Source organism: Azospirillum rugosum, from assembly GCF_017876155.1.
Taxonomy (GTDB): domain Bacteria; phylum Pseudomonadota; class Alphaproteobacteria; order Azospirillales; family Azospirillaceae; genus Azospirillum; species Azospirillum rugosum.
The window spans coordinates 55268-101393 of sequence record NZ_JAGINP010000029.1 but is presented as its reverse complement, the minus strand read 5'-3'; the positions used below and the strand labels follow the sequence as shown (position 1 = coordinate 101393).

General features: G+C 69.3%; 48 protein-coding genes (1 of these 48 only partly in view). 23 read left to right on the top strand and 25 right to left on the bottom strand.

Annotation, left to right across the window (positions count from 1 at the left end; all coding sequences use genetic code 11):
• Positions 1–564 precede the first annotated feature (564 nt).
• Positions 565–1476 (bottom strand): AAA family ATPase, encoded by a 912-nt coding sequence (locus tag J2851_RS30480; protein WP_209771339.1) that lies wholly within the window; start codon positions 1474–1476, stop codon positions 565–567.
• 282 nt (positions 1477–1758) lie between these two features.
• Here J2851_RS30480 and J2851_RS36095 point away from each other — a divergent pair, with 282 nt between their 5' ends.
• Positions 1759–2940 carry a DUF2325 domain-containing protein gene (locus J2851_RS36095; protein ID WP_246501041.1) on the top strand — a complete coding sequence of 394 codons (1182 nt, stop codon included), beginning with the start codon at positions 1759–1761 and terminating at the stop codon, positions 2938–2940.
• 4 nt (positions 2941–2944) lie between these two features.
• Here J2851_RS36095 and J2851_RS30470 read toward each other — a convergent pair whose 3' ends face one another.
• From J2851_RS30470 to J2851_RS30445, 6 genes are all read right to left on the bottom strand, one after another.
• Entirely contained in the window at positions 2945–4036 is a 1092-nt protein-coding gene (locus J2851_RS30470; protein ID WP_209771337.1) for an alpha-hydroxy acid oxidase, read from the bottom strand.
• Entirely contained in the window at positions 4033–4701 is a 669-nt protein-coding gene (locus J2851_RS30465; protein WP_209771336.1) for a tetratricopeptide repeat protein, read from the bottom strand. Before J2851_RS30465 ends, J2851_RS30470 begins: the two co-directional genes overlap by 4 nt.
• Positions 4701–5387 carry a Fe2+-dependent dioxygenase gene (locus J2851_RS30460; protein ID WP_209771334.1) on the bottom strand — a complete coding sequence of 229 codons (687 nt, stop codon included), beginning with the start codon at positions 5385–5387 and terminating at the stop codon, positions 4701–4703. The genes J2851_RS30465 and J2851_RS30460 overlap by 1 nt, the downstream gene beginning before the upstream one ends.
• A gap of 61 nt (positions 5388–5448) precedes the next feature.
• A complete protein-coding gene (locus J2851_RS30455) occupies positions 5449–7737 on the bottom strand; it encodes a TonB-dependent receptor (protein WP_209771332.1) in 2289 nt (762 codons plus the stop codon).
• Between the two features lie 380 nt (positions 7738–8117).
• A complete protein-coding gene (locus J2851_RS30450; RefSeq protein ID WP_209771330.1) occupies positions 8118–9578 on the bottom strand; it encodes a glycosyl transferase family protein in 1461 nt (486 codons plus the stop codon).
• Positions 9579–9689: 111 nt separating this feature from the next.
• Positions 9690–10592 (bottom strand): LysR substrate-binding domain-containing protein, encoded by a 903-nt coding sequence (locus J2851_RS30445; RefSeq protein ID WP_209771328.1) that lies wholly within the window; start codon positions 10590–10592, stop codon positions 9690–9692.
• A 192-nt stretch (positions 10593–10784) separates the two neighbouring features.
• On the opposite strand from J2851_RS30445, the gene J2851_RS30440 reads away from it, so the two are divergent.
• From J2851_RS30440 to J2851_RS30415, 6 genes are all read left to right on the top strand, one after another.
• Positions 10785–11666 (top strand): intradiol ring-cleavage dioxygenase, encoded by an 882-nt coding sequence (locus J2851_RS30440; protein ID WP_209771326.1) that lies wholly within the window; start codon positions 10785–10787, stop codon positions 11664–11666.
• Positions 11667–11743: 77 nt separating this feature from the next.
• Positions 11744–12496, top strand: a complete 753-nt coding sequence (locus tag J2851_RS30435) for a citryl-CoA lyase (protein WP_209771322.1) — start codon at positions 11744–11746, stop codon at positions 12494–12496.
• A 47-nt stretch (positions 12497–12543) separates the two neighbouring features.
• A complete protein-coding gene (locus J2851_RS30430; protein ID WP_209771318.1) occupies positions 12544–14187 on the top strand; it encodes a class I adenylate-forming enzyme family protein in 1644 nt (547 codons plus the stop codon).
• Between the two features lie 54 nt (positions 14188–14241).
• Entirely contained in the window at positions 14242–15591 is a 1350-nt protein-coding gene (gene oxlT / locus J2851_RS30425; RefSeq protein ID WP_209771315.1) for an oxalate/formate MFS antiporter, read from the top strand.
• A gap of 82 nt (positions 15592–15673) precedes the next feature.
• Positions 15674–16225: an NADPH-dependent FMN reductase gene (locus J2851_RS30420; protein ID WP_281416111.1), complete on the top strand. Its 552-nt coding sequence runs from the start codon at positions 15674–15676 to the stop codon at positions 16223–16225.
• Between the two features lie 80 nt (positions 16226–16305).
• Positions 16306–16461, top strand: a complete 156-nt coding sequence (locus tag J2851_RS30415) for a hypothetical protein (RefSeq protein WP_209771310.1) — start codon at positions 16306–16308, stop codon at positions 16459–16461.
• A gap of 70 nt (positions 16462–16531) precedes the next feature.
• On the opposite strand, the gene J2851_RS30410 is transcribed toward J2851_RS30415, so the two are convergent.
• The 4 genes from J2851_RS30410 to J2851_RS30395 form a co-directional block, all read right to left on the bottom strand.
• The gene (locus J2851_RS30410; protein WP_246501040.1) at positions 16532–17341 is read right to left on the bottom strand and encodes a DUF2243 domain-containing protein; all 810 of its coding nucleotides are present in this window, start codon (positions 17339–17341) and stop codon (positions 16532–16534) included.
• Between the two features lie 47 nt (positions 17342–17388).
• The gene (locus tag J2851_RS30405; protein WP_209771305.1) at positions 17389–17604 is read right to left on the bottom strand and encodes a hypothetical protein; all 216 of its coding nucleotides are present in this window, start codon (positions 17602–17604) and stop codon (positions 17389–17391) included.
• A 199-nt stretch (positions 17605–17803) separates the two neighbouring features.
• Complete coding sequence (locus tag J2851_RS30400) at positions 17804–18166, bottom strand: hypothetical protein (protein ID WP_209771303.1); 363 nt, start codon at positions 18164–18166, stop codon at positions 17804–17806.
• Positions 18167–18291: 125 nt separating this feature from the next.
• Positions 18292–20001: a methyl-accepting chemotaxis protein gene (locus J2851_RS30395; RefSeq protein ID WP_209771301.1), complete on the bottom strand. Its 1710-nt coding sequence runs from the start codon at positions 19999–20001 to the stop codon at positions 18292–18294.
• Positions 20002–20238: 237 nt separating this feature from the next.
• Here J2851_RS30395 and J2851_RS30390 point away from each other — a divergent pair, with 237 nt between their 5' ends.
• Positions 20239–21105 (top strand): 5'-nucleotidase, lipoprotein e(P4) family, encoded by an 867-nt coding sequence (locus J2851_RS30390; protein WP_209771299.1) that lies wholly within the window; start codon positions 20239–20241, stop codon positions 21103–21105.
• 128 nt (positions 21106–21233) lie between these two features.
• Complete coding sequence (locus tag J2851_RS30385) at positions 21234–21773, top strand: hypothetical protein (RefSeq protein WP_246501039.1); 540 nt, start codon at positions 21234–21236, stop codon at positions 21771–21773.
• 9 nt (positions 21774–21782) lie between these two features.
• Here J2851_RS30385 and J2851_RS30380 read toward each other — a convergent pair whose 3' ends face one another.
• Positions 21783–22001 carry a hypothetical protein gene (locus J2851_RS30380; RefSeq protein ID WP_246501038.1) on the bottom strand — a complete coding sequence of 73 codons (219 nt, stop codon included), beginning with the start codon at positions 21999–22001 and terminating at the stop codon, positions 21783–21785.
• 287 nt (positions 22002–22288) lie between these two features.
• On the opposite strand from J2851_RS30380, the gene J2851_RS30375 reads away from it, so the two are divergent.
• Positions 22289–22705, top strand: a complete 417-nt coding sequence (locus J2851_RS30375) for a GTP cyclohydrolase I (RefSeq protein ID WP_209771295.1) — start codon at positions 22289–22291, stop codon at positions 22703–22705.
• Positions 22706–22724: 19 nt separating this feature from the next.
• On the opposite strand, the gene J2851_RS30370 is transcribed toward J2851_RS30375, so the two are convergent.
• Positions 22725–22919 (bottom strand): hypothetical protein, encoded by a 195-nt coding sequence (locus tag J2851_RS30370; RefSeq protein ID WP_209771293.1) that lies wholly within the window; start codon positions 22917–22919, stop codon positions 22725–22727.
• A 527-nt stretch (positions 22920–23446) separates the two neighbouring features.
• Here J2851_RS30370 and J2851_RS30365 point away from each other — a divergent pair.
• The 3 genes from J2851_RS30365 to J2851_RS30355 all read left to right on the top strand — a co-directional run bounded on the left by J2851_RS30365 (position 23447) and on the right by J2851_RS30355 (position 27190).
• Positions 23447–25330, top strand: coding sequence for a methanol/ethanol family PQQ-dependent dehydrogenase (locus J2851_RS30365; RefSeq protein WP_209771290.1), 1884 nt, complete (start codon positions 23447–23449; stop codon positions 25328–25330).
• A gap of 85 nt (positions 25331–25415) precedes the next feature.
• Complete coding sequence (locus tag J2851_RS30360) at positions 25416–25865, top strand: c-type cytochrome (protein WP_209771287.1); 450 nt, start codon at positions 25416–25418, stop codon at positions 25863–25865.
• Between the two features lie 41 nt (positions 25866–25906).
• Complete coding sequence (locus tag J2851_RS30355; RefSeq protein WP_209771284.1) at positions 25907–27190, top strand: quinoprotein dehydrogenase-associated putative ABC transporter substrate-binding protein; 1284 nt, start codon at positions 25907–25909, stop codon at positions 27188–27190.
• Between the two features lie 4 nt (positions 27191–27194).
• On the opposite strand, the gene J2851_RS30350 is transcribed toward J2851_RS30355, so the two are convergent.
• Positions 27195–27794 carry a hypothetical protein gene (locus J2851_RS30350; protein ID WP_209771283.1) on the bottom strand — a complete coding sequence of 200 codons (600 nt, stop codon included), beginning with the start codon at positions 27792–27794 and terminating at the stop codon, positions 27195–27197.
• Between the two features lie 77 nt (positions 27795–27871).
• Here J2851_RS30350 and J2851_RS30345 point away from each other — a divergent pair, with 77 nt between their 5' ends.
• From J2851_RS30345 to J2851_RS30320, 6 genes are all read left to right on the top strand, one after another.
• A complete protein-coding gene (locus J2851_RS30345; protein WP_209771280.1) occupies positions 27872–28384 on the top strand; it encodes a DUF3280 domain-containing protein in 513 nt (170 codons plus the stop codon).
• Between the two features lie 61 nt (positions 28385–28445).
• A complete protein-coding gene (locus J2851_RS30340; protein ID WP_209771277.1) occupies positions 28446–28868 on the top strand; it encodes a dihydroneopterin aldolase in 423 nt (140 codons plus the stop codon).
• Positions 28865–29491 (top strand): amino acid kinase family protein, encoded by a 627-nt coding sequence (locus J2851_RS30335; RefSeq protein WP_209771274.1) that lies wholly within the window; start codon positions 28865–28867, stop codon positions 29489–29491. The genes J2851_RS30340 and J2851_RS30335 overlap by 4 nt, the downstream gene beginning before the upstream one ends.
• On the top strand, positions 29484–30899 hold the full coding sequence (locus tag J2851_RS30330) for a DUF6513 domain-containing protein (RefSeq protein ID WP_209771271.1): 1416 nt from the start codon (positions 29484–29486) through the stop codon (positions 30897–30899). The genes J2851_RS30335 and J2851_RS30330 overlap by 8 nt, the downstream gene beginning before the upstream one ends.
• Complete coding sequence (locus J2851_RS30325) at positions 30896–31486, top strand: DUF447 domain-containing protein (protein ID WP_209771268.1); 591 nt, start codon at positions 30896–30898, stop codon at positions 31484–31486. The genes J2851_RS30330 and J2851_RS30325 overlap by 4 nt, the downstream gene beginning before the upstream one ends.
• Positions 31483–32187: a (5-formylfuran-3-yl)methyl phosphate synthase gene (locus J2851_RS30320; RefSeq protein WP_209771267.1), complete on the top strand. Its 705-nt coding sequence runs from the start codon at positions 31483–31485 to the stop codon at positions 32185–32187. The genes J2851_RS30325 and J2851_RS30320 overlap by 4 nt, the downstream gene beginning before the upstream one ends.
• Before the next feature lie 8 nt (positions 32188–32195).
• On the opposite strand, the gene J2851_RS30315 is transcribed toward J2851_RS30320, so the two are convergent.
• The 11 genes from J2851_RS30315 to J2851_RS30265 form a co-directional block, all read right to left on the bottom strand.
• Complete coding sequence (locus J2851_RS30315) at positions 32196–32699, bottom strand: hypothetical protein (protein WP_209771263.1); 504 nt, start codon at positions 32697–32699, stop codon at positions 32196–32198.
• Between the two features lie 90 nt (positions 32700–32789).
• Positions 32790–32972: a hypothetical protein gene (locus tag J2851_RS30310; RefSeq protein WP_209771261.1), complete on the bottom strand. Its 183-nt coding sequence runs from the start codon at positions 32970–32972 to the stop codon at positions 32790–32792.
• Positions 32973–33067: 95 nt separating this feature from the next.
• Positions 33068–33883 (bottom strand): ABC transporter permease, encoded by an 816-nt coding sequence (locus tag J2851_RS30305; RefSeq protein ID WP_209771258.1) that lies wholly within the window; start codon positions 33881–33883, stop codon positions 33068–33070.
• A complete protein-coding gene (locus tag J2851_RS30300) occupies positions 33880–34686 on the bottom strand; it encodes an ABC transporter ATP-binding protein (protein WP_209771256.1) in 807 nt (268 codons plus the stop codon). Before J2851_RS30300 ends, J2851_RS30305 begins: the two co-directional genes overlap by 4 nt.
• 164 nt (positions 34687–34850) lie before the next feature.
• Positions 34851–35831 carry a PQQ-dependent catabolism-associated beta-propeller protein gene (locus tag J2851_RS30295; protein ID WP_209771253.1) on the bottom strand — a complete coding sequence of 327 codons (981 nt, stop codon included), beginning with the start codon at positions 35829–35831 and terminating at the stop codon, positions 34851–34853.
• Between the two features lie 42 nt (positions 35832–35873).
• Positions 35874–37061, bottom strand: coding sequence for an ABC transporter substrate-binding protein (locus J2851_RS30290; protein ID WP_209771251.1), 1188 nt, complete (start codon positions 37059–37061; stop codon positions 35874–35876).
• A gap of 82 nt (positions 37062–37143) precedes the next feature.
• Positions 37144–37968: a formylmethanofuran dehydrogenase subunit C gene (locus J2851_RS30285; RefSeq protein ID WP_209771248.1), complete on the bottom strand. Its 825-nt coding sequence runs from the start codon at positions 37966–37968 to the stop codon at positions 37144–37146.
• Positions 37965–38864 (bottom strand): formylmethanofuran--tetrahydromethanopterin N-formyltransferase, encoded by a 900-nt coding sequence (fhcD, locus tag J2851_RS30280; protein ID WP_209771244.1) that lies wholly within the window; start codon positions 38862–38864, stop codon positions 37965–37967. Before fhcD ends, J2851_RS30285 begins: the two co-directional genes overlap by 4 nt.
• Entirely contained in the window at positions 38864–40525 is a 1662-nt protein-coding gene (locus tag J2851_RS30275; protein WP_209771242.1) for a formylmethanofuran dehydrogenase subunit A, read from the bottom strand. Before J2851_RS30275 ends, fhcD begins: the two co-directional genes overlap by 1 nt.
• Positions 40519–41781 (bottom strand): formylmethanofuran dehydrogenase, encoded by a 1263-nt coding sequence (locus J2851_RS30270; RefSeq protein ID WP_209771240.1) that lies wholly within the window; start codon positions 41779–41781, stop codon positions 40519–40521. The genes J2851_RS30275 and J2851_RS30270 overlap by 7 nt, the downstream gene beginning before the upstream one ends.
• Before the next feature lie 10 nt (positions 41782–41791).
• Positions 41792–42169, bottom strand: a complete 378-nt coding sequence (locus tag J2851_RS30265; RefSeq protein ID WP_209771238.1) for a 4a-hydroxytetrahydrobiopterin dehydratase — start codon at positions 42167–42169, stop codon at positions 41792–41794.
• Between the two features lie 134 nt (positions 42170–42303).
• On the opposite strand from J2851_RS30265, the gene J2851_RS30260 reads away from it, so the two are divergent.
• The 4 genes in view from J2851_RS30260 to mch are tightly spaced (at most 29 nt apart) and all read left to right on the top strand, a layout consistent with a single transcriptional unit that may run on beyond the window.
• Positions 42304–43299, top strand: coding sequence for a beta-ribofuranosylaminobenzene 5'-phosphate synthase family protein (locus J2851_RS30260; protein WP_209771236.1), 996 nt, complete (start codon positions 42304–42306; stop codon positions 43297–43299).
• A gap of 29 nt (positions 43300–43328) precedes the next feature.
• Positions 43329–44225 (top strand): NAD(P)-dependent methylenetetrahydromethanopterin dehydrogenase, encoded by an 897-nt coding sequence (locus tag J2851_RS30255; RefSeq protein ID WP_209771234.1) that lies wholly within the window; start codon positions 43329–43331, stop codon positions 44223–44225.
• On the top strand, positions 44200–45333 hold the full coding sequence (locus J2851_RS30250; protein ID WP_209771231.1) for an ATP-grasp domain-containing protein: 1134 nt from the start codon (positions 44200–44202) through the stop codon (positions 45331–45333). Before J2851_RS30255 ends, J2851_RS30250 begins: the two co-directional genes overlap by 26 nt.
• Positions 45330–46126, top strand: partial view of a methenyltetrahydromethanopterin cyclohydrolase gene (mch, locus tag J2851_RS30245; RefSeq protein ID WP_209771229.1) — the 5' portion only. The gene runs 193 nt beyond the window's last position; 797 of the gene's 990 nt are visible here — the first part of the coding sequence; its start codon is at positions 45330–45332; its stop codon lies off the right edge, out of view. Before J2851_RS30250 ends, mch begins: the two co-directional genes overlap by 4 nt.

Below are 46126 nucleotides of genomic sequence, written 5' to 3'. Positions count from 1 at the left end.
CCAGGAACCAGCCCGCGGACCACAACGGCTCATCACCGCCGCCTGCGCATCCCTTCTCACAACACGGTATCCACTTATCCAAGAACCCGCGGTCCGCCGGGGATCACCCCGAGAACCGCTGCGGCGCCGGCGTCCGGCCCGGAAGGGCGGCGCGGCGAGGCTGCCGTATTTAGAAGCTTCGACTTGCGCTGTCAAGCCTTTGTTTTCACGCTGGCCCGACGATACTTCGTCTTGTCTTCCGTTCCCCTTGGCGTTTCGCCGCTTCGTCAGCAGCGCCGCGCCGGGGAGGCGGTATATAGGCCGGTCGGCCAAACCGAGCAAGAGCTTTTTTCACCCCCCGTCGCTTTTCTTCGCAGCCGCGTCAGGCGCCCGGTTTCCGTCCCTTCCGTCACCCGCCTCCCCACCAAGCGCGCGGCCACGTCGTCCATGATCGCGGCGTCATTTGCATGAGCCCACGGCGGGGGCCCAACGCCGCGCCTTTTCACCCCGGAGGAGACCACACACGCAACGGGGACGCGGGTGGAACAGCCGCAGAGGGAACAGCCGCAGAGCGACGGCAGGCGGTCACGCGCGGCGGCGCTGCGGCACGCGCTGCTGGACCAGGTCGATCCAGGCCCGGTACATCTCGCGCGCGTTGCGCGGCCCGCGTTCGGCCTTCAGCTGATCGTAGGCCGCCTGGGCCGCCTCGGCCGTCGGGTAGGCGCCCTGATCGACGCCCCACGCCACGGCTTCCGCCGGGGTGTAGAAGGTCAGCACGCCCTCCGCCTCGCCCTCCTTGGATGCGGGCTGGGTGGGTTTGGAGCCGCCGTCCTGCCCATAGATCGCCGCCTCGATGCGCTCCGGCACGCCCTTCCAATGACCGTCCTCGTCCCAGACGATCATGCCCGAGGGTCCCTCGCGCGACCACTCGACCAGGACGCCGCGGCGCTCCTCCTCGCGCACGATGCGCAGGGAGGCGTTGAGTGAGCGGTACAGGCGCTCGCGTTCCGTCTCCGGCAGGGTTTCCCGGATCTGCGCCTTGCCGTTGAGCTGCGCGTCCTCCAGGTGCCAGATCCACAGCACATGTGTGCCGTGCGCGGTAACCGCGTCCTGGAGGAGGCGCATCTTTTCCGCCTTGTCGACCCAGGCCTGGTTCTTGTTCCGGTTGCGGTCCGCCGCGTTGTCCAGCATGGCCCGGGCGATGGAGACGCCGATCAGCGACGTCACGCTGTCGATGGCGATGGTCCGGATGTCGGAACCGGGCATGTTGGCGTCCAGCAGATCCTGGATGCGCTCGACGGAGCGGTGGTCGGCCGCCTCCTCGCTCAACTCGTACAGTTCGCCGCCCTTCAGCTCATGCCGGCGCCCGTCGGCGTCGATCATCAGCGTGGGCTGCTGCATGGCCAGGATGAAGGTTGACTTCCCGTCGCCGTAGTAGCCCTTCAGGGCCCAGCGGCGGGGTGGCAACGTCGTCTGGCTGACGCGCTTGAACGCCATAGAAAAACCTCGCATCGGTGAACGGTTCGCCTCGCCGAAGGACCGGTCCGAACCAGCCGGCGCGGCGCGCATGCTTGGACCCTAGCACAATGTTCATGATTTGTGCTGTTTCTTTTGTATGGCAAAGCTTAGGCTTGTCAACAAGCTGCACGCCACCATCGAAGCAATCCCATCCCTCGCTTCTGCGATTTGCAACTGATAATGATTTGCATTACTGTTCGGGCACGCACGGTCGCGACCGGGCGACGCATCCGAAACCACGCAAAGGCGGGAGCCTGGACGTTGTGTGAACGCTGCCGAACCAAGGACGCCCTTCCGCTGCCGAGCCGCGGCGGACGCCGCAAGCTGTGGACCATCCCCGGCGAGTTCCACTGTTCCATCGTGGGCACCTGCCTGTCCTCGGACGACGTCGCGTGGCTGTGCCGACGCCTCCGCCTGACGCTGGCCGCGGACGCTCGGCCCTACGACATCCACCGCTACTTCGTGGAGCGGGCGGGCACCAACGGCCCGGAGGCGCGCCTCATGCAGCGGCGCCTGGACGAGTCGGCGGCCGGCGCCATCCGCCGCTTCGCGAAGGAGACGACCGAGGAGGGCTGGCTGGCGCAGTGGGAGGCCTCGGTCGCGTCGGGGGCGGTCGCCCAGGCCTATTGGGCGGTGCTGAGCCACGCCGGCATTCCCGACGCGGTGCGGGCGCGCGCCTTTTCTGATGTCCATATGCTGTCCCACATCATGGGGGGCGAGAGCCGCCGCCAGCTTCGCGACAACCAGGAACTGGCGCGGCGTTGCGCCGAGCTGGAGGAGCGGCTGGCCCGGAACGAGCGCGCGGCGGCGGACCATCTGGCGGAGCGGGACGCGCGTATCCGCGACCTTGAAGCGCAGTTGGCGAAGCGGCGCAGCGTCGCGAGCCCGGCGCGCGAGATTCCGTCCCCGCCGCAGCGCGCCAGCGGGCGCTTGCAGCGCGAGGTGGAGGTGCTGCGGCGCCGTCTCACCGCGGAGCGGATGCGCGCCCGCAGCGCGGAGGCCGAACTGGACCGGCTGCGCCCGCTTCTCGACGGCCCGCCTGCCCTGCGTCCCCAACCGGTTCCAACCGCCCGGACGGACGAGGCGGATGCAGAGGCGCCCGCCGATCTCAACGGCCAAGCCATCCTCTACGTCGGTGGGCGGCCGGGTACCCTGCCCCACCTCCGCGCCGCGGTGGAGACGCGCAACGGCTCGCTCCTGCACCACGACGGCGGGATCGAGCAGACGACCCACGGCCTCGCGTGCCTCGTGGAGCAGGCGGACGTGGTGGTCTGCCCCATCGACTGCGTCAGCCACAACGCCTGCCTGCGCGTGAAGGGGCTCTGCCGGCGCATGGGCAAGCCCTTCGTGCCGATGCGCAGCGCCGGGGCGACCTCCTTCGCGCGCATGCTGCGCACGCTGAACGGAGCGGTGGGCGGCGCCCCGGACACACCACCCGCCTGAGCTTTCAGGACCGGGGCGGGTCGAAGATCACCGAGCGGTCGATGTCGGCCAGCCGCGCCCGCCCGGTCAGCGCCATGGCGACCTCCAGCTCGGTCTGGAGGATCGTCAGCGCGTGGGCGACGCCCGCGACGCCGCCGACCGCCAGGGCGTGCAGCACGGGCTGGCCGACCATCACCACGTCGGCGCCCAGCGCGATGGCCTTGAGGATGTCCGTGCCGCGCCGGATGCCGCCGTCCATCAGGATGGGCAGGCGCCCGGCCGCCGCCGCGGCCACCAAGGGAAGCGCCTCAATCGTCGCCGGCAGCGTGTCGAGCGTCCGCCCGCCGTGGTTGGACACGATGAGGCCGCCCGCCCCGGCCGCCACCGCGGGTTCCACGTCCTCCGGGTTCAGGATGCCCTTCAGCAGGACGGGGAGCCGCGTTTGCGCGCACAGCCACGCCACGCTGTCCCAGGTGGGGGCGTTTTGGAGCATGCCTTGGAACACTGGGCTGCCGGGTCGCCGCCCCACAACCTCGTCCGGGGCCATGCCGGCGAGGTTGACCGGCGCGATGCCCTCCGGCAGCCGGAAGCCGGCGCGCTGCTCCATGTTGCGCAGGCCGTTCACCGGCGCGTCGACCGTCAGCACCAGCGCGCGGTAACCGGCGTCCTCCGCCCGGCGGATCAGGGCCAGCGTGTCCTCCGGCCGGGGCCGCAGGTAGAGCTGGAACCACAGCGGGTTGCCGGGCGCCGTGGCGGCGACTTCCTCCAGCGTGACGCTGGCCTGCGTGCTGACGGTCATCCAGGTGCCGGTCAGCGCCGCTGCGGCGGCCGTGGCGCGCTCCCCGTCCGGATGGAGCAGCCGGTGATAGGCCATGGGCGCCACGATGATCGGGTAGGCCATCGCCTCGCCCAGCAGGGTCGCGCGGGCGCTGGCATTGGACAGGTCGCGCAGGGCGCGCGGCATCAGGCGCAGGCGGTCGAAGGCCTCGCGGTTGGCCCGCTGGGTGATGCCATCGGCACCGGTACCGGCGATGTAGGCGCGGGTCGCCGGATCGACTCGGTCGGTGAAATGCCGCTCGTAGTCGGACAGCGACACGGTGTCGGGCGGAACGATCATGACGGGGTTCCAGCTTCGGCCATGGCCGCGGCCTGCCGCGCCAGCGCCCGCAGCCTGGGATCGGGGTGGCCGGCCAGGGCGTCGGCCATGCAGCGGTAGAAATCGGGGAAGCCGGCGTCGAGCGCGCGCCGGAACCACGGCAGCGCCTCCTCCAGCCGGCCGTCGAGTATCAGCATACGGGCGTGGTTGAAGCGGCCCCAGCAGTCCCCGCCCTCCGCCGCGGCCTGGAAGAAGGCGCGCGCGGCGGCTCCGTCCACCGGCACGGCCCGCCCGCATTCGTGGAACAGGCCCAACATGTTGAGCGCCTTCGCGTGCCCCTTGCGCGCCGCGGCGGCGTAGAGCCGGTAGGCGGCCGCGTCGTCGGCCGGCACGCCCTCCCCCCGGCAATGCAGGTCGGCCAGGTTGAACAGCGCCCAGGCGTCGCCGCGGTCGGCGGCCTTGCGGTAGCAGGCAGCGGCCTGCCCGGGGTCGGCCGGGACACCCCAGCCCCGCTCGAAGCAGCGCCCCATCATATTGATCGCGCGCGCGTCGCCGCTGCGCGCGGCGATGCGGAACCACTCCGCCGCCTGCGCTGCGCTGCCGCGGTCGAGGCAGATCTGGCCCAGCGCCAACTGCACGTCGATGATGCCCGGCGCCGCCGCGGCGCCCGTGGTTTCGGTGGCCATCACACCTCGGCCCAACGGCGCAGAAGGTTGTGGTAGTGGTTCACCAGCGACAGCACGGCCTGGTGCCCGTCCCCCAGCTCCCCGCGCAGCGCGATGATGGCGACGTCCAGGTCGTAGAGCATGGCCCGCAAGCCGTCGTCCTTCACCAGCGACTGCGTGAAGAAGAAGGACGCCCAGCGCGACCCCCGCGTCACCGGCGTGACCTGGTGCAGGCTGCTGGACGGGTAGACCACCGCGTGGCCCGCCGGCAGCTTCACCGCCTTCATGCCGTAAGTGTCCTCCACCACCAGATCGCCCCCGTCATAGTCGGCGGGGTCGCTGAGGAAGATCGTGGTGGACACGTCGGCGCGCAGGCGCAGGCCGCCGCTGCCGGGAATGCTGCGGATGGCGTTGTCCACGTGGCAGCCGTAGGTCATGTCCTGGTCGTAGCGGTTGAACATGGGCGGCAGCACGCGCAGCGGCAGGGCGGCGGAGTTGAAGGCCGGGTTGCGGCCCAGCGCCTTCAGGATGACCACGCCCAGTTCGCGGGCGGTCTCGCTCTCCTCCGGGATCTGGAGGTTCCGCTTGGCCTGCACCGCCTGGGCGCCCGCGGTGACGCGGCCGTCCACCCAGGGCGACGCCTCCAGCACCGCCCGGCAATGCGCGACCTCGTCGGCCGCGAGGATATCGGGGATTTGCAGCAGCAACGGGGAACGTCCTCTCAAGAAACCGGCCGGGCCGCCCCATCGGACGGCCCGACCGCTGCGGTCAGAAGGTGAGGCCGGCCGTCAGCAGGACGGTCCGCCCGGCCGCCGGCACGGCGCGCGAGGCGTTGAAGGCGGCCGTGTAGTTGCGGTGGTCGGTCAAGTTGTAGGCGTTCAGCTGGAGCGACAGGTTGCGGTACTCGTAGGACACCAGCGCGTCGAGCGAGACGGTCTCCGGCATGCGGCCCGTGTTGGCGCTGTCCGCCCAATAGTCCGACGCGTACTGGACGCCGCCGCCGACGGCGAACTTGCCCGGCAGGCCGACCTCGAACTCGTAGGTCGTCCACAGGCTGGCGTTGTGCTTCGGGACGTTCGGGGCGTTGCGGCCGACGACCGCGGGGTTGGTGCGGGACTCGGTCACCTCGCCGTCCAGGAAGGCGTAGCTTCCGTAGACGCTGAGGCCCGGCAGCACCTTGCCGCTGATGCCCGCCTCGAAGCCCTGGACGCGGGTGCCGAGACCGGCTTCGGAGAAGCCGTCGGTCACAGCACCGGTGGCCGGGTCCACCGCGTAGGTGTTGCTCTTCTCCAGGCGGAACAGGGCGGCGTTGACGCCCAGGCGGCCGTCCAGGAAGTCCGCCTTGCCGCCGACCTCGTACAGGTCGGTCTTCTCCGGGTCGAAGCTCCGCCCGTTGCGCGGGTTTTCCGCCGTGCCGTTGGCCACCGCGGCGGCGATGTCCGTGCCGATCGGCTTGGCGGACCGCGCGTAGGAGAAGTACAGCGAGGAATCCTTGGTCGGCTCGTAGATCAGGCTGACCGACGGGCTCCAGGTGCGGGTGGTCGCGGTGCCGCTGGCGACCGCGGGGTCGTTGGCGCTGAAGCTGGTGCGGAAGTAATCCCAGCGCACGCCGCCCTGGACCGACAGCTGGTCGAACAGCCACATGCGGTCGGTCGCGAACAGGCCGGTGTTGGTGACGCTGGCCTCGCGCCCGCCGGTGGTCGGGTAGGTCAGGAAGGCGTTGGCGGTGTAATTGTGGATCGGCGTCCGGACCGTCTGGTTGTTGACCCGGTTGACCCAGGCGCCGTTCCGCCGCTTGTCGCTCTGGTAGCTCACGTCGATGCCGCCGTTCAGCTTGTGCAGCAGCCCGAACAGCTCACCCTGCAGCTTGGCGCCGGCGACGTTCTGCACGCCCCAGCCCTCCTGCTTGTAGGCGGAACCGCCGCCGGCGCCGTAGGGCAGCGCCGGGTTGCCGCCGTTCAGGAAGCTGGCGGCGGCGGCACCGTTCAGCGGGCCGGGGGTGGTGACGGCGATGTCGCGCTCGTAATGGCTGTAACGGGAGTCGTTGTAGACCGACAGGGTCTTGTTCACCTCGTGCGCGAAGGTCGAGGTCACGATGTGGTTCGTGGTGTCGTCGCGGTCGAGGTTGCGGATGTAGGAGGTGGAGCGGTCGAGCCCATACTCGCCGATCGGCCGGTAGACGCCGTCACGCCCGAGCAGCATCGGCTGGCCCTGATCCGGTGTCTTCTCGCCCTTAAGGAAAGCGTAGTTGAGGTGCCAGGTCGTGTCGGTGCCCAGCCCCAGGCCGAGGTCGGCAGCGACGCCCTTGCGGTCAGCCTTGCCCTCGTCACGGTCGGGGATCGTCGATTTCTGGTAGAGGCCGTTCACCCGCAGCGCCGCCGTGTCGCTGATCTTCTGGTTGACGTCGACGGTGGTGCGGTAGGTCGGGCCGCTGCCGACCGACTGCTCCACGTTGTACCGCGAGTCCAGCCGGGCTTTCTTGGTGCCCTGGTTGATGACGCCGCCGGAGTTGCCGACGCCGAAGCCGTTGCCCGACGGACCCTTGAAGACCTGCACGGACTCGGTGTTGAAGGTGTCGTGGGTGTAGACGCCGAAGTCCTTCAGGCCGTCCGTGTAGATGTCGCCGCGGGCGCTCAGGCCGCGGATGCGGAACTGGTCGCCGGTCTGCCCGCCGTTGCCTTCGCCGGCCGAGATGGTGATGCCGGGCACGTTGCGCAGGACTTGTTCGAGCGTCGTGGCGCGCTGCTGCTCGATGATCTCCTCCGGCACGACGTTGACGACGCGCGGCGTGTCCTTCACCGTTTCCGGCAGGCGGGAGATGCCGGTGGGCGCTGCGTTGACGTTGCCCGTCTCCGCCGGCCGGTTGGCGTCGACACGGACGGGGTCCAGCACCAGGGCATCGCCGGACGACGGGCCGGGCGCCGGAGCGTTGCCCGTGCCCGCCGTCTGCGCGTCCGCCGCCGTCGTCAGGGAGGAGAAGGTCATGGCAAGGCCGGCCGTCGCGGCGGCGCCGGCGATGATGGGTCTCAGGCGATCGGGAACGGTGTTCTGCGGCATCGGGCTCTCTCGAAATGCGTCGTGGGCGAATGAAACGATCGGTGGGGGCTATCTACCAATGGGGGAGTTCCCTGCTTCAATTGCGAATATTCAGAATCATTCTAATTTGCAAAAACACACTTGTTGCGACTCGTTCTTAAGTGGAAGACGGTTGCCGCGCCGCCTTTGGAGGGTTGTCCACCCCATCGCGACCCGAACAGCGCATCCGGATTTTTTCTCCAGCATTTTCAAAGCTTTCGTACGCTGATCCTGGGGCACACAGACGCCATCCGGGCGGTGGAACCGGGCTCGCTCCAGCCTGTGTTGCCCAGACGCCACATAGATAATGAAAATCATTCTCATTGCGCAGGAGGCGTCGCGATGGCCAATTCACGGCGCCGTCACACGTCGCGGCGGGTCTTCCACAGGGCCTCGGCTTGGCGCATGGCCTCGTCGAAGCTCATGCCCTTGCCACCCGGAATGGAGAAGAGCGCGAAGGCGGCGGTGCTGACGATGATCCGCTCCGCCCGGGCGTCGCGGATGGCTCCGGTCCACACGCCTTCCCAATAGTCCAGGTTGGTGCCGCGCGGCCGCGGGGTCGCCGGCGGCTCGCGCATCAGGGCCGGCAGCACCAAGTCGTCGGCCTCGCCATCGACGAGGCGGTGGATGGTGGTTGGGCGGAAGGGCGTGAACTGGGCGACGTCGCGCACACTGCCCAGCACCGCCATGCTCTTCCATCCGAGGATCCGGGCGGCGTCGCGGTGCAGATCCCGGTAGGAGGGCTTCGCCACGCCGAGAAGGGTGATCGTGCCGCCGGCAGGTTTGAGCAGATGCACCGCCTCCATCACGGCCGAGCGTGTCTGCATCAGCCGGTACAGCCCGACCAGCTGGTAAATCTGCGGGGCGAGCGCGGCCAGGGGGACGTAGGCGATGCGGCTCCCGGCCAGGGCTGACGGAATGTCCTCCGTCGTCTTGCAGACCGGAATTCCCAGCGCCGACGCGACGACCTCATGCCGCCCCGACGCGCGTCCGGCGCCCGTGCTGCCGTGCAGCAGAACCCGGCGCCCGGCGCGCGCCACAAGGATCGCCGCGTGAAAGAACCACGGCGGGTTGTGGTAGTTGGGCGAGGTGAAGCAGGGCCAGTCCACGTCCGCCTCGATCGGCTGGCCGAGCCGGCCGGCGACATGGGCGCGCATTGCCCGCACGAAACCGGCGATCTCCGGCGCGGTGGAGCCGCGCATACGCATCATGCCCAGCAGCGCGCCGATCTGCACCGGGTCCGCCTCCCCGGCCAGGATGATCGCCATGGCGTCCTCGGCCTCCTCCACCGTCAGCGGCCGGCCGTGCCCGCCGCCGCCGATGCCGAGCACCCCGATGTGCCGGGCCAGCCGGCCGCTGGGCGTATCCCCCGGATTGATAGCGCCGGGGCCGATGGCGTCCAGCGGATCGGCCGGACGGACGCGCAGCGGCGGGGTCGGAATGTCGGTCGGCACGTTCCAGCGCGGATCGAACGGCATCTCCGATGGCGGAAGCTCCGTCCCGGGGTCGAACAGCGCGTCGATGTCCACCGCGATCGCGCGGATTTTCGGCCGCAAGGCCTCGACGAAGGGGGTGGGGACAAGGCCACGGCCCGACCGGACGAAGAGCGGGTCGCCCAACTCGTCCCGCAACTGGCCGAGAAGCCGGCTAAGCGCTGGGGTCTGAATCCCGAGATCCTTGGCCGCCGACGTGACGTTCCGTTTCGCAAGCAGGGCGTCCAGCGCGATGACCAGCCGTCCCCAGCCCAACCGGTCCCGACCCTTTCCGGAGCCGTGCGCTTCCGAACCCGGATCGGGCGTAAAGTCGCCTGTCTTGCCCATCATCACCCTCTGACCTGATCGACGCGGTTTGTCCGCAAATCCGATCACGTAATGATAATGATTTGCAATCGCATTCTGTTGCGTACTGCACGAATGATTCGTACCCGCCGCTGCCTATTCCTGCGGGCGCTTCAGCTTGGCGCTGGACACGGCCCGCCGCACGATGGCCGCGAAGGACCGGACGGCCGCCGCCCGTTCGCCGTCGCGCTTCCACAGGATGCCGGGGGTGCGCATGGGCGTCGGGCTTTCCAGGGCGACGATGCGCACGTCCGCCAGCTCCGACACCGCCTGCTCCGACACGATGGCGGCGATCTCCATGCGGCGCACGAGGCTGAGCATCGCGGCGATGGTGTTCGTCTCCGCCACCACGACCGGCTCCGCGCCCACCGACTGGAAGCAGCCGTCGAGCATCTGCCGCGTCGAGAATTCCTTCGGCAGCAGGACCATCTTCTGCCGATGCAGCTCGATGATCCGGATGCGCTTGCGGTGGGCGAAGGGATGCTCCGGCCCGACCGCCAGCACCATCTCCTCGTTGTAGAGCGGCTCGAACCACAGGTCGCGCAGCTCCACGGGCCGGTAGGCGATGCCGATGTCCAGCTCGTCGGCCTCGATCCGCTCCTCGATCTCCGCCGCCGACAGCTCCTCCACCGTCACCCGGACCGAGGGGTTGTTGGTCAGGAAGGTCGCGAGGCAGGTCGGGATCAGGCTGATGTTGAAGGTGTGGGTGGCGCCGATGCGCACCATGCCGCTCAACGGCCGCCCCGTTCCCTTCAGCGTCCGGAGCCCGTCGTCGATCTCGCGCAGGGCCTTGGTGACGGCGGGAAGCAGCAGCTCCCCCGCCTCCGTCATGACCACCCGCTTGCCGACGCGGTCGAACAGGCGCTGGCCGACCTCGTCCTCCAGCTGCTTGATCTGGTGCGACAGGGTCGACTGCGTGACGTGCACCTTCTCCGCCGCGTGGGTGAAGTTCAGGCGTTCCGCCAGCGCCGCGAAGTACCGCAGATGTCTCAGCTCCACGCCCCAGCCCTTCCCATGGCGCCATCCATCGATGGCATCGATCGTTACGATGAAAATCTATCATTTCACCGCTGGCCGGGGAAACGGTAGACGTACAAACATTCCGGAGCGCGGATGGCGGCGGCCTTGCACCGTCCGTCCGCGACGCAAACGACGACCGCCGTCCGACGGCGGCGCACCCAGGGGGGAACGATGCGCGAGTTCAGCGAAGCCAGCATCACCGGCGCGGTGCTCGACCGGTTCGCGGAATGCGAGGATCCGCGCTTCAAGACCATCATGACGGCGCTCGTCCGCCACATGCACGACTTCGTCCGCGAGGTGAACCTGACGGAGGCGGAGTGGATGGCCGGCATCCAGTTCCTCACCGCGACCGGCCAGACCTGCACCGACAAGCGGCAGGAGTTCATCCTGCTGTCCGACACGCTGGGCGTTTCGATGCTGGTGGACGCGATCAACAACCGGAAGCCGGCCGGCGCGCTCCAATCCGCGGTCCAGGGCCCCTATTATTGGGAAGGCGCCCCGGAACGGCCGCTCGGCAGCGATCTGGCCGTGGACGTGAAGGGGGAGCCGACCTTCTATTCCGGCCGCGTCGTGACGCTCGACGGCCGCCCGGTGGCAGGCGCCCTGCTCGACGTCTGGTCGGGCGACGGGGAGGGCAACTACGACATGCAGCTGCCCGGCCAGACGGAGATGCGGGCGCGCGGCAAGCTGCGCACCGACGCGGAGGGCCGCTACTGGTTCCGCTCCATCCGCCCGGCCTCCTACCCGGTGCCGACGGATGGCCCGGTCGGCACGATGCTGAACCGGATGGGGCGCCATCCTTTCCGGCCGGGGCACATCCACATGATCGTCTCGGCCCCCGGCTATCAGACGGTCACCACCCAGCTGTTCGTGTCGGGCGACGCCTACCTCGACTCCGACGCCGTGTTCGGCGTCAAGGATTCGCTGGTCATCGACTTCCAACGGCACGAACCGGGCACCGCCCCCACCGGCGAGGCCATGGACACCCCCTTCTACACGGCCGAGTACGACTTCGTGCTCTGCCCGGTGACGGAACCGGCGCTTCAGGACTGACGCCGGTTGACCTGAACGGCGGGCTGCCGCGGCAGCCCCCGTCACCCATTCCGTTTGAAAAATCTCGGAGAGTTGCGATGCGCAGCGCGATCTGCCGCAGCGATGCGGACAGCATCCGTATCCATGGGCTCGACCTGACCACCGACATCCTCGGCAAGGTCGACCTCGGCCAAATGGCCTTCCTGGAAATCTGGGGGCGGCTGCCCAACCCGCAGGAGGACGCCGTCTTCAACGCGCTGGTCGTCGCGCTGGTCGAACACGGCCTGACGCCCAGCGTGCTGGCCGCCCGGCTGACCTACCTCGGCGCGCCGGACTCCCTCCAGGCGGCGGTGGCGGCGGGCCTCAGCGGCGTCGGCACGGTCTTCGTCGGCAGCATCGAGGGCGCGGCCCGGCTGCTCCAGGAGGCCAAGCCGGCGGACGCGTCGGAGGAGCAGTTGCAAGATCTCGCCCGCGACATCGTCGCCCGCTTCCGGGCGGAGAAGCGCATCATCCCCGGCCTGGGGCACCCAATCCACAAGCAGGCCGACCCGCGCACCGCGCGCCTGCTCGCCATCGCCGCGGAGAACGGCTTCCGCGGCAACCACGTCCGGCTGCTGGAGTTGGTCGCGGCGGAGGCCGAGCGGTCGCTGGGCCGTCACCTGCCGATCAACGTGTCCGGGGCCATCGGCGCCATCGCCAGCGAGCTTGGCATGGACTGGCGCGTGTGCCGCGGGATCGGGCTGATCGCCCGCACCATCGGGCTGGTCGCCCACCTGCTGGAGGAAATCCGCTCCCCCCTCGCCCGGGAGCTTTGGCTGCGCACGGAGCACGAGGCGCAGGAGGCCCCGTAACGCGCCTCAGCCTTCCTCACGCGACACCCATTCCCCAGGGGGCACCCATGCCGACCGACCTGAAGCCACGCGACGTCCTGAACCTCTACCCGCGGCACGGCGACACCATCCCGTCCCTGCTGGCCTCCCGCCGCGCCACGGGACCCGACCGGCCGGTCCTGCTGTTCGAGGGCCGGACCTGGAGCTACGCCCAGATCGACGACGCCAGCGGCCTGCTGGCCCGCGCGCTGGTCCTGCGCGGCATCCGCAAGGGCGACCGCGTCGGGCTGGTCTCGCCGAACAGCGACGTGTCGCTGCTGGTCTTTCTCGCCACGGCCAAGGTCGGCGCCGTCTTCGTGCCGATGAACCCCGGCCTGACCGACGCCGAGCTGTCCTACATCCTGAAGCACTCCCGCCCGACCGTCGTCGCCAGCCAGACCGCCGACCTGGAGCGGGTGGAGCGCATCACCGGCGCCTTCGCGGAGGTGCCCTGGCTCCTCCCGCTCGACGAGATCGGCGCCGCCGACCGGGACGTCGCCGCCATCACCGCGCGGATCGCGCGCTACGCCGGCGACAACGGCCCCATCGGCCTGCCCGAGCCGCAGCCCGACGACCCCGCCGTGGTGATCTACACCTCCGGCACCACCGGCTTTCCCAAGGGCGTGGTCCACAGCCAGAAGAACTACGTGTGGGCCGGCGAGGCCTTCGTGGAGCGGATGCACCTCCAGCCGTCGGACCGGCTGCTGACCGTGCTGCCCTTCTTCCACATCAACGCCCTCTTCTACTCCTGGGGCGGCGCGCTGGCGGCCGGGGCGGCGATGATCACGGTACCCCGCTTCAGCGCCTCGCGCCTGTGGCGGCTGGCGGCGGAAACCGGGGCCACGGTGTTCAACATCCTGGCGGCGCTCGGCAACATCCTGGCGAACCGCCCGCGCAGCGAATTCGACCCGAGCCACCGCATCACGAAGATCTACGGCGGCCCGATCAGCGCCGAGATGATGCGGGTCTTCCAGCAGGAGTTCCACGTCCCGACGCTGATCGAGGGCTACGGGATGTCGGAGATCCCCGGCGCCTGCAACAACCCCTTCGAGGGGCCGCACAAGATCGGCAGCATCGGCCGGCCGGCGCGCCACCCGCGCTTCGACGACACCTTCGTCGAGCTGCGCGTCGTGGACGACGACGGCCGGGAGGTGCCGGTCGGCGAGATGGGCGAGCTGCTGGTCAAGACGCCGATCATGGCGCTGCACTACCTCGACGATCCGGAGCAGACGCGCGCGGCCATGCAGGACGGCTGGTTCCGCACCGGCGACTACGTCCGGCGCGACGAGGACGGCTATTACTCCTTCGTCGCCCGCAAGCGCGACATCATCCGCCGCCGGGGCGAGAACATCTCCGGCGCGGAACTCGACCGCATCCTCTCCGAACATCCCGGCATCCTGGAGGCCGCCACCATCGGCGTGCCGTCGGAGCTGGGCGAGGAGGAGATCATGGCGGTGCTCGTCCCCCGCGACGAGCCCCCGCCCGCCGAGACCATCGTCGAATGGTGCAACGGCCGGATGGCGGCCATGAAGATCCCGCGCTTCGTCGTCTACGTGAATGCGCTGCCGCACACCTCCTCCCACCGGGTGGAGAAGTACCGGCTGAAGCAGGATCCGTCGCTGCTCGCCCGCGCCTTCGACCGCGAGCGCCACGCGCCGGCATCGGCCCACTAAGCGCCCTCAAAACCCAAGAACATCCAAAACAGCACCGGATCAAGGAGGAACGCCATGTCCCGCGAGACGCACCCCGACCCGCTGTCCCGGCTCGGCCCGACACCGTCGGCGCATTCGTCCGCCAGCCCGGAGACCAGCCAGCGCTGGCGCCAGCTCGTCCTCGGCGTCATCGCGATGATGGCGATCTCCAGCCCGCAGTATGTCTGGGCGCTGTTCGTGCAGCCGATGCTGGGCAGCTTCCAGGTGTCGCTGTCGGCGCTCCAGGTCACCATCGCGCTGTTCAGCATCTTCCAGTGCGGCTTCGGCCCGATGCACGGCTATCTGGCCGAGAAGTTCACGCCGCGCCAGTTCGCCACCGTCGGCGGCCTGTTCGTCGCGGCGAGCTGGATGTCCTCGGCCTACGTGACCAGCCTGCCGGTGCTCTACGTCACCTACGGCGTGCTCAGCGGCATCGGCACCGGCATGATCTACGTCGCCGCGGTGGAGCTGATGACCCAGTGGTTCCCGGACCGCCGCGGCTTCGCCATCGGGATGGTGGCCGGCAGCTACGGCTTCGGCGCCATCGTCACCACCTTCCCGATCGACATCGCCATCAAGTCGATGGGCTACCAGAACACGCTGCTGGTCTTCGGCGCGATCCTGGGTGCGATCTGCGTGGTGACCGCCCAGGGAATGGCCCGGCCGCCCAAGGGCTATATGGCCGATTTCCGCGCCGCGGCGGAGGCGAAGATGGCGGCCTCGCGCAGCTACACCCCGCGGGAGATGCTGCGGACGCCGATCTTCTGGCTGCTGTTCGTCATGATGACGATGGTGGCGACCGGCGGCCTGATGGTCATCTCGCAGATCGGCGCCTTCGCCAAGGACTTCGGCATCACCAAGGACGTCATGGTGTTCGGCATGGCGGCGCTGCCGCTGGCGCTGACCGTGGACCGCGTCGCCAACGGCCTGACGCGCCCCTTCTTCGGCTGGGTGTCCGACCATCTGGGGCGCGAGAACACCATGGTCGTCGCCTTCGCGCTGGAGGGCCTGGCCATCCTGCTGCTGCTGAAGTACGGCACCGACCCGCTGGCCTTCGTCCTGCTGACCGGCGTGGTGTTTTTCGGCTGGGGCGAGATCTACTCCCTGTTCCCGTCGCTGCTCGGCGACCTGTTCGGCCCGCGCCACGCCGCGAACAACTTCGGCTTCCTGCTGATCGCGACGGCGGTGGGCTCCATCCTCGGCGGGCCGCTGGCGGCCTTCATCTACGAGCAGACCCAGTCCTGGCCGCTGGTCTTCACCCTGGTCAGCGTGCTCGACTTCTGCACCGCGGCGCTCGCCCTGTGCGTCCTGAAGCCGATGCGCCGCAACTGGGTCGTCCGCCAGGACACGCCCCCGGCGGCGGCCGGCGCGACGGTGCTGCACTGATCCCCACAACTCCCGCGGGGCTGGGAAACCGGCCCCGCGGCACCACTTCGACTGGGGAACGCGAGACCAGATGGGAAGCGACATGACCGTGAACGTGCTCGGAATCTCCGGGAGCCTGCGCCAGGGCTCCTACAACACGGCGCTGCTGCGCGCGGCCAAGGAATTGGCGCCGGAAGGCATGGTGATCGAGGAATTCGACCTCGCGCCGATCCCCTTCTACAACGACGACGTCCGCCTCCAGGGCTACCCGCCGAGCGTCGAGGATCTCCGTACGAAGATCCGGCAGGCCGATGCGCTGCTGTTCGTCACGCCGGAATACAACCGGTCCGTTCCGGGGGTGCTGAAGAACGCCATCGACTGGGCCTCGCGGGCGCCCGACCAGCCCTTCGACGACAAGCCGGTCGCCATCATGGGGGCGAGCATGAGCGCGCTGGGCACCGCCTTCGCCAACCATCACCTGCGGCAGATCCTGGTGTACCTGAACGCCCACATGCTGAACGGGCCGGAGGTTCTGGTCGGCGGTGCGGCGTCAAAGTTCGACGCCCAGGGTCGGTTGACCGACGAGGCCACCCGCGACTTCGTCCGCAACCACCTCACTGGCCTGAAGCGCCTGACTCTGCGGCTCAAGGGCTGACCGGCTGAAGACGCATCGCAACAAACGGCGGCGGGGGGTGTTGTTGCACCGCAACCTGATCAATCGGTGACGACAGACTCATGACGAACGTGAAGAACAACAACGAACAGCCGACCTCCACCACCGAAACGACGGTGATCTTTGCCAACGCGGGCGCGGCCGCCTACGCGACCATCATTCCCGCGAAGCCGGACAAGGCCGGCGACACCAACACCGACAAGCCGGCCGAAGCCTGACGCCGGCACGGAAAGGGGCGGCGCGACGCCGCCCCTTCCTCCTGAAACACCCCTTTGCGCAAGCGGCGGATCAGCCGCGAATCCAGTTGAAGCAGCCGACGGGCAGCAGCGTGTTGCTGACCAGCATGGCGCCATGCCGGTACAGGCGCGCGGGATTCCCGCCCGTGCCCAGGTCAATGGCCCAGAGCTGGCCCGAGGGGTCGTGCCAAACCATCCGCCCGTCGACGGCGGCCACGGCCTGGAACACCGCCGGCAGCGTCGTGCCCGGTGTGAACAGCACCATCACCGTGGTGACGCCGGGGGGCGGCAGAGCCGCTATGGGTCCGGCAACCAGGACGGCCAGGGTAAGGGCGACCGGAGTGGCCGCCTTCCGGAACCCGCCGCGGGCACCGTCGCCACCGCCGCGCCGCAGCCACCATCCCACCGCCGCGAACGCCACGCCGAAGACGACGAACCACAGCACGTCCCAGAACAGCCGGTTCTCCACGTCCATGCGGATGCGGTGAATGCCCAGGATCCAGTGGGACAGGACTCCGTCGAGCATGTGCCAAGCGCCGAAGCCGATCAGGGCGTTGGCGAACAGCAGGCGGTCCGCCCCCTGCTCAGTGAAGGCCCGGCGGCTGCGCCACAACAGCAGCAGGCCGCCTATCGCGATGACGTACATCAGCGCGTGAAACAGCCCATCCGCCAGGATCTGGACGCGGATGTCCCGGAAGGCCGGAGCCTCCAGGCCGGTCAGCAGATGGTGCCATTGCAGCACCTGATGCAGCAGAATCCCGTCGAAGAACCCGCCGAGCCCGAACCCCAGCAGGTACCCGGCCCATGCAAGCCGGGACGGGACGGGCGTGGGCGATGGTTGTCTTGCGGGAGCGTTGGGCATGGCCGGACAACTGCCCCCGGCAGAGGTTGGTTCCGCCCGCCGGGCGTTCAGGAGCCCAGCACGGCGGCCACCGCGTCGATGCTCTTCATGATGGTGGGCAGGTTTCGTCCCGCTTCGGCCATCATCAGGGCCCACACCAAGTTCCGCTCGATCGGGATCAGCCGCTGGCGCGTCTCGACGTCGGCCAGCTCGCGGCTGAATTTGCGGACCGCGCTGATGGCCTGGGTCAGGCGCTGCGTGTCCGCGGCGATTACTCCATTCATGGGTCGTCCTCCGGAAGGGATTTCAACCGCTATGGTATTGCTGAGAACATGACAGGGCGAATGAACTGTCATTCATGCACGTTCCAACTGTCTTTTGTGCCGATTGGGTATGCCGTGCTGTTTCCCCGCGCAAAAAAACGCGAGAGCCCCGACCGGCGGGGATCCGGTCGGGGCTCCAGGGAAGAGCGCAGGGGGTGACTTACTTCTGGATGCCGAAGGCGTTCTGCTTGGCGAAGTTGCCGAAGCCGGCCGACAGGTTGTTGGCCTGGAAGTGGTTGCCGCCGCCGAAGGGCACGCCCAGCGGGCCGACCTTGGGGGACTTCTGCAGGACCGTGCCGTTCTGGATGGCCAGGTTGCCGACGCCGGCCGCGGTGTTGCCCATGCTGATGATGTTCGGCCCGCCGAGGAAGCCGCCGCCCGACTGCTTGGTGAAGGCGTTCTGCACCGCGACGTTGCCGACGCCCGCGGCGGTGTTGTTCAGGCTGGTGATGTTCTGCGCCATGGCCGGGGCGGACAGCAGGGCCAGCGTGGCGAAACCGGCGAGCAGCGAGGTGCGGATCATGGTGGTCTCCTGGGTTTGAGGCCAGGGCCCGCGCCCCGGCGTTGTCGATGACCAGACCCTACCCGCGCATGCCCCGGCCGGCTGTGAGCCGGTCCACACCACACGCGCATTTCATGGCGGTGCGATCACGCCCTGCCGGTTCGGACCCCGGTCAGGAAGCGTTCGACCTGGGCGTTGAGGTCGTCCGCCAAGTGCGCCAGCTTCCCGGACGAGTCCAGCAGCCGCGCCGCGCCGCCGCCGGTTTCCGACGCGGCATGCAGCACGTCCGCGATGGAGGAGGACACCTCGTTGGTGCCCGCGGCGGCCTGCTGGACGTTCCGCGCGATTTCCATGGTGGCGGCGTTCTGCCCGTCGACCGCCTGGGCGATGGTGCCGACGATGCTGTTCACCTCGCCGATGGTCGCGGCGATGGTCTTGATCGCCTGCACCGCGTCGGCGGTCGCGGCCTGGATCTCGGCGATCTGCTGCGAGATGTCGCCCGTGGCCTTGGCCGTCTGGTTGGCCAGGCTCTTCACCTCGCTGGCGACCACCGCGAAACCCTTTCCGGCCTCGCCGGCACGGGCCGCCTCGATGGTGGCGTTCAGCGCCAGCAGGTTGGTCTGGCCCGCGATGTCGTTGATGAGGTTCACCACGTCGCCGATCTGGTTCGCCTTGGACGACAGCCCGTCCACGATGGCGTTCGTGCCTTCCGCCTGCTCGGCCGCCTGCTTGGCCTTGGCAGTGCTCTCGCTGATCTGGCGCCCGATCTCGGCGATGGAGACGGCCAGTTCCTCGGCGGCGGCGGCGACGGTCTGGACGTTGACCGACGCCTTTTCCGACGCCGCGGCCACGGTCGTCGCCCGGCGTTCGGTGTGGTCGGCGTTGGTGTTCAGCGCCTGGGCAAGCGTCCGCACCTCGCCCGAGGAGGCCGACACGCTGTCGACCACGCCCTTGACCTCGTTTTCGAACCGGTCCGCGAGCGCCGCCATTTCGGTGCGCTTGCGCGATTCGGCCGCTTGCTCCGCTTCGGCCTGGCGACGGCGGAAGGCGTCGGCCTCCACCGCGTTCGCCTTGAACACTTCGACCGCGCCGGTGATCTGCCCGATTTCGTCCTTGGCGTCCGAATGCGGCAGCACGACGCTGAGATCGCCGCGCGCCAGCGTGAGCATCGCGTCCGTCAACCGGCGCAAGGGGCGCAGCGCGTTGACCGTCCACAGCCCGAAGCCGGCGGCGAGCAGCACCGCCATGGCGCAGAGCGACACCATGAGCGTCTGGAAGCCGCTCGCCACCGCGCGGGCGCGCGCGGCGATCGTCTGGTTCTTCTTCTCCTGGAGGTCGATGAAGGCGTTGATGCGGGCCAGCCATTCGGTCAAGGCGGGCCGGGCGTCGGTCATCAGCCCGCGTTCGGCACCGGCGCTGTCGTTCGCCTTCTTTGCCGCGACCACCGCCTTGATCATGGGCAGGGTCCGCACCTCCGTCTCCTTGATGGCGGCGAGCATCGACCGCTCCTCAGGATCGATGTCGGCCATTTGGGCGAACATCGTGTCCAGGGGCTTGGCCGAGTCCGCGTAGAAGGCCGCGAGGCGATCGATGTCGGCCAGCACGCCGGCCAGCACGGCGGGATCGGCGGTCAGCACCACGTCGCGCAAGGCGATCGCGCGGTCATGCACGCTGCCGCGGAAATTGATCGCGTAACGCTGCTTGACGCTGTTCACGTCGTTGATGCGGTTGAGATCGGCGTCGATCTTCCGCACCTCGTGAACGCCGATGGCGGTCAGGCTGATCAGCAGCAGAAGCACCACACCGAACCCGAGAACCAGGCGCGTGCGTATGGTGGCGCGGTGAATGGAAAACATATCGGTCTAGCACCGTTATGATGGGTTGTTCGACAGTTTAGATTCAATATCGTTAACAATCCGTTCTTTACCGAGCGGTGTTTCAATGAAGGTTTGAAGTCCGTTTTAAGGCGGCAACTTGGGATTGAGGACGCCGCACCGAACGCGGCCAAGCCATGGCCCGCATCTCCGCCATCGCCAAACAGCCGTGACTGTGCTTCGATGACGGTTCCATGACGTTGATCGGTGGGTGAATCGATGCGCAGTTCTGCTGAGTATGGCCGCTGGCCGCTGCTGTCGGGTGCGGTTTTCCTTGCCTTCCTGGCCGGTTCGGCGATGGCGGCCGATCCCGTGCCGCAGAACGACCTGTTGAACGCCGAACTGTGGATGCAGCGCTCGGTCGAATACAAGGCCAACTCCCTGGCCGTCTACGCGCTGGCCAAGGTCCGGCTGGACCAGGCGCTGGCCGACAAGAGCTGGACCGCGGCGACCGAGCAGACCGGCAACTACCAGGAGCTGCCGCCGGCCGTCGTGCTGGATCTGGATGAGACGGCGATGGACAACTCGGCCTATCAGGCCGGGCTGGCCGCCACCGGCGCCGACTTTTCGCCCAAGACCTGGGATGTCTGGGTGCGGGCGGAGAAGGCGACCGCGGTGCCGGGCGCGGTGGAATTCACGCAGTATGCGGAATCGAAGGGCGTCAAGGTCTTCTACGTCACCAACCGCTCGGCCGACCAGGAGGAGCCGACGCGCAAAAACGCCCAGGCGCTCGGCTTCCCGATGGGCGGCAACGTCGATACCTTCCTGATGTCGAAGGAAAAGCCGGACTGGGGCTCGGCCAAGAGCACCCGCCGCAGCTACGTCGCCAACGACTACCGCGTCCTGCTGCTGCTCGGCGACAACCTCGGCGACTTCAGCGACGCCTACAACGGCAGCGAGGCCGAACGGCTGAAAGCCTTTGAGCAGGCGAAGGCGCATTTCGGGCGCGACTGGCTGATGCTGGCCAATCCCGGCTACGGCTCCTTCGAGAGCGCGCCCTACGGGCACAACTTCAAACTGTCGGCGGACGAGAAGCGATCCAAGAAGATCAGCGCGCTGGAGCCCTGGACGGCGCCGGCCCAGTGACCGACCGCGCGCGGGCCGGGGCGTCCTGCTTGCCCCGGCCTGCGCGCGTTCTACGTTCCTGTCACGGCAACCGTACGTCGGGCTACCCCATGGTTGGCCTTCCCCGTTTCCCGATCCTGGCCCTTTGCATGGCCGCGACGGCGTGCTCCTACGGGCGCGTCGTCGCCGACCTGCCGTCCTCCGCCTACACCGTGAGCGAGGTCGCCTACGCGGCGTCCAACCGCGATCTGCGCGTGGTCATCCACGGCAACCCCTTCGGCATGGACCCGCAGAGTTTCGGCCAACTGGTCACCGACAACATGCAGAACCGGATCATCGGCGTGAGGACACGCTTCACCACCACGCCGAACGAGACCGCAAGGCCCGGCTATTGGGTGGCGCTTGCCTTCAACCCGTCCCAGACCATGCTGACCTCCTACGTGTGCAGCGGCCAGCCGATCCCGACGCGCCCGCCCGGCGGACCGATCGTGGTGCAGGGCGCCTTCTGCCGTGGAAGCGGCTTCGCGGGGCTGCTGTCCGGCGGCGCCCTGACTTCGGCGACCGGCTGGCTCGACAGCCCTCAGGGGCCGACCGATCCGGGGTTCAAGTCGCTGATCAGCGACATGACCTTCTCGCTCTTCCCGACCGCAAACCAGGGCAGCGACCGGGGCCGATGCACGGGCTGTTAGCCCCCGCCCTTACGCGCCCTGCTGCTTGATCCGCTTGCCGACGGAGCACTGGATCCGCTGCAGCAGGTACTTGGGATGGTCGTTGATCCACTTCGCGCCTTCGATCTGGCCGGCGATCGGGCAGCTGGACATGGTCAAGGGCTCTTCGTCCGGGATCACCGGGCTCACCGTCCGGCATTGGGTCGGGTCGGACGCAAGGCAGAAAATCATCGACAGTGTGACGAACATCAAACGCTCCAACGTGCAACAGCACACATGTGCCGACTTTGAATGGGCCAGCTTACGCAAGGCACATGCCACGCCCGCGCACGGGGGCATCCTGCCCCTCTGTCAGCCGCCTAAAAATGAGTCAGGCCACACGCTTGCCGAATCATTAGGCATCAAAGGTTAACATTGCCTAAACGGCAACGCCGTCCGATGCCGACGGCCGAAGGTGGCTAACCGGAAGAGCGTCGCACGCTCCCGGGGGGCTTGCGCTAGCCTGAGATCGGCGGACGCCCGCCAGAGGTTTGAACATGGACCAACCCATGGGCACGGATGCCGCCGCGACGGCGCCGCCGGACGGCACGCCCGCGGCGATCCACGGCTGCGACGGCATGGTCCTGCTGCGCGGCATCGCCTTCCGCCCCGCTCCTGCGCTGTGGCGCGCCGGCATCGTTCACATCGCCTATGTGCCGGACCGGCGCGTGAGCGATGTTTCCACGCTCTTGCGGATCATCGACGCCAACGCCCGCCTGTTCTCCATGCAGGAGCGGCTGACGGTCCGCATCGCCGAGGCCGTGGATCGGACGCTGCGCCCGCGGGGCGTCGCCGTGGCGGTCGAGGTGGCGCACCAGGCCGCCATCGTGACCACCAGCCGCATGCTCGGCGCCTTCCGCAGCGACGCCGACCTGAGGCGCGAATTCCGCAGCCTGCTTCACCCTCGCCCGTAAGGGGCTCCCCTGGCGGCCGTCACGCCGCGGGCTGTTCGCACTGCCACCGTCGGACGTTCCAGTTCGGGTGCTCCATGAGCCAACGCACGACGTGGAAGTAACCGCCGTGCGTGCAATCGATCGCCGTCGCGAACCGCTCGATCGACGGCGGTCGTTCGATCGCGCATTGGTCCGGCTGAGCCGCCAGGCAAACCACCAGAACGAGTTCAAACATGGATGTCCATTCCTGACATGAGTGCGAAGGATCCGCCGCTTCCCGCAAAGACTGCCAGGGCGGGTGAATGGCGGAACCATGTCTTCAACAGACGCCGACGCACTTTGCCGATCACCTACCGCGATATAGATTGCCCACAAAGACCGGCAAAGAGATCGCGCTGCTGTGCAGCAAAAAATGCTGCTTTGCACAATCATCGCGTGACACTGGAAATAAATACGACGAAAAAACCATTTTCAAAGGATTGACCACTTACCACCTATTCGTGATCATGCCCGGCGCAAATTGTCAGATTTGACCTGTCAGCCCTTTTCTATTTCAGCAATGCCTTGACGAAAACGTCGCTTCAACATAGCATTAAGTCCTAATTTGGCGCCGCGTATTCTGAGCTTTCAATTCAGAATGAAACGTCTCGCGCAACAAAGCCGCTGTGCATTCAGTCCCACGCTCATAAGAACGGACCCAACGGTTTCCGGGTACCCATTGGTTTTTGGGTAACAATAAGGGCCAACACGGGAGGGAGCGTCATGAAGGTACTGTCTCGATGGCTTCTAGCGTCGGTCGCTGTACTCGCAGCCGGTTCCGCCTCTGCGAACGACAGCATTCTTAAAAATCAGGCGAACCCGAACAACTGGGCGTCCCAGCTCGGCAACTACGCCGGGCAGCGGTACAGCCCGCTCGACCAGATCACCACCAACAACGTCAAGAACCTTCAGGTCGCCTGGTCGTTCTCGACCGGCGTCCTGCGCGGCCACGAAGGTGGCCCGATCGTCGTCGGCGACGTGATGTACATCCACACGCCGTTCCCCAACAAGGTCTTCGCGCTGGACCTGAACAACCCCGGGCGCGTCATCTGGAAGTATGAATCCGTCCAGGATCCGACCGTGATCCCGGTCATGTGCTGCGACACGGTCAACCGCGGCGTCGCCGTCGCGGACGGCAAGGTCTTCCTGGCGCAGGCGGACAACACGCTGGTGGCGCTCGACGCCAAGACCGGCAAGGAGCTCTGGAAAGCCAAGAACGGCGACCACACCAAGGGCGAGACGCTGACGGCGGCCCCGCTGGTGGTGAAGGACAAGGTCTTCGTCGGCATCAGCGGCGGCGAGTTCGGCGTGCGTGGGCACCTGACGGCCTACGACACGAACAGCGGCAAGATGGTGTGGCGGGCCTTCTCCACCGGTCCCGACACGGACGTGAAGATCGACCCGTCGAAGACGATGATGATGGGCAAGCCCATCGGCCAGAAGGATCTGGGCGTCTCCACATGGCCGGGCGAGGAATGGAAGCGCGGCGGCGGGACGACGTGGGGCTGGTACACCTACGATCCCGACCTCAACCTGATCTATTACGGCACCGGCAACCCCGGCACCTGGAACCCGGTGCAGCGGGCCGTCGACAAGGACCGGAACAAGAGCGACAACAAGTGGTCGATGACCATCTTCGCCCGTGATCCGGACACCGGCGAGGCGAAGTGGGTCTATCAGAAGACGCCGTTCGACGAGTGGGACTTCGACGGCGTGAACGAGAACATCCTGGCCGACATTCCCATCAACGGCCAGCAGCGCAAGGTCCTGGTCAACTTCGACCGCAACGGCTTCGCCTACACGCTCGACCGGGCGACCGGCGAACTGCTCGTCGCGAAGAAGTTCGACCCGACGGTCAACTGGGCGACCGAAGTCGACATGACGACCGGGCGTCCGAAGGTCGTCGACAAGTACAGCACCTTCGCCAACGGCGAGGACAAGAACACCACCGCGGTCTGCCCGGCGGCACTTGGCACCAAGGACCAGCAGCCGGCGTCCTTCTCGCCGGACACCGGCCTGTTCTATGTGCCGACCAACCACATCTGCATGGACTACGAGCCCTTCTCGGTCTCCTACACGGCCGGGCAAGCCTATGTCGGTTCGACCGTGTCCATGTACCCGACGCCGAACTCCCACGGCGGCATGGGCAACTTCATCGCCTGGGACGCGGCCCAGGGCAAGATCGTCTGGTCGCGGCCGGAGCGGTTCGCGGTGTGGAGCGGCGCCCTGTCGACCAAGGGCGGCGTCGCCTACTACGGCACGCTGGAAGGCTACCTCGTCGCCGTCGACATGAAGGACGGCAAGGAGCTGTGGCGGTTCAAGACGCCGTCCGGCATCATCGGCAACATCAACACCTACACCCACAACGGGAAGCAGTATGTGGCCGTGCTGTCCGGTGTCGGCGGCTGGGCGGGCATCGGCCTTGCCGCGGGCCTGACCCAGGAATCCGGGGCCCAGGCGTGGCACAACGCGGTCCATCCGGGCCACGCCGAGGGAACGGGGGTGGCGACCGCCGGCCTCGGGGCGGTCGGCGCCCACCAGTCGCTGGGCGAGTACACCCAGCTCGGCGGTGTCCTGACGGTGTTCCACGTTCCGGACCAGAAGTGATCGGCAAACCGCCCCCGGTGCGACAACGCACCGGGGGCTTTGCTTTCTGCTTTCCGATTGCGACCTGATCCGAGCAAGGAATTCCATGTTGACGAAACGCAGATTTGGTTTGTGGACCGGCATCCTGGCGGTGGGTTTCGGCACCGTCGTCGGCTTCACCGCCCTGGCGGAAGACGCGCCCGTCACCCCCGACGGAACGCCGGCCTACATCGTCAAGGACGGCCAGGTGGACAAGGGGACCTACAACGGCTATCGGCGGTTCCACGCGACCTGCCACACCTGCCACGGCTTCGACGCGTCGGGATCATCCTTTGCCCCCAACCTGACGGATTCGCTGAAGCGCCTGAGCTACGACGACTTCAAGGACGTCGTCGTCAACGGCCGCCAGAACCAGGGCGCCACCGGCGACAGGGTGATGCCGTCCTTCGGCCTGGACCCGAACATCATGGAACATCTGGACGACATCTACCGCTATCTGAAAGCGCGTGCCGACGGCGCGCTTCCGGGCGGACGTCCGCAGCGTCTCGGCGGCTGAGCTGGAGAAGGCCCATGGCACATCCAGCGACACGTTTTTGCATGGCGGCTCTCCTCGCGGGTGCCGCGGCGTCACCGGCGCTCGCCGTCGAGGTGACGGAGCGCGAGGCCGTGCGGGTCTGCGCCGACGGGAACCTGCTGCCCTTCTCCAACGAAAAGATGGAAGGCTTCGAGAACGAGATCGCCAAGCTCATCGGCGAGGATCTGAAAAAGCCGGTGACCTACACCTGGTGGCCCCAGACCATCGGCTTCGTCCGCAACACGCTGGGCGCCCGGAAGTGCGACCTCGTGATGGGCACGGCGTCCGGCGAAGAGCTGATGCAGAACACCAACCCCTACTACCGCACCGTCTACGCCCTGGTCTACCGCACAAAGTCCGGGATCAGGGCGGAGTCCGTGGGCGATCCCGCGCTGAAGGACGCCCGCATCGGCGTGGTGGAGCGGACGCCGGCCGTCAACCTGCTGCGCCGCTACGGCATCACCAAGACCGAGCCGTACCAGCTCAACACCGACACGCGCGTGAACAACCCGGCCCGCGACGCCATCGCGGACGTGGCGACCGGGAAGACCGACGCCGCGGTGATCTGGGGGCCGATCGCCGGCTACTTCGCGGCCCAGCAGTCGGAACCGCTGACCGTCGTGCCGCTGATCAAGGAGCCGGCGGTCGCCCACTTGCAGTTCAACATCTCCATGGGCATCCGCGGCGACGAGCCGGAATGGAAGCACTGGCTGAACGATTTCATCAAGCGCCGCCAGGACGACATCGACCGCATCCTGCTGCGCTACCACGTGCCGATCATCGGCCCGGACGGCACGCTGAAGACCGCCGACGCGTCGGCGCCGCCCGGTTACCGCATGGACAACTACCGCGCGCCGACGCCGGCCGGCCTCACCGGGGCCTCCACCGTGACGGTGGCGGAACTGCGCGGGCTGATCGAGCGCCATCCGGACACGCGGCTGGTCGACGTGATGCCGACCCCGCCCCGCCCCGCGGACCGGGCGCCGCCGGCCGTCTGGGCGCCACCGCCCCGCCGCAGCCTGCCGGGCGCGGTCTGGTTGCCCAACGTCGGCTACGGCAGCCTGTCCACCGACCAGGAACGCTATTTCCGCGCCGGGCTCGACGCGGTGAGCAAGGGGGAGAGCCCACCACGGCTGGTCTTCTTCTGCGAGCCGGACTGCTGGATGTCCTGGAACGCGGCCAAGCGCGCCGTGGAGTGGGGCTACAGCAACGTCTATTGGTATGCCGACGGCGCGACCCGCTGGCAGGAGGCGGGCTACGCGCTGGAAACGGTCCAGCCCTTTGCCGGCGGCGGGGCATCGAATTGATGGATCAGTCCAGGCGGGCGGCGATCTCCCGCGCGATGCGGCCCGCCTTCTGCTCCAGCTTGACCGGCTGGTCGCACAGCGCCGACTGGTAGCGCCGCCGATCGTCGAGGATGCGCCGCCGCCACGCGATGTCGTCCTTCAGCGCCGCCGCTTCCGGCGCGTCGGCCGGCAGCTCCTGCAGGCGGGTTAGCGCCTTGTCGATGCTGTCCAGCAACTCGCGCTGCTGGTGGGCGTAGCGGTGGATGGCGGCGATCGCCGCGCTGCGGTCGCGGTTGAGCGCGTCGAACGCGCCGGCGAACAGCGCGGTCAGCGCCGCGTTGCGGTCCGGCCCCAGGCCGTCGGCGAAGCGGGCGATGGCCTCCTCTTCCTGCTCGGCGTCGGCCCGGCGGTTGAGGATGCGCTTCAGCACCGGCTCCATGCCGGGGATGTCGCGCCAGTCCTCCGCCTTCCCGTCGATGGGGTCGCCGGACCAGATCTGGCCGGGCGACAGCGTCGGCACCAGGATTTGGACGCAGGGCCAGTCCGGATCGCGCTCGGCCGCCGGGGCCGAGGCCGGTGCCAGGGCAATGAGAACGGCGACGAGGGCAGCGGAGCGGTGAAGCATGGTCCGATTCTGCAAGAGGACCGCAGCCTTGCCCATGCGCGCATTCGGATAAGGCCGACCAATAAGGCAGGGGCTTCATGAGGATCTGCGTCGCCGCCTTCGTCACGCTGGCGCTGCCGTTCGCACCGGCCATGGCCGATGCGCCGCCCAAGCTGCTGGTCTTCGACCTGGAGCTGGTGGACACCAGCCAGGAAGGGGCCAACCCGGACCATCCCGGCCGCCTGGAGCGGGTGACGGCGCTGCTGCGCGACGGGCTGAAGGACGGCGGGCGCTACGATGTGATCGCCGTGCGCGACAGCGCCGTCGCGGCGGAGGTTCCCGCGTCGCTGCAATCCTGCAACGGCTGCGAGATCGACCTGGGGCGGCGGGCGGGCGCGGACATCGTGGTGACGGGATTCATCCATAAGATCAGCACCCTGATCCTGAACATCCAGATTACAATGCGACGCGTCGGGACCGACGGCCAGGGCGGCGGCATCGTCGCCATCGGGAACGCGGACATCCGCGGCGACAACGAGCGGTCATGGCGGCGCGGCGTCGAATGGCTGCTGCGGAATCGTTTGATGGCCGGGTCTGATGACCGGCGATGAACCCTGAACACTGCCGAGGCGGGGGACCTTCGCCCCTGCCCGTTACGGGGAGGAGGATGGCTTGGCCGACGACGCACTGTTGTCTTATGTGCCGTACCGGCCGGCGGCGAGCCGCACCCGGTATTACGACATCACGCTCCGCGACTATGTCGACCAGTTCAAGATCGGGGTCTGGGACCGCGAGAAGGGGCGCACGCAGCGCGTCCGGATCAACGTGACGCTGACGCTGCCCTGGCCTGACAGACCGATGACCGACAATCTGGACGAGGTGCTGTCCTACGATTTCCTGATCGACGGCATCCGCGCCCTGCGCGACGGCGAGCATGTGCACCTCGTCGAAACACTGGGCGACCGCATCCTCGCCCTGTGCTTCTCCATCCCGGAGGTGACCAAGGCGCGGGTCCAGGTGGAAAAGCTGGACGTGGTGCCGGAATCCGGCGGCGTGGGCGTGGTCATCGAGCGTTCACGACCTGAGGAAGCATGAGCAGCGCCCCGCTGTGGGTCGTGAAGCTGGGCGGCAGCCTGTGGCGCACGCCGGAACTGCGCTGCTGGCTGGAGATCCTGGCGGCGGCACGGCGCGTGCGGGTCGTGGTCGTTCCCGGCGGCGGCCCCTTCGCCGACGCGGTGCGCGAGGCGCAGCCGGCGCTCGGCTTCAGCGACCGCGCGGCGCACCGCATGGCCCTGCTGGCGATGGAGCAGTACGGGACCGCGCTGGCCGACCTGGAACCGCGGCTGACCCCCGCCCGCACCGTCGCCGACCTGCGCAGCCTGCCCAGCCCGGCCGTCTGGATGCCGCTTCCCCTGGCGGCCAGCGCCGACGTGACGGAGAGCTGGGACGTCACGTCGGACACGCTGGCGGTCTGGCTGGCCGGCACGCTCGCCGCGTCTTGCACGGTCCTGGTCAAGTCCGCTCCCTTGCCGAACAGCGCGTCGTCCGTGCAGGACCTCGTCGCGGACGGCATCGTCGACCCGGCGCTGCCGGAGCGGATGGCCCGCTTCGGCGGGACCGTATGGTGCGTGTCGCGCGACGACCACCAGCGCTTCGCCGAAGCGCTCGACCAGGGCTCCCCCTGCGGCACCCGCCTGATGGAACCCGACGATGACTGAGGCGCCGGGCCACGTCCTGCTTCTGACCGGCGAGTTGGCCGAACCGCGCCTGCGCCGCGTGCTCGCCGCGCTGGAGCCGCTGGAGTTCCGGACCACGGTGGTCAACCTCGGCATCAAGGTGGCCGCACTCGCCACGACGGAGATCATCCTGCGCCGCCTCGCCTCCACGGAAGGCGCCGACCGGGTGCTCCTTCCGGGGCGCTTCCGCGGCGACCTCGACCGTCTGTCGGCGCATTTCGGCGTGCCGTTCGAGCGCGGCCCCGACGAGCTGGAAGACCTGCCCCAGCATTTCCAGCGCCAAGCCGCGCCGCTCGACCTCAGCCGCTACCACACGAAAATCTTCGCGGAGATCGTCGAGGCGCCCCTGCTCGACGTGCCGGCCATCCTGGAGCGCGCCGCCCGGTTCAAGGCAGATGGGGCGGATGTGATCGATCTCGGCGGGCTGCCCGACCACCCCTTCCCGCATCTGGAAGACGCGGTGACGGCGCTGCGCGACGCCGGCCACACCGTCAGCGTGGATTCCCTTGAGCCGAGGGAGTTGCTGCGCGGCGCGTCAGCCGGCGCCTCCTACCTGCTGAGCCTGACGGAGGCGACGGCCTGGGTGGCGAGCGAGACCGACGCGGTGTCCGTCGTCATCCCGACCACGCCCAGCGACCTGCCCTCCCTTTATCGGGCGCTGGAGGCGATCGGCGCGGAGGGGCGCGGCTGCATCGCCGACCCGATCCTGGAGCCGATCCATTACGGCTTCACCGACTCCCTGCTCCGCTACCGCGAGGTCCGCACGCGCTTCCCGGAGCTGGAAATCCTGATGGGGATCGGCAACGTGACCGAGCTGACCGACGCCGACACGGCGGGCATGAACGCGCTGCTGATGGGCGTCGTCTCCGAACTGCGGATCGACCATGTGCTGGCCGTGCAGGTCAGCCCCCATTGCCGCCGCACCATCCGGGAGTTCGATGCGGCGCGGCGCCAGTTCTTCGCCGCGCGGGAGGCCGGCGCCCTGCCGCGCAACGTCGGGGCCGGCCTGCTCTGCCTGCGCGACCGCAAGCCCTTCGCCAGCACGCCGGAACAGGTCGCCGACCTCGCCGCCCGCATCCGCGATCCGAACTACCGGATCGAGGTGACGGAGCGAGGCATCCACCTCTACAACCGCGACGGCCACCATGTGGCCGGCGACCCCTTCGCCCTGTTCCCGCACATCGACACCCGCGGCGATGCCGGCCACGCCTTCTACCTGGGGGCGGAGCTGGCGCGCGCGCAGATCGCTTGGCAGCTCGGCAAGCGCTACGCCCAGGACAACGAGCTGCGCTGGGGCGTGGCGGTGGACGCGCCGGACGAGGACCCGTCCGGGTTCCACGCCGTGGGCACGACAAAACCCCCCACCAAGCCGGAAAGGCGCAAACCGTGACCTTCATCCGCGAAACGATCATCACCAGCGTCGATGCAGCGGGGAACGTTCACATCGCCCCGATGGGCGCCACGGTGACGGAAGGCGGTTACATCCTGGCGCCCTTCCGCCCGTCGCACACGCTCGACAACCTGCTCGCCACGCGCTGCGCGGTGGTGAATTTCGCCGACGACGTCCGGGTGTTCGCCGGCTGCGTCACCGGGCGCCGCCGCGACTGGCCGACCGTTCCGGCGGAACGCATCCGCGGCGCGGTCCTCTCCGACGCGCTGGCGCACGAGGAGGTGGAGGTGGTCGCGGTTGAGGACGACGGGCAGCGCCCGCACCTGCATTGCCAGCCAGTGCACCTCGTCACCCACAGCCCGTTCCGCGGCTTCAACCGCGCGCAGGCCGCCGTGGTCGAAGGGGCGATCCTGGTCAGCCGGTTGCACCTCCTCCCGCCCGAAAAGATCGACCGCGAGATGGAGTACCTGTCCATCGCCGTCGGCAAGACCGCCGGCCCCGTGGAGCTGGAGGCCTGGGGCTGGCTGCTCGACCGCATCGCCGCCCATCGGGCGCCCACGGGGGCGGGCACGGAGAGCGCCGCATGACCCGCCTGCTGGCGAGCGTCGCCAACCTGGATGAACTGGCGCTCGCCGCGCGGGGCGGGGCGGACATCCTGGATTTGAAGGACCCGAAAGCCGGCGCGCTCGGCGCCTGGGCGCCGGACGACATCGCCCGCGCGGTGGACACGGTTCACCTATGGCCGGTCCGCCCGCCACTCAGCGCGACCGTCGGCGATCTGCCGATGGAACCCGCGGCGGTGACGGACCGCGTGGCGCGGACCTGGGCCTGCGGCGTGGATTACGTGAAGATCGGCCTGGTCCCGTCCGGCGACCCGGCCGCCTGCGTCGCCGCGCTGGCGCCCGACGCGCGGCGGGGCGCCCGCATTGTCGCGGTGCTGTTCGCCGACCTCTGGGACGATGCCGGCCGGCTGCTGCCCGACATCGCGCGGGCGGGCTTCGCCGGGGCCATGCTCGACACCGCGGGCAAGGGCTCCGGCGGTTTGCTGCGGCAAAAGGACATCGGCCAGCTGGCAAGGTTCGTGGAGCGGGCGCGCGCCCTCGGCCTGCTCACCGGGCTGGCCGGCTCGCTGGCCGTGCGGGACATAGCGGCGCTGTTGCCGCTCGCCCCCGATTACCTGGGCTTTCGCACGGCCCTGTGCGCCGGCGCGGATCGGGGCGGCGCGCTGGACCCGGCCGCCCTGGCCGCCGTCCGCTCCGCCGTCCCGAACCACGCCGACATTGCCTGATCAGGCCGTTACTGCCCGGAGCCCTGCTTCGGCGGCCCGGACGAGTTGTTGCCACCCTGCGACACCGACCCGCCGCCGATGGTGCCCTGCCGCTGCCCGGCCAGGGAGTTGTCCGGCAGCGCACCCGCGCCGCCTGACGCGCCCGAAGATCCGCCGGAAGATCCGGACGACGTGGTCCCCGAGGACGTGCCCCCCGCGCTGTTGCCGGATGAGCCGTCCCCCGGTGAGCCATAGGTCGTCGTAGTCCCCGAGGATCCCGACGACCCGCTCTGACTGCCACCCTGGGTAACGGCGCCGCCGACCGTTCCCTGCCGCTGTCCGGCCAGGGAGTTGTCCGGCAAGGCACCCGTGGTCGGGCTGGAGCCCTTGCTGCCCGAGCTTTGGGATCCGGAATTCTGGGGCGAATTTTGCGGCATCGTACCGCCCGTGGACTGGGCCGACGCCGGAAGCGCGAACGTGGCCGCGGCCAGGGCCAGCAGCGACGCACCAGCCGCGATTTGCAGGTGTTTCATCGGACGTTCCCTCCGGTTTGGTGATGGGAGGCCCGGCGTTCCGCGCGGGCCTCATCAACAACCAACCGTCGAAGCGCCCGCTCGTCCCGGCTACCGCTCGTCCTTCGCGCTGCGGTTCTCGCGGGACGCTTCGCCCATATGGCCGATCTCGTCCTTCGCCTTCTCGTCCCGGCCGGCGTCCTGCGGCTGGTCCTTCTTGAACTCCTGCTTGTCGCCGAGGACGCTCTTTTCGCCACGGGGCTGCTTCTGGTCCTTGTCAGACATCCCGGTCATGACGGTATCCTCCACTCATGCCCGCCCGGCGGGATGACCGGACGGTCTTCTGATCCGTCAACCGGGGGGCGCCCGCGCAGTTCCCCCCTGCCCGCTCAGCCCTGTTCCGCCGGGCCGCCGCGGCGCGCCCAGAAGCCCCGTCCGGGATCGTAGGCGAGGATGGCGCCGCCCAGGAACAGGACCAGGCAGGCCGACACGGCGAGGAAGGCCGTGCCGTTGAATTGCAGGTACAGGGCGAAGCGGATCAGCTCCACCGCTTGCGTGAAGGGATTGATCTCGGCGATCCAGGCCAGGGTCGGGCTCCCCTCGCGGATGCGCCACACCGGGTAGAGGGCGGATGAGGCGAAGAACATCGGGAAGATGACGAAGTTCATCACGCCCGCGAAGTTTTCCAGCTGCCGGATGAAGGACGACAGCAGCAGGCCCAGCGCCCCCAGCATCAGCCCGCTCAGCACCAGGGCCGGCAGCACGGCGAGGTAGCCGGCCACGGGCGGCTGGACCTCCCAGAACCAGGCGATGGCGAAGAAGACGTAGGCTTGGGCGATCGACACCAGCACGCCGGCCAGCAGCTTGCACACCAGCAGGTACCAGCGCGGCAGCGGGCTGACCAGCAGGGTCTTCATGCTGCCCATCTCCCGGTCGTAGACCATGGACAGCGAGCTTTGCATCCCGTTGAACAGCTGGATCATGCCCACCAGCCCCGGCGTCACGTAGTCCTCGTAGAGGATGTAGGTCTCATAGGGCGGGATGATCGACAGGCCCAGCACCGCGCGGAACCCCACCGCGAAGATGGCCAGCCAGACCAGCGGCCGCACCAGGGCGGCGAAGAACCGCTCGCGCTGGTGCACGAAGCGCAGCCCCTCGCGGACGATCACCGCGCGCAGGCAGCGCCAGTAGAGCGATGCGTTCATTCCCGCGTCCCCTTTTGGGTTCCCTTCGCCTCCGTCAGCCGGGCGAAGGCTTGCCCCAGCGTCGCGGCACCGGCGGCGACACACACCGCGTCCACCAGCCCTTCCGCAAGCACGCGCCCGCGGTGCAGGACCACCACACCGTCCCCCTGCCGCGCCTCGTCGATCAGGTGGGTCGCCCACAGCACGGCCAGCCCCCGCTCCCGGCAGAGGTCGTGCACGTGGTCGAGCACCTGCCGGCGCAGCTCGATGTCCAGCCCCACCGTCGGCTCGTCGAGCAGCAGCAGGCTCGGCTGGTGCAGCAGCGCGCGGGCGATCTCCACCCGCCGCCGCTGCCCGCCGGACAGGGTGCGCACGCGCTCGTCCGCGCGCTCCGACAGGCCGATGCGGGCGAGTTCCTCGGCCGCGCGCTCCTCGATGACGGCGGGCGCCAGGCCGTGCAGGCCGCCGTGGTAGCGCAGGTTCTGCAAGACCGTCAGATCCGGGTCGAGCGTCGGCTGCTGGAACACCACGCCGATGCGCGCCAGCGCCTGGGTGGGGTGCTGGCGCATGTCGAAGCCGAACACCCGGATGCTGCCGCGGCGGGTGTTGTAGATCCGCGTGATCAGCGAAAAGAGCGTGGTCTTGCCGGCCCCGTTGAGCCCCAGCAGCACGGCGAACCGCCCCGCCGGAATGCCGAAGGAGACATCGTCCAGGACCGTCCGGTTCCCGAAGCTGTGGCTCAACCCCTCCACCGCCAGCACCGGCTCCGCGGCGGGGCGGGGGACGGCGTGCCGGTCGGGAAGATCCGTTTCGAAACAGGCCATGTCACCTCTCTTCACCCGGAGCTGTCGCGCTCGGCCATCAAACCCTCTCCCCTCTGGGGAGAGGGGAGGGTGAGGGGGTCCCGCCACCTTGGTACGTCCGGCACAAGCGCAACCCCCTCACCCTAACCCTCTCCCCAGAGGGGAGAGGGGATAATGGCTGCGCTTCACGGCTTCACGATCACGCCCCAGGGGGCGCCGCCGACCGAGACTGACTTCACGACCCGGCCGCGCTCCAGGTCCATCACCGACATGTCGTTGCTGACGCCGTTCGTTGTGTAGAGGCGCTTTTCGTCCGGGGACAGCGCGAGGTTCCAGACGCGCTGGCCGACGAGGTGGTAGCGCTTCACCTCGAAGGTCTTGGCGTCGATCTCGGCGACCCGGTTGGCGGGGCCGAGGGCGACGAAGGCCCGCTGCCCGTCGCTGGTGATCTGGATGCCGACGGGCTGGATCGCCTCGCGCGGGACGCCCTGGACCGCGAAGCTGATCTTGTGGACGACCTTGCGCGACGCGGTGTCGATGATGCTGACGGTCCCGCCGACCTCCGACGACACCCAGACGAACTTGCCGTCCCCCGTGAAGCGCGCGACGCGGGGCCGCGCGTCGACCAGCACGTTGTCGATGATCTGGTGCGAGCCCGTGTCGATGAAATGCGCCATGTTCGTCGTCTCGGACGTGTTCACCAGGAACTTGCCGTCCGGGCTGATGCCCATGCCTTCCGGCTCCACCCCAACCTGGATCTCGCCGACGATCTTCTTGGCGTCGGTGTCGACCACGGAGACCATGTTGTCGTCCTCGTTGGCGACGTAGAGCAGGTGGCCCTTCGGATCGAGCACGAACAGCTCCGGATCGGGGCCGGACGGCAGCCGGTCGACCACCTTCTGCGTCGCCACATCGATCACGTCGATCCGGTTGTCGTCACCGACGCAGACATAAATCTGTGTCATGTCCTCGTTGAAGGTGATGCCGCGCGGCCGGCGCCCGACCTTGATCGTGGCGACCACCTGCATCTTGCCGCCGTCCACCACGGAGACGGTGTTGCTCTTCTCGTTGGAGACGAAGATGGTGTCCGCCTGCGCGGACGGTGCGACGGCAAAACCCAGCAGCGCTAAAAGGCCCAGGCGGGCCGCCCCTCCAGCAAACGACATGCACGTCCTCCCGTAGTTGGCCCCCTTTTCGGGGGCTTGTGGTCAGCGGCTCCGGCAGCGGCTTTCCGGCCGGTCGTCGCCAAGCGTGTCGAGTTCCGAGAACTGGTGCAGGAATCCCGCCTGCGGCGACACCGAGACGAGCACCCGCGGCCCGGCGAGCAGCACGGGCTGGCGAAGCTGCCCGTCCCAGTCGCGGAAGGTCAGCCCCTGCCCCTTGAAGGCCGGCAGGGCGAAGTCCGGGCCGTGCACGAAGGCGGCGAGCGCTGCGGGATCGGCCGACTTGGTGCGCGTCGCCGCCTCCCCCACCGCGCGGACGGCGATCCAGGCGGTGTAGTCGCGCGGGCGCATCCAGCGGCCGGCCTGCCGTTCGAAGCGGCTGTGCAGTTGCGTCGCCCCCCACTGCTCGTTTACGCGCGACCACGCCGTAGGCACCAGCCCATGGGTGCCGGCGACCGGGCGGGGAAGCCAGGTCTGGTACAGCAGATACTCGCCGAATCCGTCCGCCTCGTCGGCGACGACCAGCACGTCGTGCTCGGCGCCTTGCGTGAAGGTCAGGATCTCCGACTGCACGGTGACGTGGCCGGTGTCGACGCGGCGGTTGGCGTCCTCGAACGTCCAGCGCTTCTCCTCGACGATCTTGGCGCGGTAGCGCTTGGCGGCGGCGCGGATCGCGTCGGCGTAGGCGGCGTCCTCCGGCGTCCGTCCGACCACCAGCAGCCAGTTCATCCATTTGCGCGACACCAAATACTGGGACAGCGCGTCGGCCAGCATCCGGCGGCTGGGCGTCACGTGCAGCAGGTTGGCGCGGCAGCGCTCGTTGCGCAGGTCGTCGTCCGGGGCGCGGGTGTTGAAGACCAGCATGTCGCGCGCCTCTGGCGCAGCCGCGGCGGCGAGCAGCGCGTCATGCCGCAGGTCGGCGACCAATAGCCGGACGCCTTGGTCGGCGAGGTCGCGGACGGCGTCCTCGACGCGCCCGTCCTCCGGCACGGTTGCCTCGACCAGCTCGAAGCGCTGGTTGAGGAAGCGCCCCGTCGTGTTGTTGTCGGCGATGGCGAGACGGGCGCCCTGCACCCCTTCGTCCTCCGACACCGGTTCGAGGAAGGTCTGGGGGATCCGCGGCTCCTCCGCGCGGGTCAGGTAGCCGATGCGGATCACCATGGGATCGGCGCCCCACGCCGGAGTTCCGACCAGGAGGACTCCAGCTACGATCAGAAAGGAGGCGATCCTCATCACAGACCCTCCGGCGCGGTCGGCAGCACGGCCGCGTTCTTGCGAGACGTTGTCAGGATGTGGTTGGGCGGCGTGCGTCACGCTACGCCTTCGAAAGGATAAGCACTTCGCCGATGCCCTGGACCGACCGGTCGCCGATCAGCCGCCGGGCGCGGGTGCCCGCGGTCGGGAAGCCCACGGGCCACGCCCCATTGTCCATCAGGTCCCGCCGCATCAGTTCCAGGAACAGCCAGTCGTTCACCCCGCCGTCCACGAAGCCGCCCGGCAGGGACTCCGGCGCCTGGGAGAGCAGGATGGATCCTCGGCGCATGGCGAACCCCAGGTCCGGGCTGCAGCCGGCGCCGACGACGATGGTCCCGGCGATCATCCGGGCGCCGCACAGGCTCCCCACCCGCCCATGGACGGCGATCAACCCGCGCCGCATCCGTTCGCCGACGCGATCCCCGGCATTGCCCGCCACGACGACCGTCCCGCCGCTCATGCCGCGCGTGCCGCCGGCCAGTGGCGCGCCCAGGAAGTCGCCCACGTCGCCCGCGACGCGCAGGCGCCCGCCGGCCATCTCGGCGGCGGCGAAGGCGCCGCAGGTCCCCTCCACGATCAGCGTGCCGCCGCGCATGCCGCTGCCGGCGTAGGCGCCGCAATCGCCCTCGACCAGGATTTCCCCGGCCGCCATGCCTGCCCCGACCCCGTCCAACACGGCACCGCCGGGACGCAGCACCAAGGCCCCAGACGGGCCGCCGTCCTGGAGGTCGAACAGCGCATCCAGCCGGTGACGCTTGCTCCCGCGCACCAGCATCAGCCCGGCCAGCGCATCCCGGCCGCCCTCGGCCAACCGTTCGGGCAGCACGCCCGTCATGTCGATGGGCGGACCGGCGGGCTCACGGGGGGTGAGGATGACGCCGCTCATGCCATCACCTCGTGCAGGCGGAACTGGTAGCGGCCGAGCTTGCCGCCGTAGTTGCCGGCGGTGACCGACACCACCCCGCCGGCCGCCCCCAGCCCGACCACCGCACCGATGCCGGCGCGCATGGCCGCGGCGACGGCCTCCGCGCTCACGCCGTCGATCACAAGCTCCAGGATGGACTCCACCCCCTCCGGCACCAGCGACATCGGCGCCGTACCGCGCAGGGTCGGGCAGAAGGCCGTGTTGGTGGAGGCGATCATCCCCTTGTACTTGCCCCCGATCTTGGAGCCGGAGCGGACCACCCCGCCCGGGAACGGCAGGATGGCGCCGGGCACCTCGCGGATCGCCATGACCGCGGCCTGTGCCGCCGCCAGCCCGGCGCGGCGGTCGACCGCCAGCAGGATGAAATTGCCGCCGCCCACGCCCTCCACCACCGCGGTGGAGGCCTCGCACAGGAACTCCCCGTCCATGACCGGGACGCGCCAATAGCGGCGGGCTCCGATCCGCTTGGCGATCTGCCAGCCGTCGCCGAAGTAGCGTAGCGCGTTGCCGAGCGGAATGGTCGGTCCGTCGCGCAGGCCCGCGTAGCAGGCCGACCCCGGCGAGGTCATCACGCATTGCCCAACGCGCCGCGCCACCTGCTTGGCCAGTTCCGCCTTGTTCATGGCGAACAGCAGCACCGCCGCCCCCGGCCGGGCGTCCGGCGTCTCCTCGGGCGGCAACAGCCGCTCCACCGCCGCCTCGCAGCCGCAGGCGATGACGGAGGTGGCGAAACCCGTCATGCTGAGCACCGCCGCCTGCACCCAGGCCGGCGTGTCGGCGGTGATCACCAACCGCGTGCCGAGCATCGGGAAGGCCTCGGCGAAGGTGTCGTCGATGTGGACGCCGTTCAGCCGCATCAGAAAGCCCCCGGCCGGCAGGCGTGGCGGACCAGGCCGTTTCCGCCGCGGATCTCGTCCTCGGCGATGCGGAAATGGGCCAGCCGCTGGCCCATCCGCTCGTCGAAGCGGCGGCCCATCCAGGATTCGATCTTCGGGTCGTAGGCGGGCTCCACGACATGGGTGCGCCCCGGCGTCAGGGCGACGACCACGCCGTTGCGGACGATCAGCCGGCCGTCCTTGAAGACGAGGTCTGGTTTCTCGAACATGGCGCGGCGGTCCGGCCGGTCGGTGTAGACGGTGATGTCGGCCGCCGCCCCCAGCCCGAGATGGCCGCGGTCGGCCAGCCCGAGGATCCGCGCGGGTGCGGCGCGGGTCATGGTGGCGATCTCGCCCAGCGTGTACTCGCGCGTCAGCGACCCGAGGATGGTGTGGGCGGGCAGGTCCGGATGCAGCTCCGCCATCCGGGCGAGGCGGTGGTCGCGGTCCATCAGCAGGCGGATCAGCTCCGGATAGCTGGTGAAGGGCGCGCCGTTGGGGTGGTCGGTGGTCAGGAAGATGCGCCAAGGATCCTCGATCAGCAGGAACAGCTCCAGCCCGATGGCCCATTGCAGCGCGTTGACGAAGGCCTTGTCGCGGTAGCGGAAGGGCACGACGCCGCAGCCGGCGTCGCATTCGATGTCCATCATCACCCATTTCTTCGGGTGGGCGAGCCCCGCGTTGCCCATCTGCGCCATGGTGTCGGCCGAGGCGGTGACGGTCTGGCCGAACATGATCTGCCCGACGTCGACGGAGATGTTGGGCCGGCGGTTCACCGCCTCCGCGATCCGCGCGGCGGCAGAGGAGAATTTCCGGTCGCCCTCGACGCCATAAGCGTGGAACTGCACGTGGGTGAGGTGGAGGCGCAGGCCCTCCACCGCCTCGATGCTGTCCAGCGTCGCCTCCGCGTTGCCCGGGACGCCGAGGTTGAAGCCGTGCAGGTGCAGCGGGTGCGGGATGCCGAGCCGCTGCACCGCCGCCGCCAGCGCGGTGAGGATGCGGCGCGGGGTGATGGCATGAAAGGGGCCGGCCTCGTCCACGTTCAGGCGGCGCTGGTTGTACTTGAAGGCGTTGATGCCGCCGGGATTCACCGCCTTGACGGCGAGGCTGCGCGTGGCGTTCAGCATGCAGCCGACATAGTCGGCCACCGCCTCCTCCCCGGCGCCGGACGCGAGCAGTTCCAGCAGCAGGTCGTCGTTGCCCAACACCAGATAGCCGCCGGTGTCGATCAGCGGGATGTCCGCCATCTCCAGATGCGCGTGGCGGGCGTTGCTGGGCAGCATCGCCGGCTCGAAGGCCGCGGTGTAGCCCATCTGGGCGTAGCGGCAGCCGGTGACGTGGGTGGAGGGGGTGGCAATGGCACCGCCGCAGCCGCAAGGCTCTGGGGTCGCAAACGCCGCTGCGCGGTGCTCCTCCGCCATCAGCAGGCGCGCGATGTTGACCTTGCCGCCGGCGATGTGGCTGTGGATGTCGATGGCCCCGGCCATGACCACCCGGCCGGTCAGGTCGTGGACCTCGTCCGGCGTGGCGCCAGGGCCGGGGTCGGCGATGATGCGGCCGTCCTGCACGAACAGGTCGCCCACCGCGCCGTCGCGCCCGTTGGCCGGGTCGTGGATGCGCCCCCCGGCGAGTTTCATCAGCATGCGGCGGCCTCCTGCGGCAGGGCGGCGGCGATGGCCGTCAGGACGGCCGCGACGTCCGGCAACCCGCGGTCGATGAGGCCCCGCGCGCGCAGGGCCACCACCGTGTCGCTGCGGAAAACATGGCCGGCATGATCGATGCCCGGCGTGCCGACGGGGATGAAGACGGCGGGCTCATCGGCGAAGGCCGTCCCCGGTGGGGCCAGGGCGACGACCGGCTTGCCCGTCGGAAAGGTGGGGATCTCCGGCCGGAAGGACGAAATCCACAGGACGGCGTCCGCCGTGTCCGAATAGCGGTCCCAGGCGAAGCGGTAGGGATCATGCAGCGGCGCCCCACCGCCAAGCGACGCGCGCAGCGGCACGCCGAACTGCCAGGTGCAGACCTGGTTGGCGCCGACCACGTTGTCGTGCCCGGCGAGCGGAAGCCCAGCGCAGCGGGTTTGCCGGTTGACGTCGTGGACGAGGCGGACGAGCCGTTCCACCGTCAGATCGGCGTGCGGCCCATGGAAGGCGGAGGCCGCCCACGCCACGACCGCGTAGCGCGCCTTGCGCAACCGTTCCGCCAATGTGGCGATGTCCTCCGCCGCGATGCCCGCCGCGCCGACCGCGCGGGATGGATCGGGCAAGGCCGCCGTCAACGCCGCCGCCGCGTCCCCGACGCGCGCCGGATCGCCGGGAAGGACCGTGACGGGCAGGTTCGCCAGGGCGGCGCGCGTGGAATCCAGCGGTTCGCCGCACAGGAACACCACCTCCCGCGACGGTGGGTTCTGGAAGGCCGGGGTCGGGGCCACCCAGCGCTCGTAGAGGCGCGGGTGGAACGCCGCTGGGTCCGGTCCGGCCACCACCAGCAGGTCGCAGCGGTTGCGCAGTTCGGCCAGCGTGGTGGCGATCCAGCCCGTTCGTTGTAGCACCGCCAAATTGCGGTAGAGCCCGTCGGACAGCGCGTGATCCACCACCGCGCCCAGCCTCTGGGCCAACGCCAGCGCCGCCCGCACTCCGTCAACGTCGGCGCCGAGCCCGGCGACGAGCGGCGCGCCGGCCGCACCCAGCGCCATGGCCGCGGCCCGCACCGCGTCCTCCAGGGACACGGGGGCGCCCGCCACGCGCGGCGGTTCGGCCGGCGGTGTGTGGGCGAAGCGGTCGCGCGCGATCGGGCAGTCGGTGGAGCGCACCGCCAGCCCGCCGCTCTCCTCCTCAACCGTCAGGTCGTCGCAACCCAGGCCGCAGAAGGGGCACAGGACATCGTCATTCGTCGCCATGCGGGCGCCGTCAATCGTACTTGATGTAGGCGAAGCGCATGTCGTCCTTGGGCGTGCCCTCCAGCGCGCCGCCCTCCTTGGCGGGCTGCCACTGGATCACCTCCTCGATCTTGCGGGCGAGTTCGAAGTCCTTGTCGGTGATGCCCTTGGCGGTGTGGGTCTTCAGGCGCACCTCGACCCAGGCGTAGGAGACGGTCAGGTCCGGATGGTGCCACGCGGCCTCGGCCAGATGGCCGACCGCGTTGACCACCATCAGGGTGCCCTTCCAGCTGTTCGTCTTGTACTTCCGACGAATCCAGCCGTCCTCAAAACGCCAGCGCGGCAATATTTGCTGCAACCGCTCTGCGACTTCAGCATCGGAATAGGTGGATTCCGGAACCGCGGCCATGTCTTCCTCCCCGAAGTGACCGATCAGTCCTCACCCCGAAAGAGGTATATACTATTGGATCGGGGTGTTTTTTTGACACAAGATTATCATGATCGAAAAAACGACGCAACTTTCCTTGAACACATGAGGTTCTCATGCCTCTTGGCGTCGACGATGTGGGGGAGGTGCGGGTCACGGCGCCCGCGCGGTTGCATCTGGGATTTCTCGACATGAACGGCGGCCTGGGGCGGCGCTTCGGCAGCCTGGGCCTGACGCTCGACGGGATGGCGACGACCGTCCGGGTCCGCCCATCCGACCGCCTGCGCGCGGCCGGCCCATCGGCGGAGCGCGCGCTGAAGGCCGCGCGCGCTGTGTGCGACCGCTTCCGCTGGCCGGCCAACGCCGAGCTGACGGTGGAGGAAGCCATTCCGGAGCATGTCGGCCTGGGCTCCGGCACGCAGATGGGGCTGGCGGTCGGCACCGCGCTGGCGCAGTTGCACGGCCGGCCGTTGCCCGTCCGCAAGCTCGCCGCCGAACTGGAACGCGGCGCCCGCTCCGGCATCGGGATCGGCGCCTTCGAGAATGGCGGGGTCATCCTGGATGGCGGCCGGGGAACGGGCGACGAGCCTCCGCCCATCGTCGCGCGCCTGCCCTTTCCGGAGTCCTGGCGCGTCCTGCTGATCCTGCACCGCGACGGCCAGGGGCTGCACGGCACCGCGGAGGTGCAGGCCTTCAAGGCGCTGCCACCCTTCCCGGCGGAGCGGGCCGGGCATCTGTGCCGCCTGATGGTCATGGCCGCCCTGCCGGCGCTGATCGACGGCGACGCCGACCGCTTCGGGCGGGCGGTGGGGGAGTTGCAACGCACGGTGGGCGACCATTTCGCCCCGGTCCAGGGCGGGCGCTTCACCAGCCCCGCGGTGGCCGACGCGCTGGCCTGGCTGGAGGCGGAGGGCATTCCCGGCGTCGGACAAAGCTCCTGGGGGCCGACCGGCTTCGCGATCGTCGGCGACGCCCGCCGCGCCGAGGCCCTTCTGGCGGAAGCCCGCCGCCGCTGGGCCGGATCGCCGCTGGAGTTCCACCTGTTCCGCGGCCGCAACGACGGCGCGACCCTGGAATCCGCCCTGCACCGGGCAACGCTGCGGGCCTCCTGAGCCAACCCCACACGATAGGGAATAGCGCGATGGCTGCACCCTACGTCCTGCACATGCTGACGCCGCTGAAGCACGTCAGCGCCTTCGACGTCAACATGGCGGCCGACGCCGGCATGGCGACCCTGTTCCCCTACACCGAGGTCGCGCCGGAAGAGGTCACCGGCATCACCCAGGACGCCATGTTCTCCCGCGATCCGGCCAACGCGGCGCGGACCGGGCTGTTCATCGGCGGGCGCGACGCGCTGGTGGCGCTGGACATGATGGACGCGGCGCGCAAGGCGATGTTCCCGCCCTTCACCATCTCCGTCATGGTCGACCCATCCGGCGCCTTCACCACGGCCGGCGCCATGGTCGCGGTGGTCGAGCGCGCGTTGCGCCGCAGCCGGCCGGAAGGGATCAAGGGCCTGAACGTGCAGGTCTATGGTGCCACCGGCGTGGTCGGCGGCACCGCCGCGGTGATCGCGGCCCTGGCCGGCGCGCGGGTCACCCTGGTCAGCCACCGCGGCCTGTCCGGCGTGGAGCCCAAGGCCGCCGAGTTCCACCGCCGCTTCGGCGTGGAGCTTGAGTGTGCCGACGCCCCCGACGACGCGTCCAAGGAAAGGCTGCTGGCGGATGCGGAGGTCGTGTTCGCCTGCGGGCGCGCCGGGATGCAGATCCTGTCGGCGCGCCACCTCGCCGCGGCGGGGCGCCTGCTGGCGGCGGCGGACATCAACGCCGTCCCGCCGTCGGGGATCGAGGGTGTGGCCGCCAAGGACGACGGCGCGCCGCTGCCCGGCGGGCGCGGGGTCGGCATCGGCGCGCTCGCGGTCGGAAACGTCAAGTTCCGGGTCCAGCACGCCCTGCTGAAGCGCCTCGCCGAGGCGGAGAAGGCCGTGTACCTGGACTTCCGCGATGCCTACGATGCCGCCCGCCAGATCGCCGGCTGACGGACCAGACATCGTAGTCGCCGCCCTGTCGGCGCGCGCCCTGGCCGCCGCGGCACGGCGAGCCGGCCGGCGGCCCGCGGCCATCGACCTGTTCGCCGACCAGGACACGCGACAGCTTGCCGAGCCCTGCATCCCCCTGCCCTCCGACGGGCTGCGCCTCGACGCGGATGCCCTTATGAACGCCCTGGCGAGGCCGGAGCTGCGCGGCCTACCGCTGGTCTATGGCGCCGGGTTTGAGGAGGATCCGACGCTGCTGGCGCGCATCGCGGAGGACCGGCCGCTGCTCGGCAACCGGGCCGAGGTGGTGGCGCGCGTGAAGGACCCGTTCCGCTTCGCCGAGACCCTTGAGCGGCTGGGAATCCCCCACCCCCCGGTCGCGCGTTCGCTGGACGGTCCGCCCGGCGACCACCTGCTGAAGCGGATTGGCGGCAGCGGTGGCGGGCATATCGCCACGTCCTCGACCGGTACTGCCCGGCCGGGCTGGTACCTCCAGCGCCGCATCGACGGCCATGCGGTGTCGGTCCTCTTCCTCGCGGATGGGCATCGGGCCGCCATCGTCGGGCTCAGCCGGCAATGGGCCTCGCCGACCGCGGACAGCCCCTACCGCTACGGCGGCGGCGCTGGCCCATGGCGCTGCCCAAAATGCGTCGCCCAAGCCTTGCCCGGCCTGATGAGCAGCCTCGCCGCGGCGTTCGACCTGGTTGGGCTGAACAGCGCCGATTTTCTGCTGAACGGACGGGGCCTTCACCTGTTGGAAGTCAACCCGCGACCGGGCGCGACGCTGGACGTCTTCGACCGCCGGCCGATGCCGCCGCTGTTCGCCTTGCACCTGGATGCCTGCGCCGGACGCCTGCCCGACCGCTTGCCGGCGCTGCCGGGCTGCCGGGCGGCGGCGGTGGTCTACGCCGACGCCCCCACCCGGATCGACGTCGGCCTGCGCTGGCCGGCCTGGACGGCGGACCGTCCCGTAACGCCTGCCACCATCACGGCCGGCCAACCGGTCTGCACGGTGCTGGGCGATGGCACCGGTATCCGCGCGGCGCGGCGCCACGTCGAGCGACGGCGGCGGCAATTGGCGGTCTCCGCCATGATGGAGTTGCAACCATGACCACAGAGACGCCTTCCGCCCCGAGCCCAAGCCTCGCGGCTCTCGCGGCACCGCTGGTCGAGCGGCTGGTGGCCGACGCCGCGGTGCTGCGCCTCGGGCTCCAGCGCGTCGGGGGAGCCTGCGTCGTCGACGCCGGGATCGGCCACCCCGGCGGCCTGGAAGCCGGGCGGCGCATCGCGGAGCTGTGCATGGGCGGCCTCGGCCGGGTCGCGCTGGGGCCGGTGCCGGGTGTGGCGGATTGGCCGTTCGGCGTCACGGTCCACAGCGCCCAGCCCGTCCTGGCGTGCCTCGGCAGCCAATACGCGGGCTGGAGCCTCAGCCACGGCAGCGGCAAGGGCGCCTTCTTCGCGCTGGGCTCCGGCCCCGGCCGCGCGCTGGCCCGGCAGGAGACGCTGTTCGACGAACTCGGCTACCGCGACCGCGCCGACAGCGCCGCCTTCGTGCTGGAAGTGGGAACGGTGCCGCCGGCGGAGCTGGTCGCCCACATCGCGGCCACCTGCGGCATCGCCGCGGAGCGGCTGACCCTGGTCCTCACCCCGACCCAGAGCCTCGCCGGCACCACCCAGGTGGTCGCGCGCGTGCTGGAGGTGGCGCTGCACAAGCTGCACGCCCTGGGCTTCCCTCTGGATCGCGTCGTCGACGGAATCGGGATGGCGCCGCTGCCGCCGCCGGGCGGCGGGTTCCTGACGGCCATGGGGCGCACCAACGACGCGATTCTCTACGGCGGCACGGTGCATCTGCACGTCACCGGCCCGGACGACGAGGCCGAGGACTTGGCCAAGCGCCTGCCTTC

What these genes read in the sequence shown, in the direction of transcription:
- J2851_RS30455 (WP_209771332.1), bottom strand. Translation starts at nt 7,737, where the DNA reads ATGCCGCAGAACACCGTTCCCGATCGCCTGAGACCCATCATCGCCGGC.
- J2851_RS30370 (WP_209771293.1), bottom strand. Translation starts at nt 22,919, where the DNA reads ATGTTTGAACTCGTTCTGGTGGTTTGCCTGGCGGCTCAGCCGGACCAA.
- J2851_RS30415 (WP_209771310.1), top strand. Translation starts at nt 16,306, where the DNA reads ATGACGAACGTGAAGAACAACAACGAACAGCCGACCTCCACCACCGAA.
- J2851_RS30305 (WP_209771258.1), bottom strand. Translation starts at nt 33,883, where the DNA reads ATGAACGCATCGCTCTACTGGCGCTGCCTGCGCGCGGTGATCGTCCGC.
- J2851_RS30330 (WP_209771271.1), top strand. Translation starts at nt 29,484, where the DNA reads ATGACTGAGGCGCCGGGCCACGTCCTGCTTCTGACCGGCGAGTTGGCC.
- fhcD (WP_209771244.1), bottom strand. Translation starts at nt 38,864, where the DNA reads ATGCGGCTGAACGGCGTCCACATCGACGACACCTTCGCCGAGGCCTTC.
- J2851_RS30435 (WP_209771322.1), top strand. Translation starts at nt 11,744, where the DNA reads ATGCGCAGCGCGATCTGCCGCAGCGATGCGGACAGCATCCGTATCCAT.
- J2851_RS30315 (WP_209771263.1), bottom strand. Translation starts at nt 32,699, where the DNA reads ATGAAACACCTGCAAATCGCGGCTGGTGCGTCGCTGCTGGCCCTGGCC.
- J2851_RS30270 (WP_209771240.1), bottom strand. Translation starts at nt 41,781, where the DNA reads ATGGCGACGAATGACGATGTCCTGTGCCCCTTCTGCGGCCTGGGTTGC.
- J2851_RS30275 (WP_209771242.1), bottom strand. Translation starts at nt 40,525, where the DNA reads ATGCTGATGAAACTCGCCGGGGGGCGCATCCACGACCCGGCCAACGGG.
- J2851_RS30365 (WP_209771290.1), top strand. Translation starts at nt 23,447, where the DNA reads ATGAAGGTACTGTCTCGATGGCTTCTAGCGTCGGTCGCTGTACTCGCA.
- J2851_RS30405 (WP_209771305.1), bottom strand. Translation starts at nt 17,604, where the DNA reads ATGAATGGAGTAATCGCCGCGGACACGCAGCGCCTGACCCAGGCCATC.
- J2851_RS30410 (WP_246501040.1), bottom strand. Translation starts at nt 17,341, where the DNA reads ATGCCCAACGCTCCCGCAAGACAACCATCGCCCACGCCCGTCCCGTCC.
- J2851_RS30420 (WP_281416111.1), top strand. Translation starts at nt 15,674, where the DNA reads ATGACCGTGAACGTGCTCGGAATCTCCGGGAGCCTGCGCCAGGGCTCC.
- J2851_RS30470 (WP_209771337.1), bottom strand. Translation starts at nt 4,036, where the DNA reads ATGATCGTTCCGCCCGACACCGTGTCGCTGTCCGACTACGAGCGGCAT.
- J2851_RS30465 (WP_209771336.1), bottom strand. Translation starts at nt 4,701, where the DNA reads ATGGCCACCGAAACCACGGGCGCCGCGGCGGCGCCGGGCATCATCGAC.
- J2851_RS30320 (WP_209771267.1), top strand. Translation starts at nt 31,483, where the DNA reads ATGACCCGCCTGCTGGCGAGCGTCGCCAACCTGGATGAACTGGCGCTC.
- J2851_RS30390 (WP_209771299.1), top strand. Translation starts at nt 20,239, where the DNA reads ATGCGCAGTTCTGCTGAGTATGGCCGCTGGCCGCTGCTGTCGGGTGCG.
- J2851_RS30310 (WP_209771261.1), bottom strand. Translation starts at nt 32,972, where the DNA reads ATGACCGGGATGTCTGACAAGGACCAGAAGCAGCCCCGTGGCGAAAAG.
- J2851_RS30375 (WP_209771295.1), top strand. Translation starts at nt 22,289, where the DNA reads ATGGACCAACCCATGGGCACGGATGCCGCCGCGACGGCGCCGCCGGAC.
- J2851_RS30290 (WP_209771251.1), bottom strand. Translation starts at nt 37,061, where the DNA reads ATGAGGATCGCCTCCTTTCTGATCGTAGCTGGAGTCCTCCTGGTCGGA.
- J2851_RS30385 (WP_246501039.1), top strand. Translation starts at nt 21,234, where the DNA reads ATGGCCGCGACGGCGTGCTCCTACGGGCGCGTCGTCGCCGACCTGCCG.
- J2851_RS30400 (WP_209771303.1), bottom strand. Translation starts at nt 18,166, where the DNA reads ATGATCCGCACCTCGCTGCTCGCCGGTTTCGCCACGCTGGCCCTGCTG.
- J2851_RS30300 (WP_209771256.1), bottom strand. Translation starts at nt 34,686, where the DNA reads ATGGCCTGTTTCGAAACGGATCTTCCCGACCGGCACGCCGTCCCCCGC.
- J2851_RS30380 (WP_246501038.1), bottom strand. Translation starts at nt 22,001, where the DNA reads ATGTTCGTCACACTGTCGATGATTTTCTGCCTTGCGTCCGACCCGACC.
- J2851_RS30350 (WP_209771283.1), bottom strand. Translation starts at nt 27,794, where the DNA reads ATGCTTCACCGCTCCGCTGCCCTCGTCGCCGTTCTCATTGCCCTGGCA.
- J2851_RS30355 (WP_209771284.1), top strand. Translation starts at nt 25,907, where the DNA reads ATGGCGGCTCTCCTCGCGGGTGCCGCGGCGTCACCGGCGCTCGCCGTC.
- J2851_RS30260 (WP_209771236.1), top strand. Translation starts at nt 42,304, where the DNA reads ATGCCTCTTGGCGTCGACGATGTGGGGGAGGTGCGGGTCACGGCGCCC.
- J2851_RS30440 (WP_209771326.1), top strand. Translation starts at nt 10,785, where the DNA reads ATGCGCGAGTTCAGCGAAGCCAGCATCACCGGCGCGGTGCTCGACCGG.
- oxlT (WP_209771315.1), top strand. Translation starts at nt 14,242, where the DNA reads ATGTCCCGCGAGACGCACCCCGACCCGCTGTCCCGGCTCGGCCCGACA.
- J2851_RS30255 (WP_209771234.1), top strand. Translation starts at nt 43,329, where the DNA reads ATGGCTGCACCCTACGTCCTGCACATGCTGACGCCGCTGAAGCACGTC.
- J2851_RS30295 (WP_209771253.1), bottom strand. Translation starts at nt 35,831, where the DNA reads ATGTCGTTTGCTGGAGGGGCGGCCCGCCTGGGCCTTTTAGCGCTGCTG.
- J2851_RS30265 (WP_209771238.1), bottom strand. Translation starts at nt 42,169, where the DNA reads ATGGCCGCGGTTCCGGAATCCACCTATTCCGATGCTGAAGTCGCAGAG.
- J2851_RS30250 (WP_209771231.1), top strand. Translation starts at nt 44,200, where the DNA reads ATGCCGCCCGCCAGATCGCCGGCTGACGGACCAGACATCGTAGTCGCC.
- J2851_RS30345 (WP_209771280.1), top strand. Translation starts at nt 27,872, where the DNA reads ATGAGGATCTGCGTCGCCGCCTTCGTCACGCTGGCGCTGCCGTTCGCA.
- J2851_RS30480 (WP_209771339.1), bottom strand. Translation starts at nt 1,476, where the DNA reads ATGGCGTTCAAGCGCGTCAGCCAGACGACGTTGCCACCCCGCCGCTGG.
- J2851_RS30430 (WP_209771318.1), top strand. Translation starts at nt 12,544, where the DNA reads ATGCCGACCGACCTGAAGCCACGCGACGTCCTGAACCTCTACCCGCGG.
- J2851_RS30335 (WP_209771274.1), top strand. Translation starts at nt 28,865, where the DNA reads ATGAGCAGCGCCCCGCTGTGGGTCGTGAAGCTGGGCGGCAGCCTGTGG.
- J2851_RS30450 (WP_209771330.1), bottom strand. Translation starts at nt 9,578, where the DNA reads ATGATGGGCAAGACAGGCGACTTTACGCCCGATCCGGGTTCGGAAGCG.
- J2851_RS30285 (WP_209771248.1), bottom strand. Translation starts at nt 37,968, where the DNA reads ATGAGCGGCGTCATCCTCACCCCCCGTGAGCCCGCCGGTCCGCCCATC.
- J2851_RS30360 (WP_209771287.1), top strand. Translation starts at nt 25,416, where the DNA reads ATGTTGACGAAACGCAGATTTGGTTTGTGGACCGGCATCCTGGCGGTG.
- J2851_RS30395 (WP_209771301.1), bottom strand. Translation starts at nt 20,001, where the DNA reads ATGTTTTCCATTCACCGCGCCACCATACGCACGCGCCTGGTTCTCGGG.